Below are 57,671 nucleotides of genomic sequence, written 5' to 3' on the forward strand. Positions count from 1 at the left end.
GCGAAGTTCACAAAAACGGAAAAAAGCTGGGCGTTATATGATTGGGGCAGCTCCGCTTATTCCATTATCATCACGACCGCGGTATTTCCGCTTTTCTATAAAGCCGCCGCAACAGACGCCGGAGTAGAACTTGCGGATTCCACTGCTTATTTAAGCTACACAATCGCTATCTTCACGTTTATTTTGGCAATGCTCGGCCCATTACTCGGCACCATTGCCGATTATGAAGGAATGAAAAAGAAGTTTTTCACAGTGTTTTTCGTGCTTGGAACAGTTTCGACGGCAATGCTCGCTTTCGTCCCAGAAGGCCAGTGGCTCTGGCTCTTGATCTGTTATGTGTTCGCTGCGCTTGGTGCGACTGGCGCGAATTTGTTCTATGATGCTTTCATCGTCGACGTCACGACTGAAAAACGCATGAACCGCGTGTCTGCATTCGGCTACGGGCTTGGTTATATCGGTTCGACCATTCCGTTTGCGCTGGCCATCCTCATCATCCTGCTCGCCCAAAATGAAGTCCTGCCGCTATCTGTCACAAATGCCAGCCGGCTTGCCTTTTTGATTACCGCCGCTTGGTGGATTTTGTTCTCGATTCCGTTATTCCGCTACGTAAAACAACAGCATTTCATCAAACGCGAAGCAAATCCCATTGTCCAAAGCTTCCGCCGGCTCAATAAAACGATCCGGGAAATCCGGCAATACCGCGCCTTGTTCCTGTTCCTGATCGCGTACTTCTTCTATATCGACGGTGTTGGCACGATTATCTCGCTGTCCACCGCATACGGAACTGATCTCGGATTGAGTGCCACCAGCCTATTGATTGTCTTGTTTGCCACCCAAGTCGTGGCCGCGCCTTTTGCGATTCTCTACGGCAAGCTCGCCGATCGCTTTACCGGAAAGAAAATGCTTTATGTCGGCATCTTTGTCTATATTATCGTCTGTGTCTATGCGGTCTTCATCGAAACGATTATGGATTTCTGGATTCTCGCGATGCTGGTTGCCACCAGCCAAGGCGGTATCCAGGCTTTGAGCCGGTCTTACTTCGGCAAGCTGGTGCCGAAGCAAAATGCCAATGAGTTTTTCGGCTTCTACAATATTTTCGGCAAATTTGCCGCAATTACGGGGCCTTTGCTTGTCGGGGTCACTTCCCAGATTACCGGAAACTCCAGTTTAGGGGTTTTGAGTTTGGTCGTCCTCTTTATCATCGGCCTGGTCGTCCTCATCTTCGTTCCAGAGCCAGTGTCGCATGAGCCGGTCGATGAAGTCGCCGCTGAATAAATCAACACAGAAAAGGCCTCCCGCAGCTGCGGGAGGCCTTTATTCATGATTAATTATTCTTTTTCGCGTCAGTTGGCTCGACTTTAATCTCGCCGTCTGAGTTCTTGCCGAGTGATGATTCGCCAAATTCCACGACATCTACGCCGCCGGCATCTTTCTCAGCTTTCTTGATTTCTTTTTCTACTTTCTTTTCAGCCTTATCGTGCTCTTTTTGGGCTTTTTCTTCTTTTTTCTCTTCTTTTTCTTCAGCTTTTTCTTGCTGCTTCGATTCTTTTTCAATCGCTTTTTCTTGTTTCTTCAACTCTTTTTCTTCTTTCTTTTCATCGCGTTTCGTTTTCAGTTCGTCAGCTTTCACTTTTGCCTGTTCGATGGAAGTGTTCACTTTTTCACTGGAATCCGAAGTTTTCGCTTTTACTTGCTCCTGTAATTCCTTGCCGCTCTTAGGGGCAAGCAAGAGGCCTGCGGCAGCCCCGATCAAAGCGCCTGTCACAGCGCCGGCTACGAAGCTTCCGCCGCCTCCGCCTGACTCAGAACCGTATTCCGGTGCCATTGGTGCAGGCGACTGGATTTTGCCTTGGCGCACGAGGCGCTCTTCGACTTCCTCTACGATTTCAAACAATGTGCGTCCTCTTGCTTCAACTAATGAAACGCTCATGTGGAAATCCGTCAAATCTTCCTGGTCACGGACAACCACTACGTCGTAATCGGATGCATCTGTTTTCTTTTCAAGCATTTCTGCACGGTACCCTTTTTGTACCAATGCATCGCGTACGGATGTAAATGGATGTTCAACTGCAATTTTTACCATTCTGTGTCCACTCCTTTTTTTGAAAACTCTATGTTAAGTTGTTTTCCCCTAATCCACTGCTCTAAACTTATCCTTTGAGAACTCCTCCATTTTTTTCAAATTTTCACGCTTTGATTAGCTTTGTGAATACGCTTATTCATAATGAAGAATTTTAGCATCAAATAGGTAATCGCCGCCCTGCTTCGCGATATTTAGTGAAACAATATACATTATTTTGAGCATCATATAGGTAATCGCTTCCCTGCATTGGAATAGATGGTGAAACTTTGTGAATGCGGTCAATTGAAACAGGTACAAGCATTGGCTTGTTATTCATTCTCATGCTGATCGATTGCATGTAAAAACCCCGGCCCGGCATTTGAGCCGGTCGGGGCTAATGGATTTTATACGGTTACTTCTGCGCGTTCTACCGCTTTGATGCGTGTTCCGGTTTCTGCATCGAAGAAATGAACGTGCGCCATATCGAATGCGAGGGTTGCTTGATGCCCTGCTTCAATTGAAGTTGCCGCATCAACGCGGGCGATGAATTCCTGGTCTTCATAGACCGCATGGAGGATGGTCTCAGCGCCTGTCAGTTCGGATACGGTAATAGTCGCATCGAATTCACTAGCCGGAATTCCAGACAGGTCTTCGTTATTAACATGGATATGTTCCGGGCGGATGCCGAGCGTGATTGGCTTATTGTCATAGCCTTCTGCTTTCAACATATCCAATAGTTTTGAAGGAATCGTCATCTTTTTAGTGCCTACAGCGAAAGTGCCGTCGATTAGCTGCCCTTCAAAGAAGTTCATCGCCGGTGAACCGATAAAGCCGCCGACAAAGCGATTTTCCGGGAAATCATAGACTTCTTTTGGCGTGCCTACTTGCTGGATCAATCCGTCTTTCATGACAACAATACGGGAAGCCATCGTCATTGCTTCCGTTTGGTCATGGGTCACATAAATCGTCGTCGTTTTCAGGCGGTTATGCAATTTGGAGATCTCAGCGCGCATCTGCACACGCAATTTCGCATCCAAGTTCGATAAGGGCTCATCCATCAAGAAAACTTTTGCATCGCGGACAATGGCGCGTCCGAGAGCCACACGCTGGCGCTGGCCTCCTGAGAGCGCTTTCGGTTTTCTGTTCAAGTATTCTTCCAAGCCGAGAATCGCTGCGGCTTCATCTACGCGTTGCTTGATTTCCGCCTTTTTGAACTTTCTTAGCTTTAAGCCGAACGCCATGTTTTCATAAACGGTCATATGTGGATATAAGGCGTAGTTTTGAAATACCATGGCGATGTCGCGTTCTTTTGGCTCAACATCGTTCATGCGTTTTCCATCAATGAAGAATTCGCCTTCCGAGATTTCCTCCAAGCCCGCAATCATCCGCAATGTTGTCGATTTCCCACACCCCGAAGGACCGACAAACACGATGAACTCTTCATCTTTTATATGTAAATTGAAATCGCTGACGGCCAGCGCCCCTTTATCATACCTTTTGCCTAATTGCTCAATTTTAATTTCTGCCATTTCCCATTCTCCTCTAAAGCGTTTTCTTTCATTATAGAGAATTCGCAGTAAATTACAAATATATATTTGGCAACTTCTATACTCTACTGTATACTCATTTCTAATGAAGCTGGAATATTCTGTACTACTAGAGACATGAATAGCGAGCTCCTTCACAATCTTATCGACCATTTGCTTCGTGAAGCGAAATTTTTGGTTACTAAAGACAAAAAAAGGAGAGGAAAATCATGAAAAAACTCTACACAATACCTGCAGCCTTTTTGGCATCTTCCCTATTTCTTACGGGCTGCGCCGGTTTCCAGACCGGCAACAGCAACGATAGTTCCACGGAAAACAAAGACGGAAAAGTCGTGCTCGATTTCTGGACCTTCTGGGGCTCCGAAATTCGCCGTCCGGTCATTGAAAAAATCATCAGCGATTTTAACGAATCCCAAGATGAAATCGAAGTTCAGCACACATATTTGCCATGGGGAGACATTTGGACTAAAGAACTCGCAGCGATTGCAGCTGGCGACCCACCTGATGTGGTCATCAATGATATTAACACGACCGCTCTACGCGGAGAACAGAACCAGGCGATGAACCTGGCTGAATTCTTGTCAGAAGACGATATCTCCGGGCAGTTCTATCCGGAGCTATGGGATGCGACACTTTACGAAGGCGATTCTTACGGAATACCGTTCAATACAGATACCCGTGTATTGTTCTACAATAAAGACGCATTTGAAGAAGCCGGACTAGATCCTGAACAGCCACCGACTACCTGGGCGGAGCTTGAGGAATATGCTGCGAAGCTCGACGTGAAAAACGGCGATGACTACGAACGCATCGGTTTTTATCCATTATGGGGCATTAATTACGATGTCTGGATGCTGAATGCCAATGGCCACAACTTTATCAATGAAGAAAATGAAGTCTTGATCGACACCGAAACCAATCTTGAGACGCTCGAATGGCTGAAAGGCTGGAAAGATAAATATGGTGACGATGTCATCAATTCCTATAAAGCTCAAATTGACAGCCAGCAAGGCAATCCATTCTTCAACGGCAGCCTCGGCATGTACGTCAGCGCACCGACTTTTTACACGCAAATCCGCGATTATGCAGATGATTTGAACTTCGGCGTCGCGAAATTGCCAGAGATGGAACCAGGCAACGGCCATACGAGCTGGGGCGGGGGATTTGTCGCCGAGATTCCGGCCGGCGCTGCCAATCCTGAAGCTTCTTATGAATTTATCAAGTACTTAACAGGTGCCGAAGCACAAGAATATTGGGCAGTCCAGAACTTCGACAATGTTGCCAATATCGAAGCCGCTGAAAACGCAGCGCAATCGGATGAATTCACAGAAGATGGCACCATGGTCTATAGCATGGCAACTGAATACATGAGCGATACGCTCCTTACACCGGTACCCGTATCTGCCCCTGACTTCATGGGCAGCGTCAATCCGAAAATCGACGAAGTGTTCCTAGGTTCGAAAACGCCGAAACAAGCGCTTGAAGAAGCACAGGCCGATGTCGAATCGCTAGTCGAAAAAAATACAGGCGAGTAAGGAGGGCTTCGTTTGGCTAAACCAAAGTCGACTATGCGGCGGAAAGAAACGATGTACGGCTATATTTTCGTTATGCCGTGGATTATCGGGTTTCTTGCATTTACGGCAGGGCCCCTGCTCTTTTCACTGTTCGCAAGTTTCACCAATTACAATATTACATCCCAGATGGACTTTGTCGGAGCCGAAAACTATCAAGGGCTCTTCACCGAAGACGGATTGTTTTGGACATCCCTTTGGAACACTTTGTACTACGTACTATTTTCCGTCCCACTGACAACGATGGGCGCGATTTTCCTGTCGGCACTCCTGAACCAGGACGTTCCGGGCATCCGCGTGTTTCGCACGCTCTACTATTTGCCTGCGGTGCTGTCGGGGGTCGGCGTTTATTTATTGTGGATGCAATTGCTCGATCCAGGCACGGGAATGATCAATTTGATACTCGGGTGGGTCGGCATCGACGGGCCCAACTGGCTATTCGATCCGGCCTGGACCAAGCCCTCCCTGATTTTCATGAAATTATGGAGTGTCGGCGGTGCGATGCTCTTATATCTCGCGAGCATGCAAGGCGTTTCCAAGACTTTGTATGAAGCGGCGGAAATCGATGGCGCCAATACGTTCCGCCAATTTTTTCACATCACCTTGCCGATGATCACACCGGTCATTTTCTTCGATGTGGTGACCAGCCTGATCGGTGGCTTCCAGATTTTCCAGGAAGCTTACGTCATGTCGAGCAACGGCGAAGGCGGCCCAGCAAACTCTTTATTGTTCTATAACCTATATATGTGGCGGCAGGCTTTCGAGAACTTTAATATGGGCTATGCCATGGCCATGTCCTGGATCTTGTTCATCATCGTTTTCATCCTGACCATGATTAACCTGAAGCTGGCTCCACGCTGGGTGCATTATGAGGGAGGCGATAATCGATGACCTCCCGTCAAGAAGATACCCGTTATGTAGAGGAAGCAGGCACAACCAAAGACCTCCAAAACCCGAGCTATTTTCAACATCACGGCAATCGAAAAAAAATGCTGAAACTCATCAATTTCGTTCTTCTTGCAGCGGGAAGCTTGATGATTTTATCACCCTTGTGGTGGATGTTATCGACTTCCCTGAAGACGATGGCGGAAGTCATGTCCTTCCCGCCCACTTTCTTTCCGGAATCCTGGAATTGGTCCAATTACATCCGGACGTGGGAAGCGGCTCCGTTTACGCAGTACACGATCAATACGCTCGTCATCACCACCCTGGTCGTAATCGGCAATGTCTTGTCAAACTCGTTCATCGCTTATGGCTTTGCGAAGATTCCATTCAAAGGGCGCAATGTGCTGTTTGCGATTGTGCTGGCGACGATGATGATCCCGGGATTCGTTACCTTGATCCCGCAGTACGTCTTGTTCGCCAAGCTCGGCTGGGTGAACACCTATTATCCTTTGATCGTGCCGGCCTTTTTCGGCAGCGCGTTCAACATCTTCCTGTTGCGGCAATTTTATATGACGATTCCGAATGAATTGATTGAAGCAGCGAAGATGGAAGGCGCCAGCCATTTTTATATCTGGCGCAAGATCGGCTTGCCGCTCACCAAGCCGGCAATCGCCACTGTGGCTATCTTTTCATTTAACGGTGCCTGGAACGACTTTCTTGGCCCGCTGCTCTATTTGAACGACGAGAACCTGTATACCTTGCAAATCGGCTTGCAGGTCTTTAAAGGGCAGCTCAATACCCAATGGAACTACCTGATGGCCGGCTCATTGCTCGTCTTGCTGCCAGTCATTATCATTTTCTTCTTTTTCCAGAAGTATTTTATCCAAGGCATCAATTTACAGTCTGGCGGGAAATAATAAAAAGCTTGCAGCCACTGGTTGCAAGCTTTTTATCGTTGCGCCTAAAAACAAAAAGCCCCCGAAAAATTCGGGAGCTTCCTGCCTATCGTGCTATTAGACCGTTGCCGGTTTTTTCTCTTTTTTGATTTGCTTGCTGCGAAGCTGTCCGCAGGCAGCATCGATGTCTGCGCCTTGTTCGTGGCGGACACCGCAATTGATGCCTTTTTTCTTCAATGCATCATAGAATGCACTGATGGCTTCAGGCGTGCTTTGCTGGTATTGGTCGTGCTCATCAACCGAGTTGTAAGGAATCAAGTTGACGTAAGATAAGTGACGCTTGTTTTCAAGCAATTTCGCCAGCTTGTTCGCTTCTTCGACATGGTCGTTGACGTCGCGCAGCATGATGTATTCGAACGTGATGCGGCGATTCGATTTTTCCAAATAATAATCGATGGAATCCATCAATTTTTCAACTGGATAAGCTTTGTTGATCTTCATGATGCGTGAACGTAATTCGTTCGTCGGAGCATGAATGGAGATCGCCAAGTTAACTTGCAAGCCTTCATCCGCATAATCGTAGATCTTCGGCACGATACCACTTGTGGAAACCGTGATGTGGCGCGCTCCGATTGCCAACCCTTTTTGAGAGTTCACAACGTGGAGGAAATCCATCAAGTTTGTGTAGTTATCGAACGGTTCGCCGATACCCATAACGACAATGTGGCTGACGCGCTCTTCTTTTTGCTCCGCATCGAAATGTGCCTGTACTTGCATGATCTGCTCGACGATTTCGCCAGCGTTCAAGTCACGGCTCTTCTTCAATAGGCCACTTGCGCAGAAACTGCAGCCGATGTTGCAGCCGACTTGTGTCGTTACACATACCGAGTTGCCGTATTTAAAGCGCATGAGAACTGTTTCGATCAAGTTGCCATCCTGCAAACGGAAAAGGAATTTGATTGTGCCATCAGACGATTCCTGCTTGACTGCCTGGTCCAATGTACGGATCGCAAAATTGTTTTCCAAAAGCTCGATGCAATCCTTCGATAAGTTCTTCATCTCCGAGAATTCAGTGACACGTTTAATATAAAGCCAATCCCACACTTGTTCCGCGCGGTATTTCTTTTGGCCATTTTCAACAAACCAATCTTTTAATTGTTCTATCGTCAATCCATAGATGGAATTTTTCATATTAGGACCCTCATTTCAGAATTTCACAATTGCTTATTATAATACTAAAAATCCAGTCTGGCAACAACTATTTTCGACTAATTCCTTTGGTACCTGCTCTATTTCTGCATATTCCCGCTCCTAGAAGGGTACAGAATCAGTACAGCAAAAAGGAGGAGAATCATCATGGCAGCAATTACGCATGTGGGGCTGGCGGTCCCCGATTTAGATAAGGCGATTACATGGTACCGAAAAGTATTCGATTTTCATATTTTAGCGGGGCCATTTGATTTTGATGCCGATACAGAAGGGCCAGGCTCCATGACGAACGATCTGCAAGGGCCGGAAATCCGCAAGATGCGCAATGTCCACCTCATGTCTTCCGACGGCTTCGGCATCGAATTATTCGAATTTCAGGATCCTTCTTTTTCTGAAGAGCCGCCGCGGCGTGCAGGATTTTTCCATATTGCCTTGGTAGTCGATGACATCGTCGAAACGATTGAACGAATCGTCCAGCATGGCGGGCGTCAGCGCAGCAAAATGTGGAACATTAATAAGGGCAAACCGCATTACCTCGTCTACACCGAAGACCCGTTCGGCAATATTATCGAATTGTATTCACGCAACACTTCAGAAATGTACGGCAATCGTTGAACAGAAGAAACCGGACAGCCTATGCGGCTGTCCGGTTTTATTTGTTTAGACCAATTGCTCTTTTTTCGCGAGCATGGTGCCGTTTTTGGCTAGTGATTCGTGCCAAGACAAAGCTTTCTCAAGGACGTGCGGCGTCTGGCCACCGCGTGTCAGCGCTTCTTCGTAATACTCGCGCATTTGCGGGCGGTAGTCCGGGTGCACACAGTTTTCGATGATGACTTCCACGCGCTGGCGCGGCGCCAGTCCGCGAAGGTCTGCATAGCCTTGTTCGGTGACAACTACATCAACGTCGTGCTCAGTATGGTCGATATGTGATGCAAATGGCACGACGCTTGAAATCTTGCCGTCTTTTGCAGTTGATTTCGTGACGAAGATAGCGAGGCGCGCATTGCGGGCGAAGTCCCCTGAACCGCCGATGCCGTTCATCATTTTCGTGCCGGAGACATGCGTCGAATTGACGTTTCCGTACATATCGAACTCAAGTGCCGTATTGATCGAGATCAAGCCGAGTCGGCGCACGACTTCGGGATGGTTCGAGATTTCCTGCGGGCGCATGATGATCTTGTCGCGGTATTGGTCGAACTCGCTGAACACTTGCTTCATTTTCGGCTCAGACAACGTGATCGAACAGCAAGAAGCGAAATCTACTTTGCCGGCATCGATCAAATCGAAGACCGCGTCTTGGAGCACTTCCGAATAGACTTCCAGGTTTTTGAATTCCGAATCGATCATGCCGTGAAGCACGGCGTTGGCGACGGATCCGATTCCGGATTGAAGCGGAGCCAGCTTCTCCGTCAGGCGACCGGCTGCAATTTCGCTGCGGAAAAAGTTCAGCAGATGGTCAGCCATGATTTTCGTGTCTTCATCCGGCGCCACGATGTTCGACGGAGAATCTTCCTGATGCGTAAAGACGATGCCGCGCACACGCTCCATGTCGACCGGGATGCCTTTTGTTCCGATGCGCTGATCCACGGAAGTTAACGGGATCGGGTCGCGCTCGCCTTGTTTGCCGGTGTCGTAAATATCGTGGATGCCTTCAAACAGTTCAGGCTGGGCCGCATTGATTTCCACGATGATGTTTTTCGCGTGTTTGACGAAAACGGATGAGTTGCCGACAGAAGTCGTCGGGATGATCATGCCGTCTTCGGTGATCGACAAAGCTTCGACAATCGCGAAATCGATCGGCTCGATGACCCCTGAACGGATCCATTCCGCTGTATGGGACAAATGATGATCCACGAAATACATGTCGCCTGCGTTGATTGCGTTGCGCATGGCCGGTTCTGCTTGGAACGGCAAACGCTTGTTGACGATGCCCGCTTCTGCGAACAACCGGTCGATATCGGACCCGAGGGATGCCCCAGTGAAGACATTGACTTTGAAGCTTTCCGTTTCTGCGCGTTCAACCAGTGCATAAGGAACCGCTTTCACATCTCCCGCTCTTGTAAATCCGCTAAGCCCAAGTGTCATGCCGTCTTGAATCCACGCTGCCGCTTCCTGTGCTGTGACCACACGATCCTGCAATTCTGCCGCTTTGATTCGCTCAAGTTTCTTTTCCATTCCATCCACACTCTCTTTCTATATGTTTTTGTCTAATATATGTCGTTTGTTGAAGCGTTTTCATATCACCGAGTAGCATAATTGTTCTTCCATTAAAAAAGACAGGATGCAAGACACCCAATCTATTTGTCTGATTATTAGCTAATATTAACTTGTGGCGAAGCGAAAAAGGGAATATCCGAATGGAAGAGTGCATCTCTTGGGTCAAACAGAAAATCGGCTGTCCGAGGCAGCATTTTCATGCGTTCTCAGAAGCCGAGTAATTTACGGAAATAGCTGGAATACGATTGGCTGACGGGCAAACGGTCCCCATTATCCATTGCCAGCACGAATGTGGAATGGGTATCGGGATGAATTTCTTCAATGTGGTGGACATTGACGATAAACGACCGGTGGCAGCGGATGAACGAATCTCTCGGCAACAAATATTCGAATTCCTGCAAGGAGTTTTTATTCGTTCCTGAAAAATCCGCAGCGTGGACATGGGTTTTTCGGTCCTTTACTTCGAGGTAGCGCACATCGGTGAACGGAATCGGTTTCCATCCATCCGGGCTTTTCACCGTCACGACCGACTTCCCTTCTGTATAAGCGGGATAGATCGCCATGACACAGCCCGCGAGTGCGCCATCTTCTTCAAACGGTACCGCCATGCCATGATAAGGCACCCCGAACACTTCACGGTTGATGAATTCCGAAGCTTTTTGGCCGGTCGTCAACGCTTTATGGGCGATGGTGCCTTCACGCACTTTATCCCCTGCCTTGATCTTCAAATCAATGCGTTTGCTCGGACGATAATAGGTGTATTCTTCCATATTAGAGACCGCTATCGAAACTTCATCGGAGAACAGTTCCCCCATTACATCCAATAGCGGACCAGGTGTAATTTTTTCCATCGCGCATGGGCCTCCAGTAAAATTCAAGTGGTATTAGTATACATGACTTTGCATGAACAGAAAAGAAGGCTCAGGCTTGCCACATCAGATTTCTGCCAATTATGGCGATTTCTTTAACATCGTTCCGTCGCGCATGTATTCCGCATGCCACGATAAAGCTTCATCGAGAACATGCGGTGTATGCCCGTCTTGAGCAATCGCCCTATCGAAATAATCCCGCAATTGCGGACGATACTCCGGATGAACGCAATTTGCGAGGATCCGCTCCGCCCGTTCACGGGGCGCCAGATTGCGGATGTCGGCAAAGCCGTGTTCCGTGACCAACACATCTACATCATGTTCGGTATGGTCGATATGGGAAGCGAACGGCACGACACAGGAAATCCGCCCATTCTTGGCGATCGATTTGGTGACGAAAATGGCGAGCTGCGCATTGCGCCCGAAATCGCCGGATCCGCCGATGCCATTCATCATTTTGGTTCCGGCGATATGGGTCGAATTGACATTGCCGTATAGATCGAATTCCAAGGCGGTGTTAATCGAAATGAGGCCAAGGCGCCGGATGATTTCTGGATGATTGGAGATTTCCTGCGGCCTCAGCACCAAACGCTCCCGGTAACGTCCGAAGTCTTGATAGATTCTTTCCATATAAGGCTGTGATAAAGTGATCGCCGAAGCAGAAGCGAATAGCGCCTTGCCCGAATCGAGCAAATCGAACACAGCATCTTGCAGCACTTCGGAATACAGTTCCAGCCCCTCAAATTCCGAATCGAGGAGGCCATGCAACACCGCATTTGCAACGGATCCGACCCCTGATTGAAGCGGCGGCAGGTTTTTGTCCAAGCGTCCAGCCTGTACTTCGCGGCGCAGGAACGCAAGCAAGTGGCCTGCCATAACATCCGTTTCCGCATCAGGCGGCTCGATCGGAGAGGGCGAATCCGCTTGATTGGTCCAGACGATGCCTTTGACTTTCGAAGGATCGACCGGGATACCTTTCGTGCCGATACGGTCCCGCGGCGAGACGAGCGGAATCGGCTGTCTCGATCCGATCGCTTGCGGTGCGTAGCAATCATGAAGCCCTTCTAGTTCTAAGGGCTGCGCAGTATTGATCTCGATAATGATCTGTTTCGCATGGTGGGCGAATACCATTGAATTACCGACAGAAGTAGTCGGGATCAACAAGCCGTCCTGCGTGATTCCGAGTGCTTCGATGATAGCAAAATCAAGCGGGCCCGCAACTCCCCCTCGGATCCATTCAGCTGTTTGGGATAAATGATGATCGACAAACTGCACATCCCCTGAATTGATCGCAGATCGCATCAAAGAATCGGACTGATAGGGCGCGCGTTTACGGACGATGCCCGCCTGTGCGAAGCGTCCGTCGATGCCGGAACCGAGTGAAGCGCCGGTATAGACATCGATTTGAAACGGCTCTTCCTGCATGCGCTTCGTCAAGGCATTTGGCACGGCCTTGGCATCGCCTGCGCGCGTGAATCCGCTGAGCCCGACCGCCATGCCATCCTTTATCCAGGAAGCTGCCTGTTCAGCGCTAACTATCCGTTCATGCAAAGCCGTTAGTTTGATTCGTTCGAGTCGTTGGTCCATCGCCATCCCCTTCCCCTTGTCGGTCTTGGATATTACCTTATACCCTTGAATAAGGGCTGCTCAACCCGTTTTGGTTTTTAGCTGCGGAAAAGCTTTCGGCCTCCCAGAAAAGAAAATCCGGGTGGCGATTGCAAAGTAATTGACAAGCTTTGGAAGTATCCATAATATAGGGAAGTCAATATAACCGTCATGTGTACATATATATAAGAAAGAAGGCACTCCAATGTCCAAAGACCAGCGCAAAAAAATCCTGATTTTAATGATCAATATGTTCATCGCCATCGCCAGTTTCGGCATCATCATCCCGATTCTGCCTTCATATCTCGTTTCCATCAATCAAGGCGGCATGGCAGCCGGCTTGATGATTGCCATCTTCGCTGCTGCCCAGTTCCTCTTCTCGCCAATCGCGGGCAAATGGGCCGATCAATACGGGCGCCGCATCATGATCATCTGGGGCCTTGCAGGGCTGACCTTATCGATGTTCATCTTCTATGCTTCCGACTTTATTTGGGTGCTGTATTTCTCACGCGTCATCGGGGGAATCGGCGCGGCCATGCTGGTACCGGCCATTTTTGCATACATCGCTGACATCACCACTTTCGACCAGCGCGCAAAAGGCACAAGCCTGGTATCTGCTGCGATGTCACTCGGCATCGTCATCGGGCCGGGAATCGGCGGCTTTCTTGCCGATTACAGCCTGAAGCTGCCGTTTCTCGTATCAGCGCTCGTATCGCTCGCAGCGGTGCTGTTTTCCGTTTTTGTCCTGAAAGACAGCGACGCCGAAAAAGCGGATCCGGCTCTCGCTTTGACGATGACCCAATCCGAATCGATGTTTAAAAAAATTGCGCGCTCGACTTCGGTCCCTTACTTTTTACCGCTGGTCATCACGCTGGTCATGAGTTTCGGCTTGCTCGCTTACGAATCCGTCCTCGGGCTTTATCTCGACAATCAATTCAATTCCACCGCGAAAGATATTGCGTTCATGATCACCGCTACCGGTACGGTCAGTGTCATCGTTCAATTGTTCGTCGTTGACCGCATCGTCTCGCGCTTCGGTGAGATCGGCGTATTGATTACGTTCCTCGGCGTCGCAGCGGGAGGCTTTCTCGCATCGCTATTTGCGAGCAGTTACGTCATGTTTTTCGGGGTGTCACTGATCATCTTCCTGGCGACTTCTATTTTGCGCCCGGTATTGAATACATTGATCTCAAAACTCGCACAAGGCGAAGTCGGCTTTGCGATGGGCATGAACAATGCCTATATGAGCATAGGCAACGTCATGGGCCCGCTCCTCGCCGGCATCCTGTTCGACATCAATATCATTTTCCCGTTCATTCTCGGCCTGTTGCTGCTGTTGGCGACACTCGTCATCACAGTAGGCTGGCAGCGTTCAAGATCCGCCAAACAAGCACGTACCGTCGAACAGCAATAGGCCCAAGATTCTATCAAACCCGACTCATTCAATGGTTTGTATCAGTTTTATATTCAACGAAAGACAGTGCGGTCTATAACCCGCACTGTCTTTTTTCCATTTTAAGGATTTATTGTAAGACCTTGCACTAGATATCCTTTAGCAGCCTCTATCAATTTGTTTTTTCTTGCCTTTTTCTGCTAACCGGGAAAGCCAATAGCTTTACGCTGGGGATAGTTGGTTGTATAATCTTTGTATAACAAAAAACTACGGAATGAAGGTCATGCTATGTACAATATCAAAGCTGCTGCCAAAATACTCGATATGCCTAAAGTGACCATCCGTTCCTGGGAGACGCGCTATAATGCCATCACGCCTGCGCGCACAGAATCGGGTCACCGCCTGTATTCCGACCAAAATTTGGAAGACTTGAAATGGCTGAAAATCCAAGTCCAGGAAAACGGCATGAAAATCAGTGAAGCCGTCAAGCAATTGCACGCTTCAAGGAAACAGTTCTACCATGCGGAAATCGCCGATTCCAATGAACCTATTGAGTATGCCAAGCAAATTGAAGAATTGTATCAGGCCGCTGTAGAAATAGACATTGACCGTTTTAATTATCTGCTCGATTTGAAGTTCTCGCTGTTCCACCACCAGACTGTGTTCTTTCATATCATCGCGCCGCTCATGGTACGGATCGGTGCAGAATGGGAAAACGGCCAAATCAGCGTTGCGCATGAGCACATGATCACTAACATCATCCAGCAGCGCTTCAACCAGTTTTTCCGCGTTTTCCCGGTTGCGCCCCATTTGCCGAAGGTACTGGCACTCAGCCCAAGTGGAGAACATCACCAGCTTGGCCTGCTGTTGTTCTCGTTATTCCTTCGCGAGAATGGCTTCCATGTCGTTTACACAGGTCCCGACACGCCGCTTGATGGCCTAGCGGAAATGGTGGCTAAGCAAGATTTCAAACTGGTTTGCATGTCCGTCATGACGCCTAAAAGCCGTCCCGTTGCAGAACAATACATCAAAGAACTTTCTGATGCTATTCCCGGACTCCACTTTTTGCTCGGCGGCCAAGGCATCGATTGTGATGATGAAAAAATCAACCGCTATTGCATCGGCACCACGCTCGAATCCTGGCAGCAATGGCTCGACGGATTCAAAGCAGCCCGTACATCTTAATTACAAAAAAACCATGCGTGAAGGAATCCTTCGCGCATGGCTTTTTTTACTGATTGTCGATTTCCTGGTATTGTTTCATGAATGGGCCGCTGTCCGCCACTTCCGAATGGTAAAGCGCCTTCAACGCAAAGCTTTTCTCAAGCTCCATTTCCTTCATCAATACCTTCAGCCGTTTTTTCAGTTCCGGCTCCTGGTTGACCAGTTTCTCCATATTCGATTTAAAATAGCGCATCGTGATCCGCTCCTTTTATTTTATTATAACACGGCAAAGCAAAGAAAAAGCGCACCCATCAACCGGATGCGCTTTTTCACATGTCTGGATTCTTGAATCGTATTTTCCGAAGCTTAAACCGCCCGCTTTCCGTGGGCTCGCGCCCAAGCCTCCTCGGTTTGCGCTACTTTCGCTGCGCTCAAGCATCGCAAATGAATGAACTCGGCGTTGCCTCGCTCATTCATTCCCTGCGGGGTCTCGGTCGTCTCGCTGATCCACCGGAGTCGGGCGAACGCTTCTCCAAACACTTAGAAAGTTTATAGACTATTTGTTGCGTAAAATCAGTTGCTTTCTAATTTTAGCGACTTATTCTAAGTGTTTAAAAAAACATCAGCTTTTTTCAGCCGACCACGTGAAACACGTAATTGACGAAAAACAGACAAGCAATCACATAAAGAGCCGGGGAAACTTCACGCCATTTGCCGATCGCCACTTTCAGCACCGGATACAGGATAAACCCGATCGCAATACCGTCCGCAATACTGTACGTAAACGGAATCAACGCGATGATCAACAAAGCCGGGAACGTTTCGCTCATGTCCTTCATGTCGAGATTCTTGATATTCTGAAGCATCAACCCGCCGATGATGATTAAAATCGGCGCAATCGCGCTGTCGGGAATGATTTTGATCAGTGGAATGAAGAACGCTGCACCCATAAACAAAAAGCCTGCCGTCAGTGAAGTCAAACCGGTGCGCCCGCCAGCAGCCATCGCTGCCGCACTTTCCACACTGGCCACAGTCGGGCTCGTGCCGAGAAATCCTGAAGCCATCGTCGAGACTGACGTCGCCTGGAACGCACGCGAATATTTTTCCGGACGGTCGATGAAATTCACCTGTCCGTGGACGAGGCCGATGTTTTCAAACACCAAGACCATCGTTAGGGAAAATACCGCCACCCAGAACGTTGTCGACAAAAAATTGCCGAACGACATCGAACCGAACACCGCAAAGGCTTCTGCCGTATTGACGCCTGGCTCACTCAATTGGCCAAGATCGATCATGCCGAAGAAATAGGCAATGACCGTTCCCAGTACAATGGTGATCAGAAAATTCCCCGGCACGTTACGGATAAATAAAATGATCGCGAGCAAAAACGTCACGACTGTCGACAGCACGAGCGGATCTGACAGCGAACCGAGCGACAGAATCGCCCCGTCGCCTGGTCCGACAATACCGCCTTTCTCAAGGCCTAACAACATCAGAAATAGCCCAAGCCCGACCGTGATCGCTTCTTTCAGCGAATTCGGCACGGCCTCGCTGAGCATTTTCGAAAAGCGCGTAAACGCAACAAAGACGAAAATGACACCCGAGACAAAGACGACCGCAAGCGCTTCCTGCCAACTCAATCCCATCGACTGGACGAGCGTATAGGAGAACAATGCATTGATCCCCATGCCCGGAATGAGCAAGATGGGCGCATTGCCCCAAAAGCCCATCAATAATGCGCCGATGACGGAAGCGGCGATGGTGCCGATGATCGCGTACTCGATTGGCATGCCGGACTCCGATAAAATCAGCGAGTTGACGGCGATGATGTACACAACGGTGAAAAAGCCGATCAAGCCGGCAGTCATTTCCCGCTTGATGGTCGTCCCGTTTTCGTTAAGACCGAAAAACCGGTCCATCCAATTTGCCATAAGACATACCTTCTATGAAATTAGCCCTCTCCCTACCCGCTCTGCCTGAAAAAATCAGGTAAGCCAAGATAGAAGTGTAATCCTAAAAAAAGCCACTGTCAAGGCATTTCTCTTGAAAGGAAATGGCTGCTTATGCAGGCATTTATCTCCATTTTCAACAAGCCGCCTAAACCTTTCATTAATGAAAAAACCGCCTGTTCCCCGCTCATCACATTAGATGAAAAAGGGAACAGACGGTTTTTGATTCGAACATGGAGCTATTGCTTAAACGAACATCCCAGCGATTGCCGCACTCAAAAGCGACGCAAGCATACCGGCTGCAATGGCACGCATGCCAAGGCGCGCGATTTCCGGGCGGCGGCTTGGCGCCATCGCACCGAGACCGCCGAGAAGGATGGCGAGTGAGCTGAAGTTGGCGAATCCACAAAGCGCGAAACTGACGATGATGACCGTTTTTGGAGACAAGTTCGCAATTTCCGGTGCAAAGGCCGTATAAGCGACAAATTCGTTCAAGACAAGTTTCTGCCCGATATAGCTTCCGGCTTGAACCGCTTCTTCCCACGGCACACCGATCGCAAACGCAAGCGGCGCAAAGATAAAGCCTAGAATGCCTTGGATGGTGATGTTTTCAGCACCGAACCAGCCGCCAATGCCGCCAAGGACACCGTTTGCCAATGCGATAAGCGCGATAAACGCCAGAAGCATCGCCCCGACGTTCAATGCCAGCTGAAGGCCGTCAGAAGCCCCGCGTGCAGCTGCATCGACGACGTTGACGGAACGGTCATCTTTTTCCATGACAAACTCTTTTTCTTCGATTTCTTCCTGTTCAGGAATCATGATTTTCGCCATGATCAAACCGGCAGGCGCCGCCATGAAGCTCGCAGCGAGCAAATACTCAAGTGGAACTCCGAGGAGCGCATAACCGGCAAGCGTAGAACCTGCAACCGATGCAAGGCCCCCGGTCATGACCGCAAATAATTCGGACTTGCTCATATTCGGCAAGAACGGGCGGACGACAAGCGGCGCTTCCGTCTGGCCGACGAAGATATTGGCTGCTGCCGAAATCGATTCCGCTTTACTCGTGCCGAGCAATTTTGACAAGGCCCCGCCGAGCAAGCGGATAATCCATTGCATGATGTTTAAATAATAAAGCACAGAAATTAAAGACGAGAAGAAAATGATGATCGTCAGCACTTGGAAAGCGAAGACGAAACCGAATCCTTCTGTATCCGCTGCAGGACCGAAGACAAACGCGATCCCTTCACCGGCATAGTTGATGATGTTTTGAACGCCTTGCGACAATCCAAGCAAAGCTTGTCTGCCAAGTTCCCATTCCAGCACCATGAACGCAAACGTAATCTGTATGGCCAATCCGCCGAGAATCGTCCGCGGCTTGATGGATTTTTTTCCATCAGAGAACAAGAAAGCGATTCCAAGAACGACGATGATACCGAAGATGCCCCACAATAAATTCACAACTTCACCTCATTAAAAGTAGTTTTATCAGAAAATTGAACAAGTTTTTATCATTCATTGTCTGTCGTCAGACATCTTACCAAATCTAAAAGGATAAGTAAATGCACATATTGTGACATCTTCCACTCATCCCTTGCCTTGCTCCTGGGCCTTTGGATTTTTCATAAAGAACGCCAATACGATACCAATGGCACTCAATGCACCTGTCACCATGAACGAAATATTGACGCCTCGGATCAGCCCTTCTACGCCGTAGCGGTCCGGGTCGAGCGCCGCACTGGTCATGATCGTCACCAGCAGCGCCGTGCCGATCGAGCCCGACACTTGCCGCATCGTGTTGCTCATCGCCGTACCATGTGGAATGAGATGGTCTGGCAATTGATTGAGCCCCGCTGTCGTGACGGGCATCATCACGAGTGCGACACCGAACATGCGGATGGCGTGCATGACAGTCAAATAAACAAATGCCGTCTCGGCCGTCAGCATCGTAAACTGGAAGGTCGAACCGGTGACGATCGACAGCCCGGCAATCGCCAGCCACTTGCCGCCGACTTTATCGAAAATACGCCCGGCAATCGGGTTCATGAGCCCCATGATGATCGCACCCGGCAGCAGCATGAGCCCTGATTCAAGCGCGGTAAATCCGTGCATGTCCTGCATGTAGATCGGCAAGATCGTGGCACTGCCGATCATCGTAACGAAAACGATGATGCTCAGGATCGTCGACAAGGTAAACAAGCCATATTTAAAAACGCGGAATTCCAGGATCGGCTGCTTGAGCCTGCCTTGCCGGCGGATGAAGAACCATAAAGCGACAGCCCCGACACCGATCGACGCGATGACTGAAACGCTGCCCCAGCCGTCTGCCCCCGCACTCGAGAAGCCGTACAGCAAGCCGCCGAACCCTAAGGTCGACAACATGATCGACACAATATCGATTTTCGGGAAAGTCCGTTCCGTCACATTGCGCAGGAAGAAATACGCCAGCGCCAAATCGAGGAGCGCGATCGGAATAACGATGTAGAATAATGATCGCCATGGGTATTGACCGACCAAATAACCGGATAAAGTCGGGCCGATTGCCGGCGCGAAGGAAATGATTAAGCCGAACATGCCCATCGCCTGCCCGCGCTTTTCAATCGGGAAGATGACGAACAACACCGTCTGTGCGAGGGGCATCATGATCCCGGCACCCGATGCCTGGACGATGCGCCCGACCATCAAAGTCGCAAAGCCGGGTGCGAGCGCACAGATGATCGTGCCGGTGGCGAATAAGCCCATTGCGACAAAAAACAAATGGCGTGTCGTGTATTTATTGATTAAAAAAGCCGTGATCGGGATCATGACGCCGTTGACGAGCATGAATACCGTCGTCAGCCATTGCGCCGTGTTGGCGGTGATGTCCAGATCTTCCATAATATGCGGCAAAGCGGTGGCGAGCAGCGTCTGGTTGAGTATCGCCACAAACACGCCGGCCATCAATACCGCGAGCAACGGCTTCCTATGCCGCGCTTCTAATTCCAATGTCCCCAAGCGCATCGCCCCCTTTTCTCAAAAAATGCCCTTTCTCTCCTGCTTACCCCATCAGGCAAGCTTTACTCAGCCCTGCCAAAAAACAAAAAGCCGCAAAGTCCGAAGACCCTGCAGCTTTCCATCAGGCGGCTTGTTTCTTCTCTTTGCGCGCGATGACGATGCGATGGAATAGAAGATACAGCGCCGGAATCATGACCAATGTGAACAACCCGGAGAACGTAAGCCCCGCAATGATTGTCACGGCCAGTGGTTCGAACAAAGGATCGCCGGAAAATGCGACCGGCAACAAGGCCACAATCGAAGTCAGGGACGTCAGCACGATCGGCTTGATGCGCGCATATCCTGATTCGATGATCGCTTCTTCGATATTGAAATCTCCTGTCAGGCGGCGCGCTTCGACAAAGTCGATGAGCACGACCGCGTTCCGGACGACAATCCCCGTCAAGGAGACGATCCCCATGACGCCAAGGAAGCTAAGCGGCGTCTGTGTCAGGAACAAGCCGAGAATTGCGCCCGAGATGCCGAGATACACGGCTATCAACACGAGGAACGGCAAGCCGAACGACTTGAACTGGAACGCGATAACCAGGTAAACCAGCAACAGCACAACCAGGAACAAGATGCCAATTTCAGCGAAGAATGCTTCCTGATCGGAGTTTTCGCCGCCAGTCGACAGTTCGTAGCCGGCCGGCAAGTCGGCGCGTGCATTATCGACGACATCGAGCATCTGCGCTTCAAAATCATCCGCTTCACCGAACGCACGGAGCGTGATGGCGCGGTCTCCTGATTTATGCGGCACTTGTGCAAGCGCCGTCGTTTCCTGTGCCGTCAATAGCTCGTCCAGCCCGATCAATTCAGGCGGCCCTGGCTGTGCGGCAGCAGGTGGTCCCGCTTCGCCGCCGGCTTCATCGCCGCTCGCAGCAGAACTAGATGCTGGCAAACTGAAGTCAGCGAGGTCGATCGGTTCGCCTTCTGTGATGCCTGCTTGCTTCAAGACGACTTCGTAAGGCGTTTGCCCTTCATACAATGTATAGAGCGGGACGCCTTGCGTCAGAAGCTGCAATTGATTGGTGACCGTCGACAAGGCAATGCCATTGTCTTCAAGCGCACCCTGCTCCGGCACATATTCAATCGCCGGTACGGCAGCCCCCAGGTTATCGGTCACGACCGTCGCACCGTTTGCGAGCATCTCCTCTTCGAGGGTGTCACGCAGCGCTGCGAGTTCATTGATGTCTTCACCGGTCGCCGTCACGGTCACCGGTGCACCCACTGGCGGCCCTTGGACAATCGTATCGAGAAAGATTTCGGCATCCGGGTAACGTTCGCGAAGTTCCGGTTCCCATTTATCGATAAACGCGGATGCGGAAGTCGCTTCACGGTCGACACGGAACGCTACTTGGCCCGTATTGGCGCCTGTATTGTCCATGGATGAAGCAAAGAGGTTCGGCAGGCCTTCACCGGTGAAAACGGCGGTTTCGTTGACATTGCCGTCCTGCTGCGCCACTTCCTGTGTTACTTCACGGATGAACGCATCGGTTTCTTCAATGGTTGTGCCTTCCGCGAGGCGCACGTTCATCGTTACCTCTTCACGGTCCGCTTCAGGGAAGAATTCGAACGGCGTGAACAAGGCAAGCGAAAGCAGAGCCGTTGCAATCACCAATCCGCCGATTCCCGTCAGCCAAGGGCGTTTCATGACGCCTTTCAGCACTTTTCCAGAATACACTTGCGCAAGCTTTTCAAGCGGCTTGCCGAGGAAGCCCGGCGTATCGGAAATTTTGCGTTTTTTGCGTTTCGTGCGCAAATATTGCATCATCGGCACAAGCGTAATCGACAGTACCGTCGAAGCCAAGATAGTTGTAATCAAAATACTCGGCAATGCTTTAATGAACGCACCGTTTCCGCCGGATAATAATAGCAGCGGAGAGAACGTAACGACAATCGCCAAACTGGACGACACAATCGAGGGGTAGACTTCCCGAACGCCGTTAATGGCCCCTGCCATTGCATTGTCGCCGAGCTTATAGCGGCGCTGGATATTGTCGTTGACGACGATGCTGTCATCGACCAATATACCGATCGCGATAATCAACCCGATAACGGAAATCTGGTTCAAATCGACGCCGAGCGATGGAATCGGGATGAGCCCGATCAAGACGGAAGCAAGCACCGTCAGCGCTACGGCAAACGCACCGTACAGCGTCAGCCCCGCAGTCGTGACGACCAATACCGCAAGCACCGCGATCAACAGCGAAATATAAAGCGAGCTGAAAATCTCGTTGACGTTTTCAGCCTGTGACACATAGCGTTCAGCTGAGATGCCCGCAGGCAAGTCTTCATTGAAGCCTTCAATCACTTCGCTGACGCGGTCATCGACAGACGGTACATCCTGCCCTGTCTGCAAAAAGACCGTATAGGAAACCGCCGGCTCGCCTTCGAACGTGACGATATCTTCCGCCGGAACTTCAGCCAATTCGACCGATGCGACGTCAGCAAGCGGGACAGCTGCTTGGCCGACCTGCAGCTCACGCAATTTTTCGATGCCTTGGCTTTGCTGCACGGTCAAGACGAATTGCTGCTCACCGTCGCTATGGGTGCCAAGTGACAGCGGCTGATTCGCCTGCTGCAGGCTTTCAAGCACTTCGAATGGCTGCAATTGATTTTCTGCGAGCGCATCCCCATCGAGTTCGATGACAACCTGCTCGCCGTTCAATCCTTTGATTTGCGTACCGGCAACGCCGGATACTGCTTCCACTTCATCCGACAAGTCCGCAAGCGGCCCTTCGAGTTCAGCAAGTTCCGCTTCGTCTCCGTAGAACATATAGGAAACTAGCGGGAAAGTCAGATCCAGCTTTTCAACGCTGGTGTCCTGGGCTTGGTCCGGGAAACTGCCGGCTGCGCGCTGTGTCTGCTGCTGGATCGTATTGATCAAGCCCTCAGGTTCAACGCCGTCTTCGATTTCCAGTGTAATGATGGAAGCCGAATTCGCTGAAATGGAATTCATTGACGCGATGCCATCAATGCTCTGCAGTTGTCTTTCAATCGGGTTCGTGATGCTCGTTTCCACTTCTTCCGGCTCTGCGCCAGGCAAGATCGTGGAAACCAGTACGAGCCCTGGAGGCGTTTCGGGAATCTCACGCTGCGGCAAAGTCAGGAAAGTGTAAACCCCGACCAGCATGAGGATCAAAATCAAAAAGATGAATAATTTACTGCGCTCGAGTATGTACTGCATAAGGATTATCTCCCTCCGATTATTGTATAACTATTGTATAACCAAAAATCGGAAAGCACCACTTTAAACACTCAAAAACCGGCCGAAAATTTCCGGCCGGTTCTCGTTTAAATTTTTTCAGGACGCCGCTGTTTCAGGAAGTATGCGCCGATAAACATTAACAATGGTGGCAGGATGCTCAATTTGAACACCCAGCTGTCATCTCCCATAAAGATCAGCCCCATCGGCAAAAGTGATGCAAGCCCTCCCCAAAACAACGCTTTCCACGATCTTTTCCAAACTCCGTACAATCCGAGCAGCAGTGCAGCAATCACCAGCGACCACAATAAGATCCCCATCAACAGGAAATCCATCTCCATGCGCCTCCGTTCGGTTTTATACTTTAGTTATACTCCTTTTTCTGATAAAAATCATTCATTTTAGATGTTTTTCACACATTTTTATTATGTAGAATTATTAATAAAAAGCTTCCGCGGAGTTCCCCGCAGAAGCTTCACAACACGATTTATAAGTTTTCGAAAAACAGCCGCAGAACGTCCGCGCCGCCGATGAATGTGCCGAGCGAACTGCCGAGATTGGTCAATACGATGACCAGCAAGACACGCGTCACTTTATTGTCCCAGAAGCCTTTGACCGTGAAGACGTCTTTTGACAAAGTGTCAAAATCCCCGACATTCGGCCGGCGGATAAACGCTTGTGTCAGGCCTGAAAACCAGCCGGCCGCAACGAGCGGATTGAGCGAAGAAATCGGTGCAGCGACAAAAGCAGTGAGAATCGCCAGCGGATGGCCAAATGCGACCGTAGCCCCGATAGCGGCTAGCGTACCGTTCCAAAGAATCCAGCTGATCGCCTGGTCAAAGCCAGCTGCCGGATTTGCATAAAACGTATACGCAATGATCGACAAGATCAGCAGCGGAATGGCCCAACCGATAATCTTCGGCCATTTCGATTTCTTCGGCACTTCGTTGAGTGCCTTCAAATCCTGCTCTTCGTGGATTTCGCGCGTGATGCCCGGAATATGAGCGGCACCGAGAACTGCGACGACCTTTTTCCCAGGAGCTTCTTTGATTTTCTGCGCCAAATACTGGTCGCGTTCATCGATGAGCGGCTTTTTGATGCGCGGGAACGCTTTCGTGAAATCGTCCATCACCGCGTTCAATGTATCTTGTTGCTTCATCTTCTCCAGTTCTTCTTCGGAAATCGATTCCTTGCTGAAAATGCTGAAGAACACGGACGAAATGAGCTGGACCTTGCCCATCAAGCCGATATTGCCCCAAATGCGCGAAAACGTCACTTGGATATTGCGGTCGGCAAGGACCAACTCTGCCCCGGTCTCTTCTGCCGAACGGATGCCCTGAATCATTTCAGAGCCGGGCTTGATGCCGAACTGGTCAGCCAAACGGTTCTGGAACGAGGAAATGGCCAAGTTCATCAATAACAGGCTCGCCTTCTTGTCCTTGATAATTTTAAAAATATCGGTTTCTTTCCATTTCTTATCCTGCATGACCGAATCATAGCGCTGTACATCAAGTTCGATACACACCGAATCCGGCCGTTCGCGTTCAACGACTTCCTTTACTTGCTCTGCGCTCAGTTTGGACACATGCGCGGTGCCGATCAAAATCAATTGTTTGCCGTCCACTTCGAGACGGGTAATATTGTCTTCCGTCATTATTTCTTGTGTCATGAATGTACTTCCTTCATAGAATAGGATTTCTTCTTCATTTACGGTTGCCGATGAAAAAGACTGTCTATTCTTTATAATGAATCACCAAGCGCAAAATATCAATCTTTTCGAAAGCTTATAATTCCGGCGCGTTAAACGTATTGCCATCATTCAAATCACCGGCGCGGAAGCCTTTGTAGAACCATTCCTTGCGCTGTTCGGATGTGCCGTGAGTGAAGCTTTCCGGAACGGCGTAGCCGCGCGTCCGTTTCTGGATCGTGTCGTCACCGACCGCACTGGCAGCGTTCAAAGCTTCTTCCAAATCCCCTTCTTCCAGATAGCCCATGCCTTGAGCATGATGCGCCCAGACGCCCGATAAATAATCCGCCTGCAATTCCAGGCGTACTTGCAATTGATTGTATTCCGTCTCGCTCAGCTGATTGCGCGCCTGCTGGACATCCCCGAGGACGCCAAGCAGGTTCTGAACATGATGCCCCACTTCATGCGCGACGACATACGCCATCGCAAAATCCCCAGGTGCGTTGAACTGGCGCTCGAGTTCATCGTAAAAGCTCAAATCGATATACAGCTTGGAATCCGCCGGGCAGTAAAATGGCCCCGTCGCAGCACCGGCCATGCCGCATGCTGACTGGACGCTTCCGGAAAACAGCACCAAAGTCGGCTCGACATATTCCATGCCTTCTTCAGCGAACACTTCCGCCCACACTTCTTCCGTATCTGCGAGGACGACCGATACGAAATCGGCCAGTTCTTCTTCCCGCTCACTTGCCACATACGGTTCCGAACTAGAAGTTCCTCCGCCATCGCCGAGTATCGCTCCAGGGTCTCCCCCGAGAAACGTGATCAACAGGACAATCAGCAAGCCGCCGATCCCGCCGCCGGCAAGAACCGGCCCACCAACACTGCGCCCTCTCCTGTCTTCTACATTCCTGCTGCCCGCTCGCCCTTTCCATTTCATAACCGAAACCCTCTTTCCGCATCCATTTTTATAAAGCTATACCCGTTTCACCGGAAACTTTAATCCCATCTCGGCAAGCGGTAGACCAAAAATCGTTCGCGCGGATCTTCCGCTTCAACTGGAAGCTCAATATCACCGGTCAATTCAAAAGCGGTGCGGCGTTCGAGGAAATCGGTATACTCGATTGCCGGATAAAATAAAATCACTTCGACTTCGCGCGGATGATCGGCTACTGATGCCAAAATCCTGTCTATGACCGTCATGAACACCGGATCGGAAAACGGATTGAAAAAATAAAACCAGCGATCTTCCGGATGGATTTCATAATCCTGCGCGTAGCCGTTGATGAATTCGATGTCCGCCTTCCCCTTAAAGCGCTGTAAATTCCGCAGCGAAGCTTCATGAAGCGATGGATCGACTTCCACTCCTGCCGACGGCGTCCCGAATACATGATGCGCAAAAAAGTTCAAGCGCCCTTTGCCGCTGCCAAAATCGACCAGCCTGCCGCTGCCCTTAAGCGGGTGTGCCTTGAACAATCTATCCAGCCACGCATAGGGCGTCACTTCGAAACGGTGCTCATGCATCGACGCATTAAAGCCCATCTGCTCGCCACCGGTTTGGATATTCAATTGCCGGTCCATTTGATGATCGTCCATCTGATTGCCTCCTTTTATCCAGTGAGATCAATTAAAGCCGCAGCTTACTATTCCCACATTTTGCAAAATAAAAAATTCTTTTTCTCTTGCCATTCCCATTCCTTTCTGTTATATTACAGCTAATTCAATAATTTCTTGCTTCCTTAGCGGAGCGAGGATAGAGGCGCAAAAACCATCAGTACGCAATCCGAGGAGTATGAGCTCTTAGGACGATTGCCGAAAGGGGGATTTGCCGAAGCGGCAGGATGCTCATATTCCTGTGCGCTGGTTCTGCACTGAAGAAGTGCCGGACTGTCATATAGGAAACTATATGGAGGGCTATCTGACGAACAGGAACGATTGGTAAACATTGTTTCTAACGGCAGCAACGGGCCCCCGTTGCTGCCTTTTTGTTTACTCCGGACCGGCCCCCACCTCTAACTTTTGAAAAAAACTTAGAAAAGGGTGTGTTCTCTATGAAATTCGGTCAAGTGATCACTGCAATGGCGACGCCATTTGACTCAGACGGTGAAATCGATTTTCAGGCAACAACAAATCTCGTGGAATATCTAATCAATAACGGTTCGGACGGCATCGTTGTCGCCGGGACGACCGGCGAATCGCCGACTTTGTCGACAGACGAAAAAGTGGCGCTGTTCGTCCATGTCGTCACCGTAGCAGACGGGCGCGCGAAAATCATCGCGGGCACCGGCTCAAACAACACGCGCGCATCGGTCGCCTTGACCCAGCAGGCAGAGCAAGCGGGCGTCGATGGCGTCATGCTCGTCACTCCTTACTATAACAAACCGTCCCAGGAAGGCATGTACCGCCATTTTGAAGCGATTGCAAACGCGACGACGCTTCCGGTCATGCTCTATAATATTCCGGGCCGCAGTGTCGTCAATCTATCGGTCGATACCATCGTCCGCCTGTCGCTTATAGACAATATCACCTGCGTGAAAGAAGCAAGCGGCGATTTGGATGCCGCTTCTGAAATCATCGAACGTACAAGCAGCGACTTTGCCGTCTACAGCGGCGATGACAGCCTGACCTTGCCGATGCTTTCTATCGGCGGAACAGGCATCGTCTCGGTCGCTTCCCACATCATCGGCAACGAAATGCAGGAGATGGTTAAATTATTCCGCACAGGCGATACAGCTGGAGCCGCCGCGCTTCACCGCAAATTACTGCCGACGATGAAAGCTTTGTTCGCAGCACCGAGCCCGAGCCCGGTCAAAGCGGCACTCAACCTATTAGGTGTTCCGGTCGGCGGCGTACGCTTGCCGATGCTCGCTTTAACAGAAGAAGAAACAGCCACTTTGCAGCAATTCCTGCCGTCCGCTAAACAGGACGCGGTCACCAATTAAAAAAGGCTTCGCAGACCCATTTCAGGGTCCGCGAAGCCTTTTTTCAATTATAGACATTCTCCAAGGCACGCTTCAAGCTGCCGCCGATGTTCAATGTCCGCACATCCACACCGAATGTCGTCAAGGATTGCGCCGCCTCTGGACGGATCCCCGTCAAAATCGCTCCGACGCCGATCAGCCCGAGCGCCTGGATGATTTTAATGACTTGTTCCGCCACCATCGTATCGACCCGGATGACCCCTGATAAATCGACAATCAATGTGTTGATCTTTAATTCACTTGCTGACAATAGCGTGCGCTCCAAAATATAATGCGCACGGTCGATTTCAATGCTGCCGACAAGCGGCAAAATCGCGACCGAATCGCTGATCGGGACTACGGGTGCCGACAACTCCAGAAACTCCTGCCTTGCTGTCGCCAAGTTGTTCTGGTAGGAAACCGTATAGGCATGCGTGTAAGCATACGTTGCATGGTCCAACAACGCATGCAATAATTCCGCCGCGTCGTAGGTTATTTCCGGGGAAATATTCAAGCGGCGGCCTTCACTTTTGATCACGGCTGCCAGATGCTTCCGGTATAAGCCGGTTTCTGCGAGCGCTGCATCCAGTGTCATGCCCTGGTCAAGAAAGAAATTTCCTGTCGCATTGCCCCACTCCGTAATCACCGCCATATTCTTTGCCTCATTGCAGCTGTCTTGCATAGCTTTCCCTAGCAATTCAATGAAACGGGCACGTTCTTCCAGCACCAGCTCCGAGAATTTACGGTTTTCTTCCACAACATCCTTCGGCAATGCCGTCAGCCGCTCTTCTTGGATCAGTTGGGCAATCATATATTTATCTTCTTCCACTCGTTTACCGAATAAAGCCATCTCTTTTTCCATTGGAACCTCCATCAATTATTGCTTGATTGATTGACTTGGTACAACAGATTCATTATACCCACAATCTGATACAAGAAATAGCATTTTGATTTTCCAGGACAAAAAATGCCCGCCGGATGGCAGGCATTTTCCGATATTATTTTGCGAACAATTTTTTCAACGTGTCAGATGAAACGGCTTTTTCTCCACCAAGGATATAGTGGAAAGTATCCGGTGTCGAATAATCTTGAATTTGTTGTTTAGACGCCGCTGTAGGGGTTGGGGCAGTCAATACAAGCGGATCTGGATAAAGTGAAGCGAGTGCGCTTCCTGATAATGCATCCGGGAAATTGGTACCCGTCGCGATATAGATTTCAGCTGTTTCATCGAACAACTCATTTTCATACATGAAATCATTGATTGCTTTGTTTGTGTCATAACGGCTGACACCTGCAAGGCGCATCGGTTCTTCCGCGAACAATGCTTCCACTGAAGGAGCAACTGCTTTTTCGCCGCCGATGATGAACGGTAATGCCGGTTGATTCGCTTTAATGTAGTCCGCAACTACCGCTGGAACAGTACCTGAAGCAGGAACTAACAGAATCGGTTCTTCAATATAACCTGCTACTGGGGAGATTGACAAAGAATCGGCAAAGGTTGCGCCAGTCGTAACGAATAAAGATTCGTCCATTCCTAGTTCTTCAGCAATTTTCACTGCAGTTTCGTAACGGCTTTTACCGCTGATGCGATCTACTTCAATGCCGAGCTTCGCGATTTCATTTTTGACTTCTTCAGAGACCGCTCCAGTACCGCCGATTAAAATAACGTTTTTCGCGCCCAAGCGCTTCAGCTCATCCGCAAATCCTGCAGGCAAAGAATCTTTTTTCGTCAAAAGAAGTGGAGCTAAATGAAAAGATGCAAGCGGTGTTGCAGCCAAAGCATCCGGGAAGTCAGCGCCCGTTGCAACGACAACCGTTTCCGCCTCTCCATCTCCCCACCCTGTCCATGAAACTTCTAGGCTTGTCTGGTAGCGGTCGCTGCCAAAAATGCGGTAGGAGTTGTCTTCAGTAAGTGTAGCCGCAGAAGCTGCCCCAGTCGGTAAAACTGCTCCAAAAGCCAAAGCTGCAGTCAATGCCGCAGTCGTCAATACTTTGCCGTAAATCATCGTTAATCGTTTCCCCATTCTGTAATGTATTCATTTCTTTTCCAATTATATGATATTTTACAAACATTACAATAGGGTTACGAAAATATTTTTTGGTGGGCATAAATGCCTTTTCCTATACGGATGAAGAAGTAGTAATTTCTTAACTTCCTATATTCTTCTTTCATTTTCGAGCTTCTTCTCCTTTACTTTCATTCGAAGCCGCCAAGCTCTGCCGAAGGTTTACGACGGTTCGCTTTCCGGGTACATAAGCCATAACGCAGACACGGCTAAACATTGACCTTACAGGAGGATGCTATTATGCAAAAACACGGCCATAAATTGATCGGCACATTCGATGTGCAGGCGGAAGTGATCCATGAGATCGGTGAATTGAAAGCACAGGGATATAAAGAAGAGGATATGTATGTTGTCGCTTTGAACGGACAACAGCTGCAAATGGTACAAGGGCAGACAGATGTCCATTTAAATACGGATGAGGGCGATTTCATGGACAAGTTCAAATCGTTCATTTCCGGCGAAGATCCGACAAAAGATGCGCTCAAGCAAATGGGCCTCTCCGATTCCGAAGCGGACGAGTATTACAAGCAAATCCAAAGCGGCAAGATCGTTCTTTATGTCGACAGCGAATACGGCATGAATTACCAGAACTTCGATGCCGCCGCAGCCAGCCTATCTGGAAACGGGCCTGCACAGGATGAGCACCCCAAATCCGAAACGCCTGATTTGAATGACGAACAACAAATGAAACTTCACGAAGAACGCTTAGCGGTCGATAAGAAATGGGTCGAATCCGGAAGTGTCGATATCCATAAGAATACGGTCGAAGAACAACAGACACTGGATGTTCCGTATGAACGGGAAGAAGTCGAAATCGAACGCCGGCCAGTCAATCAGGAACTGTCGGAGTATGAAGCGAGCGGCCATTCCGCTGAGAAGTACGAAAAAGACGGCCTCTGGCATATTCCAGTTATCGAAGAACGTCTGGAAGTACGCAAAGTGAAATACGTCAGCGAAGAAATCATCGTCCATAAACGCAAAGTCCAGGAGACGAAACACATCAGCGAAACGGTGCAGCGCGAGACGGTCGATATCGACGAGAACAATGTCCAGCGCTACGAAAAACCATAAACACAAAAAAGACGATTCCGGATTTTCGGAATCGTCTTTTTTCAATGGATTAATGCTTAGCCGGGTTCGGCTTTTCGCCTTTTCCTTTTTGCAGCACTTTCAAGCCTTGTGACATATCTGATGCCAACACGTAATTACGGTCGACGAACACGCCCCATACGTCGGCCTGTTCCGGCACATATTGGCCGATCTGCTCAGGATTGCTCGGATCCGTGATGTCCACCATGTAGACGCCGCCTGCATAATGGCTCAAGTACAGTGTATTGCCGTGAACTTTCGGGTCATGCACAGTATTGGCAAATGTCGGGCCGTCTTCCACTTTTTCCGTCAAATCCGTTTTGAATTCGCTCAGCAGTTTCGGATTCGATTTGTCTTTGATATCGAAGATACGCGTATAGCCATAGGATTCTTCATAGCCTGCTCTTACCGGCGTCGACACTTCGCGCGTTTCGATCAGGACATTCCCGCCTTTCGCAAGAGCTGCGGAATGGGCCGCTCCTTGCTGTTCCGAAGAATAATCAGTACGGCCGACATACACAGGGTTCTCCGGATCCTGGATATCGAAAATCACAGTGCCGAGGTCCCACATCGAGACGTAAGCGTATTGTGCGTTATGGTCGGTGATGACACTATGGTTGAAGACAGCGCGTGTTTTGCCGTCCGGCGCGTTCCAGTTGTAGCCGTTGAACGAGTCAGGCACTTCCGGAAGGCTGCGCGGGTCGAACTGCCACAGCGTTTCGGGATTCGCCGGATCGGAAACATCGACGATCTGGAAATCGTGTTCTTCGCCGTCGCTGTAGATATCAGCATACGGATTCGAGGCAAAGACCAGCGCGCGGTCGCCTTGCATCGTCAAATACAATTCATGCGTTCCACGTGTATCCGCATAGGTCTCCCAATAGCCTAACTTTTTCGGTGCGTGTGGATCGGTTACGTCATATAGCAGGAAACCTCCCGCCGTATCCGCATGGCGGTCTCTTTGCTGCACGCTGACCACTGCCAGATCGCCTTTGAAATCAGCCGTGTTCACGCTTTTGACGATGACTTTCTCCTGCCAAGTTCCAGCTACATCATCATGGCCGAAAACCGACACTTCTTTCGGATTGGACGGATCTTTCAAGTCAAAGACGCGGACCCCGCCGTTGCCGCCATTTGCCGTGTGTGTTCCGAGATATGCAAAGCCTTTATGCGCGTAGACGTCGGCCGTGTTATTCTGGACGCCTGCCAATTCCTTAATCTGCACAGCTGCTGACTCAGTCAAATTCGAGACATTTTTCGACCCCGACATGCTGGCGTCGCTTAAATTCAGCATTTCTTCATTGGAAAAAACGGCACGCTCCCCTTTCGACAAATCACTGCCATCCAGTGCATCATGCGCCATACTGGACGGCGCAAATGAGAAGACGAGAGCAGAAGCCAGAGCTACATTTAAAAACGGTTTATGAATTTTCAATAGAATCCCTCCCAGGTTTAGTTCGCTTGTCGAATAAAGTATAGAGGGCATTTGAGAGCGATACAATAGTACAAGGCAAAATTTTCTAAATATTACAAAAGATAAATATATGGTCATACTCTCTCCTGTGTTTCCATGCCTAGTTTCTTCCAGCCTTTTTTTGCTTTTGACAGCTTCGTGAGCCAATTGTTTTAGTTTTCCTGAAAGCCTAAAAGGAATCTTCTATCAATCCCGACATGCAAAAAAGAGTAGACGCATAAAAGCGGCGACTCTCTTACCTGTTCAGTATTGAGGATTAACTGCCGGCTATAAAAAAAGCTTAAGCAGCTGCTGCCTAAGCTTTCGGATTGCCGTCTTCTGGTTCTTTCGTTGCCTGTTCAGTTTCGTGCAATGCTCCGCTATGAGATGCTTCAGGCGGTGTTTTTTCTAAATTCATCTTGATGAATCTTGCCGAACGCTTCTCCAGCATCTTCGGCGCAATCCGCGTCAATAAACGCACGCTCTTCATTTTCCGCCCGACTTCGACGACTTCTTTCGGTTCATCGATCAAGTCGATGATGATTTTGACCGCCTGCATCGGATCGTCCATCGGTTTCATGTCGACCACATGGCCCGAGTAATTTCCGGCGTGTTCGAACCACGGAGTATCGGTCGCCCATGGGAGCACGGAACAGACGTGGATGTCGTGATATCCTTCGATTTTCATCTCTTCGTTGAGTGCCGAACTGAACCCGAGGACGGCGTGCTTGCTGGCGCTGTAGCCGGTGAAATAAGGAAATGCCACATCGCTTGCTACCGATCCGATATTGATCAAAGTGCCGCTGCCGATTTCCTTGAAATGCCGAAGCGCAAAATGACTGCCGTTGACGGTTCCTTTGACATTCACTTCCACCATGCGCGCAAGGTCTTCAAGCGGGATATCGGTGAACGGGCCGATTACGCCAACGCCCGCATTATTGATCCACACATCAATTTTTCCGAAGCTGGTCAAGGCTTCCTCGAATAGCCACGCGACGTCCGCTTCACGGCTGACATCCATCGTAACGGCAATGGCGTTCGGCCCGAGTTCACTCGCCAGTGCTTCAATTAAACCGGTGCTTCTCGCCGCCAGCACCAGATTCGCGCCGTCTTTCGCCAATTGCCGTGCCACTTCTTTGCCGAGCCCGCTGGAGGCGCCGGTGATGACGATCGTTTTGCCGCGCCGTGATTTTTCCTGTGCCATGCCGCCTCCCCCTTTCTTCACTGTTCTTCTTGTTGTTCAAAGCGTTCCCGCAAATCTCCTGACACCGCACTTCCTTCTTCGACCGGCTCGTGCAAGCTGCCGGAAGTCAATTCCGCTGCTGGTGCTGATTCGATCATCTCCTTGAGTTCCTGGCCGCTGAGCCCTTTTGCAAATGCTGGGATAAACTGTCCGAAAATGGCTGCCGCTTTTCCCTTGCCGCCGACTTCCAAAGTCTTTTTCGGTTCATCGATCAAACCAAGGATGGCATCGATCACTTTAGCCGGATCATCCGGCGGCCCAACGAGGATTTCATGTCCTGAATAATTGGCTGCATGCTCTGTCCACGGGGTATCGGTGACCCATGGGTCGACCGAACAGATGTGGACATCCGGGTAGTCTTCCAGCCGGAGCTCTTCATACAAGCCATTCGACAATCCGCTGACTCCGAATTTACTGCCGGTATAGGCCGCTCCGTAAGGCATCGGAATCTTGCTCGCAAATGAGGAAACATTGATCAAGATACCAGCCCGCTGCTCTTTGAAGCGGCGCAGTGCAAAATGGCTGCCATAAATGGTGCCAAGCAAATTCACTTCCACTGTCCGGTTCAAATCGCGCAGCGGCGTATCGATAAACGGCCCGTAGACCCCGATTCCTGCGTTATTGATCCACACATCAATACGCCCGAAATTATTCACCGCCGCCCTGTGCAAACTTTCCACATCCCTGGCCTTGCTGACATCAGCTGTCACCGGAATGACCAATGGCCCGAGCGAGTCCGCGAGCTCCTCGATCAGCCGCGTCCTGCGGGCAGCAATGACCAATTTTGCTTGTTGACTGGCCAAACGTTCCGCCAAACCACGGCCGATTCCGCTCGACGCTCCTGTAATGACCACGACTTTGCCTTGATTCGATTGCTTTACTCCCACAGCACTCGCCTCCTCTTTAAAAAAGTACAGAATTTTGTATTTATTTACCCCTTTTAAACATGCAGAAAACGCTTTGCGACAGCAGTTGAGAAGAACAGTTCTAAAGGTTTACTTATTCCCCACCCTCCCCACCCATACACCTACGTTAGGGGAGGGTTCTTAGGATTTTCCCCATAGAAAAAGAGCGGCACCCGTATAAGTGCCGCTCTTGATAAATATCCTATATGGTCCTCGAAATGATTTTAAGCTTCTGGATCGATCGCTGCGCTCAGGACGACTTCGCCCTGTGGCGTCTCGTTTCCGCGATTCGGTTCCAAAGTAACTGCGATGGTATCCCATCCTTCAGTATTTTCATCGAGACTGAAGAATACCGCACCTTCGTTTTCCTGGCTCGGCGTGAATGCACCGGTCGGAATCGGCTGGCCGTCTTTCAATAGCCATACTTGATAGACTTGGTCTCCGCTCGTCGGTTCCAATTGATTTGCCTGAACTAAGAGATTCAATGCCCCTTCTTCATGGACCAAGGCAGCTGTTCCTGTTCCCTCAAATGCTTCGCTTGCCTGCAAATCCACTGTTTCGAAAGCGACTTCAGGTGCTGCTGGAGCGTCGGGCTGATCGCTTAGTTCGTAAAACGCGTAGGCGTTTCCGAGCAGCGAGACGAGCAGCGCCGCCGCGACGAGAGGTGTCCACTTTGATGTTCTGAAACCGCGCTTTGCCATAGGAGCAGGCGGGGCCGGTCTATCACGCTTTTTCGGCTCTTCTGCCAAAGGCGTTTGCTGCGCTTCCTCGTCGAAGACCGCATCCAAAATACGCGCCTTCATGCCGGCATTCGGTACTACCGGATCCGCAAGATAAGGGAGTTCTCCTGTCGCATCAACGATGTCACGACATTCCGGACACTCCGCTAAATGTGCTTCAAACTGTTTTTGCTCTTCTTCATTCAAAGTGCCATTCAAATAATCGATCAATTGATCACAATTCACGTTTGTCATCCAGAACTCCCCCTTCCTGCACCATTTGCAAGGATGTCTTCAATTTCTTTAATGCTAATCGGATCCTGCTCTTGACGGTTCCGAGCGGAATGCCGCATTTTTCTGCGATGGTTTCATGCGTGTAGCCCTTGAAATAAAATAGATGTACCATTTTTTGCTGTTCCTCCGATAAATGCCGGACGGCTTGATGAATCTGTTCGCTCTTCTCTTGCCATTCGGCCGTTTCTTCAACCGAAGAGTCGGTGCTTTCCACTTCCGCGATTTCATCCAATGGAACGGAAGGTTTTTTCTGTTTGCGGATCAAATCCACTGCCGCATTGCGCGACATCGTCACCAGCCAGGCAACAAACTTTCCTTTGCTCTCATCGTAACTGCCGACTCCCCGCCACACTTTGACGAATACTTCCTGCAGCGCTTCCTCTGCCAAATCACGGTCTCCCGTCATTTTGCATAGATAGGAAAATAGCATTTTTTCGTAGCGGTCGTACAATTCCTCAAGCGCATCCTTATCTTTTCCCCTGACGCGCTCGTATAACAATGCGTCTGAAATTTTTTCCATGCCGTTTCCCCTTTGTTACAGATTTCGTATACCTAGCTTACTATATTCCGCGGCATTTAGCTTAATTGACTCTGTTTTGCTTGTTATCTATTCAACGCAGAACAAGCGTGATTAGTTCACTTTTCCTTTATTTTTATTCCAATTAACAAATCGGCCGATTGCGCAAACGGCTGGTTTTGCACCTGTCGCATTTTTTAAAAAATATGTATATAGAAGTGATCTAAACAGCCCGATTCCTCGTTATACCTATACAAGCGTTATACTAATAAAAGCGATGCAGTTAAATGATTCAGACTTTCTGACACGCAACTGACTGAAATTACTTATGAATGAAGCTATCAATTATCGGACTACGAAAGGTGGATATGCAGATGAGACAATATTTAATCATGGGATTGGCCACAGCGCTTTGTATCACTTTATTTTTCATTTTAGATCCACTTAATGGAAATAATCCCGTAAAACCCGAAACCCAACAACAAGAGACGGTCCAGACCGCCACCAAACCGGCACAACAGAAAACGCCAAGTGAGCGGCTCGATACGCAATATAAAGATAAGATTGCCGAATTTCCGGTGCGCCCAGCACAACAGGAAAAGCTGTCTGAACTGCGCCAAGAACGGCTGGACAATCTGCAAGGCATGAAGCCTGCACGCATTTCGATTCCTTCCATAGGTGTCGATGCATCGATTGAAGAAACCGGCGTCTTGGATAACGGCGAAATGGGCGTACCCGAAGATGTTGATCAAGTCGGCTGGTTCGAACCAGGCTTCAAAGCCGGCGCAGAAGGAAACGCTGTACTGGCAGGACATGTCGACAGCCTCACCGGTCCCGCAGTCTTCTATGAATTGGATCAACTGAAAAAAGGTGATCAATTCACGCTGACGGATGCAGACGGACGCGAAATGGTGTTCGAAGTCCGCGGCACTTCGAGTTACATCACAGACGAAGCGCCAGTCGAAGAAATCTTCGGCCGCTCCGACCAGCGCATGGTCAACCTGATCACCTGTACCGGCGACTTTAACCGCGACATCGGCTCACACGAAGAGCGTCTCGTTGTGTCAGCTGAACTTATTTCCGATTCCGCGATGAAAGAACAGGCACCCGATGCGCCAGACAATTTGAAACTGACCGCTACTGGCTTGTCCTGGCATGCCGTACGCGACGATGCAGTTATTGGCTACCGTGTTTACGAAGAAGACCTTGAGAGCGGCGAATCCGAACAGCTGGCGACAGTCTCGCTATTCGAACGCAAAAGCATTCCGCTTGAAGCCGACGAATCGAAGCGCTATTACGTCGTAGCCGTCAACGTCGATTTGAAAGAATCCAAGAAAGCCTATATCCCTGAAGAATAACGAATCCCCTTGTCCAGTCACGCCGGGCAGGGGATTTTTTTATGTAAGACAGGAAGTGTGAAAGTGAATAAAAGAATTATAGGAAAAGCTCTCGCTTTTCGACTGCGTTGCAGGGGCACGCTTTCCGGAGGGCTCGCATTGAGCCGCTTCGTCGCTACGCTCCTGCAGGGTCTCAATTGTCTCGCTAATCCTCCCGGAGTCGGCCCCTTCCACTCCGTCTCTAGTTTTAGAAGTAAAAGAATTTTTTATGTACACTCAATTAAAAATGTGGAAATGCGTCATGCTTTGCACCTCATATCTTTTGTAGCAAAGAGAATGTAATTTTTTGGCCTAATCTTCAAACAAGATATTCGGTTCAAGCACCAATTCGTCAGATGCCACATCTCAAGAAGCGATTCCCCACTAGCCGGCAACTGCATATTGAAGCAGATCTGTTTGAACAAACTGCACACAACTAAATCTCCAAGCCACCTAGCGCCTAGGATGAGCCGATGCCGTAAGACAGGCGCTCTTTCTGGCTTGCGGCAAGAGGCCAACCCAAAGCATGGCGGCGACTATTGAGATGATACAGAATTTAAACGCTGGAACATCTCCACAAGCAGACCCTCGCTATCATCTTCAAATGCTTTCCCCGGAAGTGGTTCCCCAATAAATACTTGAGACAATAGAAAGTCACTTCCCACATAAGCTTTAATTAACCCAAAAACAAAAGTTTCAACTTCCTTTCTTAAAGCTCAGCGTCGTAACCGTCAAAAGAATAATCACCATGCCGATTATTTGGACAATAGCCAGCTCGTCGCCGAGCAAAATCAGACCAAATAACGAAGCGGTCACGGGCTCCACCATCGCGATGATTGAAGCAGTAGAAGGCGCGGTCCGTTCGATGCCGATCGTATAAAGCGCAAAAGATAGGCCAACGCCTACAATCCCGATCGCCATAAACCAGCCAACATCGCTGGAACTAAACACAGAAGCTGCTTCTTGGAAATCCACAAAAAAAGCTAAAACGGTACAGAAAGCGACAAAAGCAAGAGTCAATACCATTTGCGGCTTGCCGTTTTCAGAAGCATTTTTAAATCCGAAAATGAATAACGCATAGGAGAGGCCTGCTCCGAGGCCGGTGGCGACACCAATGAGATTGACCGCAAGACCCCGTATCATAGGCTTCAGTCAATAGCACGATGCCTGCCAAAACACTGACGATGCATCCCCATTTGAACCAAGTCGATTTTTCCAATCGAAACAAAAAAGAAATAAGCAGGACAAACAATGGCGCGGTATACATCAAGGTCGCTGCAATTGGAACACTGGTCGACTCGATGCTCAAAAAATAAAATGTAAAGTTTCCAGCTACCCCGATACCCGCTACAATTGACCACAAGATTAAACGAAGCGAAAAATCCCTTTGTTTTATTTTGCTTAAAAGAAACCAAATAACAAAACACACTAAGCCAACGGCGCCGCGGTAAAAAGAAATGACCAATGGATCCCATCCCTTACTCAAAAGGATGTCTGCCAAGCCTCCCGTAGCCCCCCAACAAATTGCTGCCAAAATGATCATCGCGCTTCCAGAAAACTTCATAAAGCAAGCTCCTATCTATTCGCATTTTTGCCAGCCACCGCCTACAGCGGTGCGCTTTCCATTTCCCCTACTATAGCCAGCAAAATAATCTCCCAAACTTTTTCCAGTTGCTTGATTGAAAGAAAGTAAAAAAAGTTTTCCTCGCTATTTTTCACGACAAAAAAAGCCGGAGAGGTTCAACCCTCTCCGGCTTTCAAGATCATCTCGCTATTATTGTTTTCTTGTGCGGACAGCGACTGTCGTGATCAACGCTGCAAGCAATAGTCCAGCCAAAGCCCAGAGGTAAGGCGTTGTTGAATTCGCGCTCATGCCGCCCATGCCTGTTGAAGGCATTTCAGATGGCATTTCCGCTTCACCGAACTGTTCTGGGAATTGGTCAGTGATCGCTGCAGACAATCCAGCTGCTGGCATTGTCATGTGTGCGTAAGCTTCACGGATCGAAGCGTAAGCTGTTTCGTAATCTCCAGCTACATAGCTGTCGAATGCTGTCAGCAATTGATCAACGTGAGCCGTCAAGCCTTCTTCAAGTGCATCAGCCGGTACGCGGCCTTCTGTTGCAGCATCAAGAAGTGCTGCTTGCTCTACGATGTATTCATCAAGATCCGCTTTCGCTTGTTCTTGGCCTTCTGTATTTTCTTCTGCAGTGGCTGTTACGTAGTCAACGAAGTAGCCGATGTGAGAGCCCCAGATTTCAGAGAACTGCTGTCCGGCTTCCTCGCCGTAGACAGAACCGACTGCTGCTGAAAGGTCATCTGCGTTCGCTAGGAGTGCTGCCGCTGCTTGGTCGAAGCTTTCCGCTCCATCAACGCCGTCTTGCATGGCCATTGCCGCTAGTCCCGCATGTTCAGTGAAGATCATGTTAAGGCCTGCACGGAGGTCAACTGCCGGCGTATCCGGGTTCGTGTTGTCGAACTCTTCAGGGAACTGGTCCGTGATGGCGATCGACAAGGTTTCAGCGAACATGCTCATATGGTGGATTGATTCGCGTTCTGAAGCATAAGCTGTTTCAAAGTCGCCTTCTGCATAAGCGTCGAATGCTGTGATCAATTGATCAACGTGCGCATCCAAGCCTTCTGTTACAGCGGCTTCCGTCAAACGCCCTTCTGTAGCAGTATCAAAGAATTTCGCTTGTTCGGTTTTGTATTCGTCCAAGTCAGCCAATGCTTTTTCACGGCCTTCTTCATTGCCTTCTGCAGTAGCTGTTACGTAATCAACGAAATAGCCGATATGCGACTGCCAGATGGCATCGAATTGCTCGCCGCCTTCTTCGCCATAAACGGAAGCGACTGCCGCTTTCAAGTCTTCAGCGTTAGCCAATAATGCGCCGGATGCCTGATCAAAATCTTCCGCTCCGTCGATTCCTTTTTGCATTGCTTCGACTGCAAGGAAGGCGTGCTCGGTCAATACCGTATCAAGTGCGATGCGAAGTTCTGCCGCTTTCGTTGCTGTCGGCGCTTCCATCTGCTGCGTCGATTCACCGTGTCCGCCTCCGTGGCTGTCTGCAAGTGCTGCTGTCGGTACTAGTAGGGATAAGCTTAGTGGTAGTGCCACCATCAATTTATTCATTTTCATCATCCATCACTCCTCAGTTGTTTTTATTGTTCTACTAGCTCAACGGAGGGGAGATCAGTTTAGATCACTATTTTTCAAAAAACTTTTTAAATTGCCAGAATCCATTGATTTTCCCGAAGCCATCAATGCTATGCTAGGTGAAAATGAATGGACAGGAGCGACGCGTATGCAGGCTTATTGCGAACAGGTATTTCACCAATTGGAACTGATCGTCACATCCACCAGCGAATTGATCTCTTCTATAGAAGAAAGCGATTGGGAAGTACGGCCGACTGACGGGAAATTCTCGGTCGGCGAACTTATCGGCCATATCGCCCTCATTTGCGAGGCAGACTTGCGCATCGCAAACGGGGCATCCGAAACCGAAATGAGCGCATTTTACAGTTCCAGGACGCCCAAATCGAAAAAACAAGCCATCATCGAATTGATGAACAGCTTCGAACAACTCAAAACCGTTTACCTTCCATTGGATGAAAGCGAACTGCAGCAAATCCACCCCGCGTATTGGGGCGTCAGTTACAGCCGCTTCGAATGGCTGCTTGAAACACTCGTCCATCTCACCCATCACCGCGGCCAATTGCATTCGCTGATTGTCCATAGTCTCGGCAACGATCCCAAAGTAGCATTATTTGAATAAAAACCGGAAACCCGCAGCGCTTCGCTTATAAATTTTCCGTTTCGGGTATGGACAAAAACCCATTCGAAATTCCAAAGAAAGCCAGGTGTTATTAAATGTCCACATTAAACCAGCCGGACCTGTCCCGCATCAAAGAACTGAACCCCGATACGCTCGGCGCAAACTATCCTATACGTCGCGTAGTTGTCGAGACGACACTGTATTCAGCTTATTTTGTCCCTACGCAAGGAACCGACGGCCCGCCTTACGACATCCTCGTTATCGAGCATCCTCCTGCCACGCCAATCTCCGCCTTCATCTGGTGCCGCCGTATCCAAGGAACAGGCACAAAGATGGAAGTCGTCAAAGAAATCACTAATGCAATCGATTATATGCGAGAACGGCGCGCTGACTGACCGCTTTACCCCGCAGCTTATAATAGCTTTTTATTCCCCAACAATAATTGCCATAAATTTCTTTTAAATATAAGCTTTATGGGTATTTTTTCTGTACTTTCGTACTGCTTAACTGGGGTATAATAGTCCCCATAATCTGATCGCGAAAGGACTGTTCCCTATGCCTCTCGAATTTGCGCGCTTGGTGTTCATGGCATTTTCTGTCTTGACTGCCATTGCCGCTTCCTATATCGCCCTCCTGTTGATCGGCCGCATCGCCGACCGGAGCCGTACCCATCCATTGTGGTGGGTCGGCGGCAGCTCGCTCGTTTTCGGGACGGGCATCTTTTCCATGCATTTTATCGGCATACTGACCCATCATTCCGCAGCCCCTGTGCAATACGATCCAATTTTGCTGAGCATCTCGCTGCTCGGGGCCATCGGGGCAGCATTTCCCGCTTTCTATGTATTGCGCAGCTCCCACCCGCCGAAAAGCCATTTGTATTTCAGTGGATTCGCTATCGGATTCGGCGTTTTGTTCATGCATTATATCGGCAACGCCGCGGCCCAAGTGTCCGGCACCCCACAGTTCCACCTCCTGCCATTCTTATTATCGATAGTGGTTGGATTTGGCTTTTCAATCGCCGCCCTGCGCATTTTCTCCCGCAATCGCAAGCGTCCGGATTCACCCGGCAGGAAACTCTTAAGCGCGATGATTCTCGGCGTAGCGATTTCTGCCGTGCATTATATCGGAATGCTGGCGGTCAGCTACTCCACTTCAGCCACAGGTCCCGCTTCTTTCACCAATATGGGCCTCGCTTTCGTCGTCTCGGCGCTGATTCTTCTGATGCTCGCCATCGCCGGCTATCTGGCGTATCTCGACCAGAAACAGCTGCTGAATGAACAACGCTATTTGAAGAAAATCCGTGAAAGCGAGCGGCGCTTCCGGAGACTTGCGGAATTATCGCCGGAAGCGATCGCCATCCACAGCAATGGCAGGCTGTTATTCGTCAATCAAGCCTGTTTGAACTTGTTCGGGGAAACCGACGCCGAAAAACTGATCGGGACAGATGTGCTGGCTTATGTTCATCCCGATTACCGTGAACTGGCGAAGTCGCGCATCCAGTCGATGAACCGCGGCCACAGCACCCAGCCCGCTGAACAGATCTGGATCACTCCGCAAGGCGAAGCCCGCGATGTGGAAGTGACCGGAATGGGCATTGAGTTCGAAGGCAATTCAGCATCGCAGCTGTTGATCCGCGACATCACCGAACAGAAGCAAATCAACCGTGAACTAGAACTGAACCGCCAACGCTATGAATCGCTGTTCCACAACAACCCGGACGGCATCTTTTCGATGGACGCTTCCGGGTGCTTGATCGATGTCAACGATTCGCTCGTCCGCCTGCTCGGCTATACGAGGGAAGAATTGACCGAAACGACTTTCCATAAAGTCGTCGAAAGCTGCCATCTTTCTGCGACCGAAGCGAAGTTCCGCCTGGCACTTGAGGGCGTGACGCAGAATTACGAAACAGTCGGCATCCATAAATCCGGGCGGCGCGTGTCGCTGCGCATCACCAATATGCCGATTTTGATCGACGGCACCGTGACCGGCGTGTACGGGATCGCCAAAGACATTTCCGCTGAAAAACGGGCGCTCGTCCTGCTTGCCGAAAGTGAAGAAAAATACCGTTCACTGTTCGACTACAACCTCGATGCCGTTTTCGAGATGGACAGGGAAGGCCGTTTCGTCAACGTCAACGCGATGACCGAGCAGCTCAGCGACTACAGGCGCGACGAATTGATCGGCCTCGACTTCACCCCGCTCATCGCCGAACAGGTCGAGCGGGTGCAAGGCTTTTTCGCCTCCGCACTCAACGGCGAAGCCGTCAATTTCGAACAGCGCATTAGACGAAAAGACGGCGACATCCTCGAAGTCGACATCAACGCCGTGCCAAAGCGCAGGAACGGTGAAATCGACGGCGTCTTCGCCATCGTCCGTGACATCACGGAGAAAAAATCGAACGAGCAGGAAATCAACCGGCTCGCCTTCACCGACCAGCTGACAGGGCTGCCGAACCGCCACTGGTTTTACCAGAATATCCGCAATGTCCTTGCCAGAACCGAGGAGCACCAGCAAAAAATCGCGGTCTTGCTGGTCGATTTCGACGATTTCAAAAGCGTCAACGACCTGCTCGGTCATTTCGGCGGCGACCAATTCCTGAAAATCGTCGCCAACCGCATCCATTCCTGCCTCGGCCCGGATGATACGATTTCGCGCTTCGGCGGCGATGAGTTCATCATCGTGTCGGAAAATACGGGCGAACCACAAGCCCACGCACTCGCCCAGGCGATCCTCCAAGTGATGCGCGAACCGGTGCAATTGCTCGGACAGGAATTTTCCGTGACCTTGAGCATCGGCATCGCTGTCCAGACCGGCTGTGAAAGCGACGGCGAGGAACTGATCAAAGAAGCCGATTTCGCGATGTATGCCGCAAAGCAGAACGGCAAAAACAATTTCCAGGTATTCACCCGCGAGCTCGACAGCTTGATGACACGCCGGAGCCAGATGGAACAGGCGCTGAAAAAAGCGCTCGATGAACAGCAATTCGCCCTCCATTACCAGCCGCAAGTGAATTTGGCGAGCGGCGAAGTAATCGGCTATGAGGCGCTTTTGCGCTGGCAATCGCCTTATGGCAATGTGCCGCCATCGGAATTCATCCCGATCGCAGAAGAGACCGGCTTGATCGTGCCGATCGGCGAATGGGCGCTGCGCCAGGCATGCCGTGACGCCAAAGAGTTCCGTGCGCTCGGCCATGCGACGGAAAACATTTCCGTCAATGTCTCGGCGCGCCAATTCAAGGATCCCGACTTCAGTGAAAAGGTACGCGCCATCTTCGAACAGGAGAACGCCGACCCAAGGCGCTTCGAGATCGAGATCACGGAAAGCGTCATGCTCGATATCGAACGGTCCGCACGCATCATCTGCGAACTGAAAGCGCTCGGGCTGCGCATTGCCATCGACGATTTCGGCGCCGGCTATTCTTCGCTGAACGTCGTGAAAAATGTCGAAATCGATACCTTGAAAATCGACAAATCCCTGATCGATGAAGTGCTCATCAACCGGCGCAATCTGTTCATCCTCGCGGCCATCATCGAAGTCGGGAAGAACCTCGATGCCCGTATCGTCATCGAAGGCATCGAACTCGAAGAGCAGGCGGAATTACTGCAACCCTTCGGCATCGTCGGGCAAGGCTATCTGTTCAGCCGCCCATTGCCGCCGGGAAGCCTCGACGCCTTTCTCAGCGAGCCTGATTATAATGCGGCAAGCACCTCAGCGAAGCCATTGGAATAATAAAAAGGCGCGCAGCTTATCCGGCTGCGCGCCTTTTTCCTGTGCCCTCACTCCTTGCGCGTATACTTGCGCACTGCCGGCAGAATTTCCGTCGCCAATAAGTCCAGATTGCGCTCGAGGCGCTCCATCGGCACACCGCCGAAATCCATTTGCGCGATATAGCGCTGATGGCCGTAAAGTTCGTGCTGATACAGGATCTTCTCGATGATTTGCTGGGGGCTGCCGATATTCATGACGCTTTCTTTCGTCGCCCCGTGCTGGAACGCTTCCTGTGGATAACCGCGCCCATTGGTTTTGACCATTCCTTTATCCACATGTGGATAATATTCCGCAAGCGCCTGCTGGGTCGTCTCGGCGGCGTTGAAGAAGCCGGCTGTCGCAACCGGCAATTGCGCTGCGTCGTATCCTGCTTCTGTGGCGGCATTGCGGTAGGCATCGATGGTCATCTTGAATGTTTCCGCTGGGCCGCCGAGCGTCGCGAGCATCATCGGCACGCCAGCCTGCCCCGCTTTGACGGCGCTTGACGGATGTCCCCCGACCGCACGCCAAATCGGCAGCCGGCCGTGTTCCGGGCGCGGCAAAATCTGCGCGTCTTTCAATGATGCACGGAAGCGGCCGTTCCAGTTGACGGTTTCCTGTTCGTTGATCTCAAGCAATAGCTTGAATTTCTCTTCATATAATTCCTCATAATAGCGGATGTCATAGCCGAGCAAATCGAACAGCCCGACACGCGACGCCCGCCCGGCGATGATTTCAGCGCGCCCTTCCGAGATCAAATCGATTGTCGCGAAATCCTCGAAAACGCGCACCGGGTCGGATGTGGAGATGATCGTCGAAGAGCTCGACACTTTTATTTTTTCGGTTGCCTGCGCGATCGCCGAGAGGACGACTGAATGCGCTTGCGTCGCGAAATATTCCTGATGGCTTTCGCCGACGCTGAAAAAGTCGACGCCTGCCTGTTCGGCAAGCTGCGCGAAGCGGATGATCTCGCGGACCCGCTCCCCTTCCGATTGCCGTTTTCCTGTATGCGGGTCCGGCAGATGATCGCCGAGTGTATAGATGCCGAACTCGAGGCCGTTGTCCGGATTGATGCGGTATTGTTCCATGTTCTCCATCCTTTCGCCTTGCTTTTCCCAATCCTTTTCAGTATAACGGCTCGCGCGGCGGTGTGGAAATCATCCATTCGGCTGAAAAGAGGGAGGAAAACGGGGCTCTTCTAGTGAAGTGTATATTAGTGAAAAACTTAAACTCGTTCTGGACGGACGCTTTTCGCGGGCATGGCTGGAGCCTCCTCGGTCGCTACGAAAACCGTGTGCTTTCACATCTGCACAGCAAATGCGACGCAAATAAATGTGCTCAGCTTTGCTTCGTCCATTTATTTCCTGCGGGTCTCCAGACTCATGTCGCTCCTTCGCTGTGCTCCGTCACTGCTCCCTTAGGAGTCGCCGCCCTCCACTCTTTAATCTCTAATATTCTATTCGTTGTAAAACAAACTCAAAGTTATAGCATAAGCTTAGGAGGCCAATAGATGAAAAAATGGACAGCCGCCGCACTGGCGCTTGCAGGAATCCTGCTCGCTGCCGGATGTTCAGGCGGAAACAACGAAGACACAGCAGAAAGCGCAACGCCTTCGAAAATCGATGGATTTTGGCAAGGCGCGATTGAAGTTCCGGGACAGCCCATCCCGTTTTCGATCGAATTCACTGGAGAAGAAGGGTCGCTTAGCATCCCGCTGCAGGGAATCGAAAACTATCCGTTGTCGACGATCAAGTTCGATGACCCGGAAGTGGCTTTTGACGCCACTTTGCAAGGCGAGCGGCTGGTATTCGAAGGCGCACTCGAATCGGAAAAGATCACCGGCAACATGACGCAGCGAAACCAGAAGTTCCCGTTTGAACTTGAGCGCGGCGAGAAAGAACAAGCCGCCGATCCCGAGAAAATCATCGAAACGGAAGTCGAGGGCGGCATAATGCAGGCGCTCGAGGAAATTCCAGATACGGAAGGGCCTCACCCTGCCGCGATCCTTATTGCCGGTTCCGGGCCGACCGATAAAGACGGCAACTCGCTGACACTCACCGGCAAGAACAATAGCCTAAAGATGCTCGCTGAAGAACTGAAAGCCGAGGGCATCGCGGTCATCCGCTACGACAAGCGCGGCGTCGGCGATAATGCGGCACTCGCGAAAAATGAGTCCGAGCTGCGCTTTGACGATTATGCGGAAGATGCCGCTGCCTGGATCCGCTTTGCCAAAGAAGATGAGCGCTTTTCAGATGTTGCGGTTATTGGCCATAGCGAAGGTGCGCTCGTCGGTCTCGTCGCAGCCAATCAAGAAGGTGTCGATTCTTATGTATCGCTGACCGGCGTCGGGCGAACAGCGGATGACCTGTTAAGAGAACAGCTCAGTACTTTGCCGGCTGCACAACGGGAGGAAGCGGATGCGATTCTTGGACAACTCGCACAAGGCGAAACGGTGGACGATGTGAGCCCGGAACTGCAGCAAATCTTCCGGCCATCCGTTCAGCCGTACCTGCAGTCATGGATGGCGTATGACCCGATCGCACAAGTCGAAAAACTCGACGCCCAGACATTGTTTGTCGGCGGCACACGCGATTTGCAAGTGCCGGCACGGGATGCAGAACTGCTGCACGAAGCGAAATCCGGTTCCGAACTATTGATTGTCGACGACATGAACCACGTACTGAAACCCGTACCGGATGACCAGCAAGCCAATATGGCAGCTTATGCCGACCCCGATCTGCCGCTTGTAGACGGTCTGGTGGAGAGAATTGCGGAGTTCTTGAAAAACTAATCACATGCACCGGGCTTCCCTTTAAAAATAACCATAAAAAATCCGGCTGAACTTTTCGGTTCAGCCGGATTTTTTTATTGGTCCATCAAGCGCTTTTTATAAAGGATAAACGAAATAATGGTCAACACCACTGCCCATACCGAGATGATGACAAGCGGTCTGGCGAGTTCCCCAGCAGCCGCTCCAACTTCCATCGCCACGAGCAACTCACTCAATTGGCTGCTCGGTAAATAGCGCAGCACTTCCAAAAACGGATACTGTTCTTCAAAGGCCAACGCAAACGGCCCGGCTGTAAAGATGATCAGCACCGGAAAAACCGATAGCGAGGCTTCCAGCAAAGTCTTTGAGTACAAGCCGCAAATCGTCCCAATCGCTGTATAAAGCAAGATGGAAATCCCGAGCGCCGCCGCCAGCAGCATCACATTCGAGGTCTCGTAACCGAATAAGTAGGTGGTGAACGCCAGGACAGCCGCTGAAATAAGGAAGACGAGCGCACTTTTTCCGATCAGCACATCGAGCATCGAGGCCGGGGTCATCATGAGCGAACGCAGCGTATTGCGCTCTTTCTCCTCGGCAATTAAACAGGCCTGTACGAAACTGGTGAGCATCGCCAGCGAAAAGTTCATGATGAACGCATAGATCGCTGCCTGATCGCCAGCTTCCGACCGGTAAAGGAGCGCAAACGCAATCGGAAACAAAATCATGATGGACACCGCATAGTTCCTGGAGAACTCTTTATAATCTTTGATGAAAATCGCTTGGATACGCTTTAAAGACACGTTCATACCAATTCACTCCCCGTCAGTTTGATAAAAATATCACCAAGGCTCAGCTCATTCGTGTACATGCGGTCGATTTGCCCACGGCTCATCCACCCGGCAATGGCCGTCGCCGAATCTTCGTTCATCGACAAGCGCTCTTTTTCTCCCGACGTCAATTCCACCGTCAGCGTGCCATCGCGATGCACCTTTTTCAATTCGTCAGGCGCCCCAATCGCACGAATTTCTCCTTTATGCAAAATCGCTACGCGTTCGCACAGAGATTCCGCTTCCGTCATATCATGGGTCGTCAAAAAGATCGTCGTCCCCCGTTCATTCAAATAGCGCAAGCCTTTATGGATATGCGCCGTGTTGACCGGGTCGAGCGCGGACGTCGGCTCATCCAAAAACAGCAATTCCGGCTCGTGGATAATTGCGCACGCCAACGTGACGCGCTGGCGCATCCCTTTCGACAGCACACTGACCCGCTTTTTGCGGTCGGCATTCAAATTGACGAAATGGAGCACTTGGTCAATGGACGATTTTGGCAAATCATATAAACGCCGAAACACATCCAGGTTTTCTTCAATAGATAACCGTTCATACAAGCCGCTATTGTCAGTTAAGATGCCGAAGCGCCGTTTCTGGGCTGTTTTTTGCATCATTCTAGACGGCATCTCCATGACAGCAGCATGCCCGTCCGTCGCTTCCAATTGGGCAGTCAAAATCTTGAGCAAGGTCGTTTTTCCGGAACCGCTCGGCCCAAGAAAGCCGAAAATCTCTCCCTTCGGAATTTCGAAAGATACATCTTTTAAAGCTATATTGCCGCCAAATGCTTTTTGGATATTCTGTACGGAAATTGCATTCATGTGCGCCACTCCTTTTCGTTGATAACACCAGCATAGTAAGAAAAAGGAGCAGACGCTTTGTGATTCCGCTAATATGTACCATTTCCCGGCCGAACTGTACCGTAAAATCCGTGATTCGGTGATTATTTCCCGGGAAATTAAATGTTCAGCAGCTCTTTTAATTCGGCTAATTTCGTCCTCGACAGCGGCACGACGGAATCTTTTCCGGTCGTCAAACGCAGGCTATAGCTGTTTTTCGTCCACGTGATCAATTCCCGCACTTTTTGCAGATTAACGATATACGAGCGGTGGCAGCGGAAAAACCCGTAATGCTGGAGTTTGTCTTCCAATTCCGCCAAGGTGAGTGCGCACGTATAGGTCTCCCCTGCCACATGAACCATAGCCGAGCTATTGATGCTTTCGATATAATCGATTTCCGGCGGGTTGAACAGAATGGTTTTATCGTTCTTTTTCGTCGGGATTTTTTGGATCTTGAACTCCGCTTCGCCAGTTTCGTGAGCATTTTCCGCTTCATCTTCAGCATCCGTTATATCCAATAGATGCAACCCCGCTTCATCCAAACGGTAAATAGCATCGCAGCTGATCAACGCATCTTCCAGATTAGCAGTGAGGATCAGGATTTGTTTTTCTTCCGACAATTCTTCCAACAGCCGCTTAAATGCCAATTGATCGGGTTCTTCCAGTTGAAAATACGGCTCCTCCAGGACAATAATTGGCTGCTGTGCGTAATAAACGCGCAGCAAGGACAAATAGATTTTCTTCGACGACGGCAAATCGGCAATTTTCACTTTGTGGTAGTCGCCCAATTGAAACAACTGAAGCATTGAGTGGACCGGCTTGTCGTGGCCGCTGACCGACTTCATAAAGCGCAGCAATTCCTCGACGGTCAAACGCGTGTATTCGCCTTGTTCCGCAAACGACAAATAGGCATCTCCCCGCTCTGCAAATTGGGCCAGGAGGATTTTCTTGCGCTGGACATTGGTCTGAATACCCAGCACTTTGCCTTTCTCCATGCTCAATTCCAGCGACGGGATGATTTTCTGTCCGTTGACGTTCATTTCTCGAATGTTCATAGGTTCCTCCTGTCTAACGAAAAAAATTCTTACATATATTGTAACCTTTCTTTTGCCGCTAGAGACAGTTTCGTTTTTGGAAATTGCGTTTTTTCTATTCCACGAAAAAGGCGGCGCCCCATTGGATGCCGCCTTGCTGTTTACTTATCGAGTTCACGTACTAAGGTGTGCGCATATCGGTCATGCGGCATTTGTGCGCCCATGTCCTGCCCGCGTTGTTTGAACCATTGGAGCGGCATGATCGAATCGCGGTGTGCGAGGCGTTTCAGGATTTGCTGATCCGTCAGTTCCCCACCGTCCGCATTTTCGATCTTAATGCCTGCCACCTTTTGCCCGAGCGTCTGCCCGCTTGTCTTCAACTGGACGTATTCGAGTCCCCAGAACACCGCAGTCGGCGTCACAAGCGCATGCACCCACTCTTGTTTAATTTTCTTGCGTAACAGCGGTTCCACGACTGCAGTCAATGCACCGGATACCACAAAATCAATCGCTATCGCCTTGCCGCGTTTTTTCGTCAATGCATCCATGTTCCATTCCCCCTCATTGCTGAATATATCCATTATACCGTTTCGGCTCGGCAAAGACAGCCGGAGCTGTATGCGTTATGATAAGGAAAAACCAAGGAAAATCGAGGTGACACGCATGGCATTTCTAGTGATTTGGCTGATGATGATTGCATACGCTGTCTTTTTCGCGCCTTCGGGTTCCGGCGGCATCGAGTTCGGCCCGCTTCTCATGGGCGATTGGGAAGGGGTCGACCCGCTCATACTCGCTGTCTTCAACTCGCTCGGCATCTTCCCGCTCGTCTTTTTGACGCTTCTTGTGCCGAATGACCGCTTCCGCTGGCCGGCGTGGCCGTTCGCGCTCGTGTCGTTCGGAGTCGGGGCATTCTCGCTCTTGCCGTATTTCGCATTCGGCGACAAGCCGCCAGAGAAAAAGCGCCGCGGCCCGAATTGGCTGCACAGAATCCTGCGCTCGAAAGCGTGGCTGATCTTTGTCGCTGCCATCAGCATCATCAATTTCCTCACCGTCTTCCGCGGCTTTTCGCCAGAAGCCTACGCGGAAGCGTTCCAGACTTCCAGTTTGGTGTCGGTCATGACCATCGACTGGTTCGTGCTGTGGGGCTTGTCGATCTATGCCATGTACCGCTTCTTGCCGGACGCGAACTTCAAGCAATTGGCTTTGCTGCCGGTGGTCGGGCCGATTCTTGTATTATTGTTCAACCGCACGGCAACTAAAGATCATTAAAAAGCGTTCCCGGCACGATGCCAGGAACGTTTTTTTGTCCAGTAATTCAGTTGGTCATTGCAGAATCCCGTTAGCATTTTTCTGCTTGTCCACTGCCCACTCGTAAGAACCTTCATGCAACGTGAGGGTTTGGTTTTCAATCCAAGCGATTTTCGTGAACAGCTTCTGCAGGAAATAGCGGTCGTGGCTGATCGCGATGATCGTGCCGTTGAACTCTTTCAAGGTTTCCTCAAGCACTTCACGCGATTCGATGTCGAGATGATTGGTCGGTTCATCCAATATGAGCACATTGCAATCTTCCTGCATGAGCTGCGCGAGACGCAAACGCATCTTCTCGCCCCCGCTGAGATCCTTGACGCGCTTGAAGACGTCGTGGCCGTAGAACAGGAATTGCGCAAGCAAATGGCGAGCGTCGCCTTCTGTCACCGACAATTTATCGCGGAATGCTTCGATAACGCGCGCCTCTCCGTCGAACGCCTCAAACTGCTGGGCGAGATAGCCGATTTTGACATTGCTGCCGCGGCGCACTTCCCCGCCGACCGGTTCGATCTCACCCAGTAGAATCTTCAGTAAAGTCGATTTGCCGGTGCCGTTGTCGCCGACGATTGCCAAGCGGTCCTGCCAGTAAACGGACAGCTCGACATCGGCAAACAGCACTTCATCGCCGAAGCCGTGGAACACATCTTGCAACTCAAATACCCGCTTGCCGCTGCGGTCATTGGCTTGAAGCTTCAACTTCATCGCCTTTTCCGCTGCCGGGCGCTTCACTTTTTCCATACGCTCGAGCATCTTCTCCATCATTTTCGCTTTGCGGAACAAATCCGGATTCGGCGGCGAGGCTTCATTCGCCCATTGGCGCAGGCGGCGTATGGATTCTTTGATCTTCTGGATCTTCTTCTGCTGTTCTTTATACGCCGCAAATTGCTGCTCCATCTTCGCCTGCTTATTGCGCAAATAAGCGTCGTAATCGCCTTTGCTTTCCCAGATCTCGCCGTCTTCGATTTCATAGACTTTGTGCACGACGTTATTGAGGAACTGCCGGTCATGCGAGATAACGACGACCGTACCGCTGTAGTATTCCAAGTAATGTTCGAGCCATTCGATCGCCGACAGATCCAAGTGGTTCGTCGGCTCATCGAGAAGCAGTACAGAAGGCTTGCGCAAAATGAGCTGCGCGAGCATCACTTTCGTCTTCTCGCCGCCGCTCAGCGAATCAAAACGCTGCCCGGTAAGCGCTGCGACGCCAAGGCCGTTCGCCACGGCTGCGATCTTGGATTCCGTTTCATAACCGCCGGCTTCCATAAACTGCTCCTGCAGCTCGCCGTATTGCCGCAGCACACGCTCGTCTGCCCCGTTCGACAGCTGGATTTCCAGTTCACTGAGCCGCTTTTGCATCCCGTGCAATTCACTGAAGCTTTCATTTAAGACTTCGTAGACGCTGTATCCCGGGTAATCCGGAATTTGGTGCAGATAGCCGATTTGGGTGTTCTTCGTCCGGATGATCGTGCCGGCATCCGGCTCTTCCAGTCCCGCCAGCAGCTGGAATAAAGTCGTTTTGCCCGAACCGTTGCGGCCGACAACGGCGATCCGTTCTTTGTCATTGATTTCGATTGATAAATTGGTGAAGATTTCATTGCCGCCAATGGATTTCGTTAGTTGTTGTGCTGTGATTTGCATAGTTTACGCCTCCAGGGCGCAGCTGAAAATTGGTACAAAAAAAGACTGCCACGTATCGGGCAGTCTTCTCTAATGGTGAAAAGAATGTCAGATATCAGCTGCGCGTGATTTTGAAATTGACTAAAAAAGGGCAGACTTCTCCCGTCGGCGTCAAATCAAACGTAATGACACGTGTGAAATACAAAGCTTCCTCCATTTTCACACCCATCACCGCAGCACATTTCTCCATTCTTTTCACCTCCGTTTCGTTTAATTGTCTTAATATTATCACATCTCTTGGTGGAAGGGAATAACGATATCCGCTTATCGAAAAAATTAAGAAATTGTATTTTTCGAAGCTTATCGCTCGCTTTCCGCGGGCTCGCGCCCAAGCCTCCTCAGCCGCTTCGCGTCTTCCGGGGTCTCGGTCGTCTCGTCGCTTACGCTGATCCGCCGGAGTCGAGCGAACGCTTCTCCAAATACTTAGATAGTTCATTGTTCTTTAAATCTAAAAATGATGATCATTTTTTAATTCATAGTGGCTCACAGTCTTCTTCAATACCATGCAATTGCGCCCTTTCCGCCAATTCCTTGATTACCCTTTGACCTGCGACCGCTTCAACACTTCTCTCAAATCCGCCAAGTTATCAATCACAGCGTCTGCTTCTTTCAGTTCCTGTTCCTGCGCAAAATCAAAGCGGCAGCCGACCGCAAACAAATCGTTCGCTTTCGCCGCGCAGATGTCGGACAAGCGGTCTCCAACAACCGCCCCTTCCGTCACGCCGTATTTCTCTTTGATTATGCGTACAAGTTCCCCTTTATCGGACGTGGAAGCTTGTTCAATGCTGAACGTCTCCGTCACCCACTCATTCAAGCCGTAATACTCAACAATCGCTGCTAAATAGCGCACAAGCCCGTTGCTCGCAATAAAGACCCGGTAGCCTTCTGCAACTAGTTCAGCCAACACTCCCTTAACGTCAGGGTAAAGTTCACCTTTGCCTTCACTGATATTTACGATTAATCGTTCGAGGAAATACGCATCCATCTCGCGCTTAGTCTCCTCAGACTTCCCTGGCAATAGCGCTTCCCATACTGCTGGGAGCGGTACGCCCATGATGTTTCGGTACTCATCTATTGGCGCTGCACCTTGCCATTCGCCCCGCTCGCGAAGAACTGCGAATGCTTCTTCCAAGGATTGCTCCAAAATCTTGCCGGTCTGGAACAAGGTGCCGTCCATATCAAAAATAATTGCTTTCATCTGCCGGCCTCCTGTTCTTTCTATAAAGATCGCAAATCTTATAAAAAGTTCCCAGATGCTAAGATGAAATCTTTTCAATTCAAAAAACCGGTACGCAATTGCGCACTGGCTGAATGTGGTAAATTATTTAATTCCCATGGAATCCTTATAGCCTTTCAAATAGCCGATCTCGGATGGGCTCGCCATTTCTGGGGCGCTCATCGCGCGGTGCCAGTTCGGGTAGATTGGGACCGGGCGCGCCGCTTTTTCGATCAAGCTGTGTTCGTCTTGCTTCAGTTTGATTTTATAGGACGCGATGTTTTCCTGCAGTTGCGCTTCGTTGCGTGCGGCGATGACGATCGGGCCGACGTTCGGGCGGTCGCGCACCCACGCATAGGCGATTTGCGGAACGCTTGCGTTATGGTTTGCTGCCACTTCCTCGAGCGCATCGATTACCTGATACAGACGCTCTTCGTCCTGTATCCAAGGCTCCGGCCAGCCACCGCCTTGGCGCGTATCTTTCGGCGCTTCCTTGCCGCGTCCGATTTTGCCGTTCAATAAGCCTTCGCCGAGCGGGCTCCAGATCATCGAGCTGACGCCAAGCTCCGCGCCGGCCGGAAGCAATTCGTACTCTGCTTCGCGCGCTTCCGGCGTGTAGTAGATCTGCTGCGTCGCAGGCGGGATTTTGCCGTTCTGTTCAGCGAAGGTGTGCGTCTTCGCAAGCGCCCACCCGCTGTAGTTCGACACGCCCCAATGGCGGATCTTGCCAGCTTTGATCAAGTCGTTCATCGTCTCGACCGTTTCTTCGACCGGTGTCTGGCCGTCCCATAAATGGACGAAATACAGATCCAGGTAATCGGTGCCGAGGCGAGACAGTGATTCATCGATCGATTTCAATAAATTCGTGCGCGAGGCGCCGCGTGAATTTTGATGGTCATCAAACGGAAATCCGGTCTTCGAGGTCAACAACACTTTGTCGCGCTTGCCGCGGATCGCCGCGCCCAAAACCTTTTCGGCGTTCCCTTGGGAATATAAATTCGCAGTATCGAACATATTGATGCCCGCATCGAGCGACATGTCGACCATGCGATTCGCTTCGTTTTCCTGGATATTGCCTGCCGCTTCAAAGCCGTTCGTGCCGCTGAACGGGACGGTGCCGAGAATGTATTTCGGGACGCGCAGCCCCGATTTGCCTAGATTAATATAATCCATTGAAGAAATCCTCCTTAGTTAATTGCCTGTTTTTAATTCATGAAGATTCAATACCCTTTCCAAATCCCATTAAACAAAGCCACAGCACTTATACAATGCGAAAAGGACACTTCATCCCCACACAATAGATACATAACGACTTCTCGCTTAAATAGAAAAAACCGGAAACAAAGCCTCTGCTTCGTTCCCGGTTTCGGTTTAGATATTATTCATTATGTCCATAAAATCTGATACGATCCGCTCGGTTCCTGTTCCAAGCGGCAATTATCGGACAGGATCGGCCGGAACGCTTCCACTTGCGCTTCGTCCATGGAAATGCCCGAAAGCCCGTATTCCGTTTCTGTGTAGTCAAGATCCGCTTCCTGGTCGAATTTGATGCGCAGCAAATTCTTTGCGCCGTTGATCGTCAGGAATTTCACTTGGTAGCCGTCGCGGAATACCGCCTCAAGCTCGCTTCCAAGCGATGCGAAATTATCATTTTTCAGAAGCTCGCCGATTTCTACGCCTTCCCGGCGAACCTTTTCGATGCGGATTGCGTCCGGCATGGAAATTTTGGTCAAAGTCATGTCATCCCTCTTTCCGGATTTCTTGGTATTTCCCCTATTCTAGAAGACTGGCGTGTGAATCTCAAATCTTTCAAACCCATCAACTCGACAAGTTCAGCTATCGCTGTTCCCACCAGCGCGTCGATGTGTACGAATCGAGCTCAGCCAAAGAAAGCGTCTCGCCGATTTTTGGCGTCAGCAACTCCATACCCAAATACTGCGCTTCTTGTGATGCGCGCTCCACTGGGTCTGTCCAGCTATGAAACGCCAAAGTGAACGCCGCCCAGTGAACGAGCATCATCTTGTCTCCCTGAACGTCGAGCGCCGCCTGCACCGACTGCTCCGGCGCCATATGCGACGTTTCCCAGCGCGGATCGTACTGGCCGCCTTCCATCAACACCAGGTCGAACGGGCCGTAGTGCTCGCCGATGGTTTTGAAATGGCTGCCATAGCCGCCGTCGCCGCTCGTGTAGAAGCGGGTCTCGCTGCCAAGCACGACCCAGCCGCCCCACAGCGTCGAATTGCGGTTGAACAAGCCGCGACCGGAGAAATGCTGCGACGGCGTTAACACGAGCGTCAAGCCTTCAAACGCCGCTTCGTCCCACCAATCCAATTCCGTGATGCGCGCCGACTCCACTCCCCAACGCTCAAGATGCGTCCCGACGCCGAGCGGCACGAAGAAATGCCCGACTTTACTCTCAAGCGCACGGATCGATCCGTAATCGAGATGGTCGTAATGGTCATGCGTCAACAGCACCGCGTCGATTTCCGGCAGCCGCTCGACGATTTCTAGCCAGTCCATGCTATAGCGCGCACTTCCAACAAACGCCAAAGGAGACGCCCGTTTT

At 50.4% G+C, this 57,671-nt stretch carries 51 protein-coding genes and 1 riboswitch (2 of these 52 running past the window's edge); of the genes, 15 read left to right on the forward strand and 36 right to left on the reverse strand.

Translation table 11 applies throughout. From position 1 onward, the window contains the following. Positions 1-1,275: the 3' portion of an MFS transporter gene (locus M1Q06_RS14815; RefSeq protein WP_434400336.1), read on the forward strand. It extends 3 nt beyond the left edge of the window; the window shows 1,275 of its 1,278 coding nt (coding positions 4-1,278); the start codon falls outside the window, past its left edge; the stop codon is at positions 1,273-1,275. A 49-nt stretch (positions 1,276-1,324) separates the two neighbouring features. Here the strand turns inward: M1Q06_RS14815 and M1Q06_RS14820 are convergent, their stop codons facing one another. After that, positions 1,325-2,083, reverse strand: coding sequence for a YkuS family protein (locus M1Q06_RS14820; protein ID WP_434400338.1), 759 nt, complete (start codon positions 2,081-2,083; stop codon positions 1,325-1,327). A gap of 383 nt (positions 2,084-2,466) precedes the next feature. Next, a complete protein-coding gene (locus M1Q06_RS14825; RefSeq protein ID WP_434400340.1) occupies positions 2,467-3,591 on the reverse strand; it encodes an ABC transporter ATP-binding protein in 1,125 nt (374 codons plus the stop codon). Positions 3,592-3,818: 227 nt separating this feature from the next. Here M1Q06_RS14825 and M1Q06_RS14830 point away from each other — a divergent pair, with 227 nt between their 5' ends. From M1Q06_RS14830 to M1Q06_RS14840, 3 genes are all read left to right on the forward strand, one after another. Next, positions 3,819-5,144, forward strand: a complete 1,326-nt coding sequence (locus M1Q06_RS14830) for an ABC transporter substrate-binding protein (protein WP_434400342.1) — start codon at positions 3,819-3,821, stop codon at positions 5,142-5,144. A gap of 12 nt (positions 5,145-5,156) precedes the next feature. Continuing rightward, positions 5,157-6,071 carry a carbohydrate ABC transporter permease gene (locus M1Q06_RS14835; protein WP_434400344.1) on the forward strand — a complete coding sequence of 305 codons (915 nt, stop codon included), beginning with the start codon at positions 5,157-5,159 and terminating at the stop codon, positions 6,069-6,071. Positions 6,072-6,169: 98 nt separating this feature from the next. Continuing rightward, complete coding sequence (locus M1Q06_RS14840; protein ID WP_121299546.1) at positions 6,170-6,982, forward strand: carbohydrate ABC transporter permease; 813 nt, start codon at positions 6,170-6,172, stop codon at positions 6,980-6,982. 96 nt (positions 6,983-7,078) lie between these two features. Here the strand turns inward: M1Q06_RS14840 and rlmN are convergent, their stop codons facing one another. Further along, complete coding sequence (gene rlmN, locus M1Q06_RS14845; RefSeq protein WP_121298826.1) at positions 7,079-8,152, reverse strand: 23S rRNA (adenine(2503)-C(2))-methyltransferase RlmN; 1,074 nt, start codon at positions 8,150-8,152, stop codon at positions 7,079-7,081. Positions 8,153-8,317: 165 nt separating this feature from the next. Between rlmN and M1Q06_RS14850 the strand changes: the two genes are divergently transcribed. Beyond that, complete coding sequence (locus tag M1Q06_RS14850) at positions 8,318-8,785, forward strand: VOC family protein (RefSeq protein ID WP_121298828.1); 468 nt, start codon at positions 8,318-8,320, stop codon at positions 8,783-8,785. Positions 8,786-8,830: 45 nt separating this feature from the next. Here M1Q06_RS14850 and M1Q06_RS14855 read toward each other — a convergent pair whose 3' ends face one another. The 3 genes from M1Q06_RS14855 to M1Q06_RS14865 all read right to left on the reverse strand — a co-directional run bounded on the left by M1Q06_RS14855 (position 8,831) and on the right by M1Q06_RS14865 (position 12,843). Then, positions 8,831-10,345, reverse strand: coding sequence for an acetyl-CoA hydrolase/transferase family protein (locus M1Q06_RS14855; protein ID WP_434400347.1), 1,515 nt, complete (start codon positions 10,343-10,345; stop codon positions 8,831-8,833). Between the two features lie 248 nt (positions 10,346-10,593). After that, a complete protein-coding gene (locus M1Q06_RS14860) occupies positions 10,594-11,238 on the reverse strand; it encodes a LytTR family DNA-binding domain-containing protein (RefSeq protein WP_058382680.1) in 645 nt (214 codons plus the stop codon). A gap of 99 nt (positions 11,239-11,337) precedes the next feature. After that, positions 11,338-12,843: an acetyl-CoA hydrolase/transferase family protein gene (locus M1Q06_RS14865; protein ID WP_434400349.1), complete on the reverse strand. Its 1,506-nt coding sequence runs from the start codon at positions 12,841-12,843 to the stop codon at positions 11,338-11,340. Between the two features lie 223 nt (positions 12,844-13,066). Between M1Q06_RS14865 and M1Q06_RS14870 the strand changes: the two genes are divergently transcribed. After that, positions 13,067-14,275 carry an MFS transporter gene (locus tag M1Q06_RS14870; RefSeq protein ID WP_434400351.1) on the forward strand — a complete coding sequence of 403 codons (1,209 nt, stop codon included), beginning with the start codon at positions 13,067-13,069 and terminating at the stop codon, positions 14,273-14,275. A 267-nt stretch (positions 14,276-14,542) separates the two neighbouring features. Continuing rightward, positions 14,543-15,439: a MerR family transcriptional regulator gene (locus M1Q06_RS14875; protein WP_121298834.1), complete on the forward strand. Its 897-nt coding sequence runs from the start codon at positions 14,543-14,545 to the stop codon at positions 15,437-15,439. Positions 15,440-15,485: 46 nt separating this feature from the next. On the opposite strand, the gene M1Q06_RS14880 is transcribed toward M1Q06_RS14875, so the two are convergent. From M1Q06_RS14880 to M1Q06_RS14920, 9 genes are all read right to left on the reverse strand, one after another. Further along, on the reverse strand, positions 15,486-15,671 hold the full coding sequence (locus M1Q06_RS14880; protein ID WP_068870565.1) for a hypothetical protein: 186 nt from the start codon (positions 15,669-15,671) through the stop codon (positions 15,486-15,488). Positions 15,672-16,050: 379 nt separating this feature from the next. Next, complete coding sequence (locus M1Q06_RS14885) at positions 16,051-17,349, reverse strand: NCS2 family permease (RefSeq protein WP_434400354.1); 1,299 nt, start codon at positions 17,347-17,349, stop codon at positions 16,051-16,053. A 264-nt stretch (positions 17,350-17,613) separates the two neighbouring features. Continuing rightward, positions 17,614-18,825 carry a NupC/NupG family nucleoside CNT transporter gene (locus tag M1Q06_RS14890; protein WP_434400356.1) on the reverse strand — a complete coding sequence of 404 codons (1,212 nt, stop codon included), beginning with the start codon at positions 18,823-18,825 and terminating at the stop codon, positions 17,614-17,616. A gap of 126 nt (positions 18,826-18,951) precedes the next feature. Beyond that, a complete protein-coding gene (locus M1Q06_RS14895; RefSeq protein ID WP_434402892.1) occupies positions 18,952-20,304 on the reverse strand; it encodes a DHA2 family efflux MFS transporter permease subunit in 1,353 nt (450 codons plus the stop codon). 175 nt (positions 20,305-20,479) lie between these two features. Then, a complete protein-coding gene (locus M1Q06_RS14900) occupies positions 20,480-23,587 on the reverse strand; it encodes an efflux RND transporter permease subunit (RefSeq protein WP_434400358.1) in 3,108 nt (1,035 codons plus the stop codon). A gap of 107 nt (positions 23,588-23,694) precedes the next feature. Beyond that, the gene (locus M1Q06_RS14905) at positions 23,695-23,940 is read right to left on the reverse strand and encodes a hypothetical protein (RefSeq protein WP_274624720.1); all 246 of its coding nucleotides are present in this window, start codon (positions 23,938-23,940) and stop codon (positions 23,695-23,697) included. Between the two features lie 152 nt (positions 23,941-24,092). Then, positions 24,093-25,259 (reverse strand): TraB/GumN family protein, encoded by a 1,167-nt coding sequence (locus M1Q06_RS14910; RefSeq protein WP_434402894.1) that lies wholly within the window; start codon positions 25,257-25,259, stop codon positions 24,093-24,095. Between the two features lie 130 nt (positions 25,260-25,389). After that, complete coding sequence (gene ypfJ, locus M1Q06_RS14915; RefSeq protein WP_121298843.1) at positions 25,390-26,232, reverse strand: KPN_02809 family neutral zinc metallopeptidase; 843 nt, start codon at positions 26,230-26,232, stop codon at positions 25,390-25,392. Positions 26,233-26,291: 59 nt separating this feature from the next. Further along, positions 26,292-26,888, reverse strand: a complete 597-nt coding sequence (locus M1Q06_RS14920) for an SAM-dependent methyltransferase (RefSeq protein WP_434400361.1) — start codon at positions 26,886-26,888, stop codon at positions 26,292-26,294. A gap of 150 nt (positions 26,889-27,038) precedes the next feature. Further along, a riboswitch (Lysine riboswitch) is annotated at positions 27,039-27,217 on the forward strand. 126 nt (positions 27,218-27,343) lie between these two features. Between M1Q06_RS14920 and dapA the strand changes: the two genes are divergently transcribed. Beyond that, positions 27,344-28,234, forward strand: coding sequence for a 4-hydroxy-tetrahydrodipicolinate synthase (gene dapA, locus M1Q06_RS14925; RefSeq protein WP_434400363.1), 891 nt, complete (start codon positions 27,344-27,346; stop codon positions 28,232-28,234). A 43-nt stretch (positions 28,235-28,277) separates the two neighbouring features. On the opposite strand, the gene M1Q06_RS14930 is transcribed toward dapA, so the two are convergent. Next, positions 28,278-29,114 (reverse strand): STAS domain-containing protein, encoded by an 837-nt coding sequence (locus M1Q06_RS14930; RefSeq protein ID WP_434400365.1) that lies wholly within the window; start codon positions 29,112-29,114, stop codon positions 28,278-28,280. 136 nt (positions 29,115-29,250) lie between these two features. Continuing rightward, positions 29,251-30,276: a cell wall-binding repeat-containing protein gene (locus M1Q06_RS14935; RefSeq protein ID WP_434400367.1), complete on the reverse strand. Its 1,026-nt coding sequence runs from the start codon at positions 30,274-30,276 to the stop codon at positions 29,251-29,253. 282 nt (positions 30,277-30,558) lie between these two features. Between M1Q06_RS14935 and M1Q06_RS14940 the strand changes: the two genes are divergently transcribed. Further along, the gene (locus M1Q06_RS14940) at positions 30,559-31,389 is read left to right on the forward strand and encodes a DUF2382 domain-containing protein (protein WP_434400369.1); all 831 of its coding nucleotides are present in this window, start codon (positions 30,559-30,561) and stop codon (positions 31,387-31,389) included. Between the two features lie 49 nt (positions 31,390-31,438). On the opposite strand, the gene M1Q06_RS14945 is transcribed toward M1Q06_RS14940, so the two are convergent. The 5 genes from M1Q06_RS14945 to M1Q06_RS14965 all read right to left on the reverse strand — a co-directional run bounded on the left by M1Q06_RS14945 (position 31,439) and on the right by M1Q06_RS14965 (position 36,541). Continuing rightward, a complete protein-coding gene (locus M1Q06_RS14945) occupies positions 31,439-32,842 on the reverse strand; it encodes an LVIVD repeat-containing protein (protein WP_158290842.1) in 1,404 nt (467 codons plus the stop codon). Between the two features lie 334 nt (positions 32,843-33,176). Continuing rightward, on the reverse strand, positions 33,177-34,064 hold the full coding sequence (locus M1Q06_RS14950; protein WP_434400372.1) for an SDR family NAD(P)-dependent oxidoreductase: 888 nt from the start codon (positions 34,062-34,064) through the stop codon (positions 33,177-33,179). A 17-nt stretch (positions 34,065-34,081) separates the two neighbouring features. Beyond that, on the reverse strand, positions 34,082-34,990 hold the full coding sequence (locus M1Q06_RS14955) for an SDR family NAD(P)-dependent oxidoreductase (protein ID WP_121298856.1): 909 nt from the start codon (positions 34,988-34,990) through the stop codon (positions 34,082-34,084). Between the two features lie 242 nt (positions 34,991-35,232). Beyond that, a complete protein-coding gene (locus M1Q06_RS14960; RefSeq protein WP_058382662.1) occupies positions 35,233-35,982 on the reverse strand; it encodes an anti-sigma factor in 750 nt (249 codons plus the stop codon). Beyond that, positions 35,963-36,541, reverse strand: coding sequence for an RNA polymerase sigma factor (locus M1Q06_RS14965; RefSeq protein WP_121298858.1), 579 nt, complete (start codon positions 36,539-36,541; stop codon positions 35,963-35,965). Before M1Q06_RS14965 ends, M1Q06_RS14960 begins: the two co-directional genes overlap by 20 nt. Before the next feature lie 371 nt (positions 36,542-36,912). Here M1Q06_RS14965 and M1Q06_RS14970 point away from each other — a divergent pair, with 371 nt between their 5' ends. Continuing rightward, a complete protein-coding gene (locus M1Q06_RS14970; RefSeq protein WP_434400375.1) occupies positions 36,913-37,896 on the forward strand; it encodes a sortase domain-containing protein in 984 nt (327 codons plus the stop codon). Between the two features lie 714 nt (positions 37,897-38,610). Here the strand turns inward: M1Q06_RS14970 and M1Q06_RS14975 are convergent. The 3 genes from M1Q06_RS14975 to M1Q06_RS14985 all read right to left on the reverse strand — a co-directional run bounded on the left by M1Q06_RS14975 (position 38,611) and on the right by M1Q06_RS14985 (position 41,050). Beyond that, a complete protein-coding gene (locus M1Q06_RS14975) occupies positions 38,611-39,057 on the reverse strand; it encodes an EamA family transporter (protein ID WP_434400377.1) in 447 nt (148 codons plus the stop codon). Next, positions 38,969-39,478: a DMT family transporter gene (locus tag M1Q06_RS14980; RefSeq protein ID WP_434400379.1), complete on the reverse strand. Its 510-nt coding sequence runs from the start codon at positions 39,476-39,478 to the stop codon at positions 38,969-38,971. The genes M1Q06_RS14975 and M1Q06_RS14980 overlap by 89 nt, the downstream gene beginning before the upstream one ends. A 210-nt stretch (positions 39,479-39,688) precedes the next feature. Continuing rightward, the gene (locus M1Q06_RS14985; protein WP_434402896.1) at positions 39,689-41,050 is read right to left on the reverse strand and encodes a copper amine oxidase; all 1,362 of its coding nucleotides are present in this window, start codon (positions 41,048-41,050) and stop codon (positions 39,689-39,691) included. A gap of 166 nt (positions 41,051-41,216) precedes the next feature. Here M1Q06_RS14985 and M1Q06_RS14990 point away from each other — a divergent pair, with 166 nt between their 5' ends. From M1Q06_RS14990 to M1Q06_RS15000, 3 genes are all read left to right on the forward strand, one after another. Next, the gene (locus M1Q06_RS14990) at positions 41,217-41,687 is read left to right on the forward strand and encodes a DinB family protein (RefSeq protein ID WP_434400381.1); all 471 of its coding nucleotides are present in this window, start codon (positions 41,217-41,219) and stop codon (positions 41,685-41,687) included. 95 nt (positions 41,688-41,782) lie between these two features. Then, a complete protein-coding gene (locus M1Q06_RS14995) occupies positions 41,783-42,082 on the forward strand; it encodes a hypothetical protein (protein WP_434400383.1) in 300 nt (99 codons plus the stop codon). A 160-nt stretch (positions 42,083-42,242) separates the two neighbouring features. Then, positions 42,243-45,416 (forward strand): EAL domain-containing protein, encoded by a 3,174-nt coding sequence (locus tag M1Q06_RS15000; RefSeq protein WP_434400384.1) that lies wholly within the window; start codon positions 42,243-42,245, stop codon positions 45,414-45,416. 47 nt (positions 45,417-45,463) lie between these two features. Here the strand turns inward: M1Q06_RS15000 and M1Q06_RS15005 are convergent, their stop codons facing one another. Then, entirely contained in the window at positions 45,464-46,522 is a 1,059-nt protein-coding gene (locus tag M1Q06_RS15005) for an LLM class flavin-dependent oxidoreductase (protein WP_434400386.1), read from the reverse strand. A gap of 422 nt (positions 46,523-46,944) precedes the next feature. Here M1Q06_RS15005 and M1Q06_RS15010 point away from each other — a divergent pair, with 422 nt between their 5' ends. Continuing rightward, complete coding sequence (locus tag M1Q06_RS15010; protein WP_434400387.1) at positions 46,945-48,225, forward strand: alpha/beta hydrolase; 1,281 nt, start codon at positions 46,945-46,947, stop codon at positions 48,223-48,225. Positions 48,226-48,299: 74 nt separating this feature from the next. On the opposite strand, the gene M1Q06_RS15015 is transcribed toward M1Q06_RS15010, so the two are convergent. From M1Q06_RS15015 to M1Q06_RS15030, 4 genes are all read right to left on the reverse strand, one after another. Further along, on the reverse strand, positions 48,300-49,010 hold the full coding sequence (locus M1Q06_RS15015) for an ABC transporter permease (RefSeq protein ID WP_112229920.1): 711 nt from the start codon (positions 49,008-49,010) through the stop codon (positions 48,300-48,302). Then, positions 49,007-49,852, reverse strand: a complete 846-nt coding sequence (locus M1Q06_RS15020) for an ABC transporter ATP-binding protein (protein ID WP_434400389.1) — start codon at positions 49,850-49,852, stop codon at positions 49,007-49,009. Before M1Q06_RS15020 ends, M1Q06_RS15015 begins: the two co-directional genes overlap by 4 nt. Positions 49,853-49,989: 137 nt before the next feature. Continuing rightward, positions 49,990-50,925 carry a LytTR family DNA-binding domain-containing protein gene (locus M1Q06_RS15025; protein ID WP_434400391.1) on the reverse strand — a complete coding sequence of 312 codons (936 nt, stop codon included), beginning with the start codon at positions 50,923-50,925 and terminating at the stop codon, positions 49,990-49,992. A 140-nt stretch (positions 50,926-51,065) separates the two neighbouring features. Further along, positions 51,066-51,452, reverse strand: coding sequence for an RDD family protein (locus tag M1Q06_RS15030; RefSeq protein WP_101191774.1), 387 nt, complete (start codon positions 51,450-51,452; stop codon positions 51,066-51,068). 70 nt (positions 51,453-51,522) lie between these two features. Here M1Q06_RS15030 and M1Q06_RS15035 point away from each other — a divergent pair, with 70 nt between their 5' ends. Further along, positions 51,523-52,173 (forward strand): hypothetical protein, encoded by a 651-nt coding sequence (locus M1Q06_RS15035; RefSeq protein ID WP_434400394.1) that lies wholly within the window; start codon positions 51,523-51,525, stop codon positions 52,171-52,173. A gap of 54 nt (positions 52,174-52,227) precedes the next feature. Here the strand turns inward: M1Q06_RS15035 and abc-f are convergent, their stop codons facing one another. The 6 genes from abc-f to M1Q06_RS15065 form a co-directional block, all read right to left on the reverse strand. Continuing rightward, a complete protein-coding gene (abc-f, locus tag M1Q06_RS15040; protein WP_404466831.1) occupies positions 52,228-53,850 on the reverse strand; it encodes a ribosomal protection-like ABC-F family protein in 1,623 nt (540 codons plus the stop codon). 94 nt (positions 53,851-53,944) lie between these two features. Continuing rightward, a complete protein-coding gene (locus M1Q06_RS15045) occupies positions 53,945-54,079 on the reverse strand; it encodes a hypothetical protein (protein WP_257721097.1) in 135 nt (44 codons plus the stop codon). Between the two features lie 345 nt (positions 54,080-54,424). Then, positions 54,425-55,087 carry an HAD family hydrolase gene (locus M1Q06_RS15050; RefSeq protein ID WP_434400397.1) on the reverse strand — a complete coding sequence of 221 codons (663 nt, stop codon included), beginning with the start codon at positions 55,085-55,087 and terminating at the stop codon, positions 54,425-54,427. Positions 55,088-55,210: 123 nt separating this feature from the next. Further along, positions 55,211-56,278, reverse strand: a complete 1,068-nt coding sequence (locus tag M1Q06_RS15055; protein WP_434400399.1) for an aldo/keto reductase — start codon at positions 56,276-56,278, stop codon at positions 55,211-55,213. Between the two features lie 212 nt (positions 56,279-56,490). Beyond that, a complete protein-coding gene (locus M1Q06_RS15060; RefSeq protein WP_404466833.1) occupies positions 56,491-56,844 on the reverse strand; it encodes a hypothetical protein in 354 nt (117 codons plus the stop codon). 97 nt (positions 56,845-56,941) lie between these two features. After that, positions 56,942-57,671, reverse strand: the 3' portion of a protein-coding gene (locus tag M1Q06_RS15065; RefSeq protein ID WP_434400401.1) for an MBL fold metallo-hydrolase. The gene runs 386 nt beyond the window's last position; only the last 730 of its 1,116 coding nucleotides appear in the window; its start codon lies off the right edge, out of view; its stop codon occupies positions 56,942-56,944.

The organism is Planococcus sp. 11815, from assembly GCF_051096385.1.
Taxonomy (GTDB): domain Bacteria; phylum Bacillota; class Bacilli; order Bacillales_A; family Planococcaceae; genus Planococcus; species Planococcus citreus.

Excerpts from the sequence above, each read along its gene's own strand:
- M1Q06_RS14820 (WP_434400338.1), bottom strand. The coding sequence starts at position 2,083 with ATGGTAAAAATTGCAGTTGAACATCCATTTACATCCGTACGCGATGCA.
- M1Q06_RS14825 (WP_434400340.1), bottom strand. The coding sequence starts at position 3,591 with ATGGCAGAAATTAAAATTGAGCAATTAGGCAAAAGGTATGATAAAGGG.
- M1Q06_RS14830 (WP_434400342.1), top strand. The coding sequence starts at position 3,819 with ATGAAAAAACTCTACACAATACCTGCAGCCTTTTTGGCATCTTCCCTA.
- M1Q06_RS14840 (WP_121299546.1), top strand. The coding sequence starts at position 6,170 with ATGCTGAAACTCATCAATTTCGTTCTTCTTGCAGCGGGAAGCTTGATG.
- rlmN (WP_121298826.1), bottom strand. The coding sequence starts at position 8,152 with ATGAAAAATTCCATCTATGGATTGACGATAGAACAATTAAAAGATTGG.
- M1Q06_RS14850 (WP_121298828.1), top strand. The coding sequence starts at position 8,318 with ATGGCAGCAATTACGCATGTGGGGCTGGCGGTCCCCGATTTAGATAAG.
- M1Q06_RS14855 (WP_434400347.1), bottom strand. The coding sequence starts at position 10,345 with ATGGAAAAGAAACTTGAGCGAATCAAAGCGGCAGAATTGCAGGATCGT.
- M1Q06_RS14860 (WP_058382680.1), bottom strand. The coding sequence starts at position 11,238 with ATGGAAAAAATTACACCTGGTCCGCTATTGGATGTAATGGGGGAACTG.
- M1Q06_RS14865 (WP_434400349.1), bottom strand. The coding sequence starts at position 12,843 with ATGGACCAACGACTCGAACGAATCAAACTAACGGCTTTGCATGAACGG.
- M1Q06_RS14870 (WP_434400351.1), top strand. The coding sequence starts at position 13,067 with ATGTCCAAAGACCAGCGCAAAAAAATCCTGATTTTAATGATCAATATG.
- M1Q06_RS14875 (WP_121298834.1), top strand. The coding sequence starts at position 14,543 with ATGTACAATATCAAAGCTGCTGCCAAAATACTCGATATGCCTAAAGTG.
- M1Q06_RS14880 (WP_068870565.1), bottom strand. The coding sequence starts at position 15,671 with ATGCGCTATTTTAAATCGAATATGGAGAAACTGGTCAACCAGGAGCCG.
- M1Q06_RS14885 (WP_434400354.1), bottom strand. The coding sequence starts at position 17,349 with ATGGCAAATTGGATGGACCGGTTTTTCGGTCTTAACGAAAACGGGACG.
- M1Q06_RS14895 (WP_434402892.1), bottom strand. The coding sequence starts at position 20,304 with ATGGCCGGCGTGTTTGTGGCGATACTCAACCAGACGCTGCTCGCCACC.
- M1Q06_RS14900 (WP_434400358.1), bottom strand. The coding sequence starts at position 23,587 with ATGCAGTACATACTCGAGCGCAGTAAATTATTCATCTTTTTGATTTTG.
- M1Q06_RS14905 (WP_274624720.1), bottom strand. The coding sequence starts at position 23,940 with ATGGATTTCCTGTTGATGGGGATCTTATTGTGGTCGCTGGTGATTGCT.
- M1Q06_RS14910 (WP_434402894.1), bottom strand. The coding sequence starts at position 25,259 with ATGACGGAAGACAATATTACCCGTCTCGAAGTGGACGGCAAACAATTG.
- ypfJ (WP_121298843.1), bottom strand. The coding sequence starts at position 26,232 with ATGAAATGGAAAGGGCGAGCGGGCAGCAGGAATGTAGAAGACAGGAGA.
- M1Q06_RS14920 (WP_434400361.1), bottom strand. The coding sequence starts at position 26,888 with ATGGACGATCATCAAATGGACCGGCAATTGAATATCCAAACCGGTGGC.
- dapA (WP_434400363.1), top strand. The coding sequence starts at position 27,344 with ATGAAATTCGGTCAAGTGATCACTGCAATGGCGACGCCATTTGACTCA.
- M1Q06_RS14930 (WP_434400365.1), bottom strand. The coding sequence starts at position 29,114 with ATGGAAAAAGAGATGGCTTTATTCGGTAAACGAGTGGAAGAAGATAAA.
- M1Q06_RS14935 (WP_434400367.1), bottom strand. The coding sequence starts at position 30,276 with ATGGGGAAACGATTAACGATGATTTACGGCAAAGTATTGACGACTGCG.
- M1Q06_RS14940 (WP_434400369.1), top strand. The coding sequence starts at position 30,559 with ATGCAAAAACACGGCCATAAATTGATCGGCACATTCGATGTGCAGGCG.
- M1Q06_RS14950 (WP_434400372.1), bottom strand. The coding sequence starts at position 34,064 with ATGGCACAGGAAAAATCACGGCGCGGCAAAACGATCGTCATCACCGGC.
- M1Q06_RS14960 (WP_058382662.1), bottom strand. The coding sequence starts at position 35,982 with ATGACAAACGTGAATTGTGATCAATTGATCGATTATTTGAATGGCACT.
- M1Q06_RS14965 (WP_121298858.1), bottom strand. The coding sequence starts at position 36,541 with ATGGAAAAAATTTCAGACGCATTGTTATACGAGCGCGTCAGGGGAAAA.
- M1Q06_RS14970 (WP_434400375.1), top strand. The coding sequence starts at position 36,913 with ATGAGACAATATTTAATCATGGGATTGGCCACAGCGCTTTGTATCACT.
- M1Q06_RS14975 (WP_434400377.1), bottom strand. The coding sequence starts at position 39,057 with ATGATACGGGGTCTTGCGGTCAATCTCATTGGTGTCGCCACCGGCCTC.
- M1Q06_RS14980 (WP_434400379.1), bottom strand. The coding sequence starts at position 39,478 with ATGAAGTTTTCTGGAAGCGCGATGATCATTTTGGCAGCAATTTGTTGG.
- M1Q06_RS14985 (WP_434402896.1), bottom strand. The coding sequence starts at position 41,050 with ATGAAAATGAATAAATTGATGGTGGCACTACCACTAAGCTTATCCCTA.
- M1Q06_RS14990 (WP_434400381.1), top strand. The coding sequence starts at position 41,217 with ATGCAGGCTTATTGCGAACAGGTATTTCACCAATTGGAACTGATCGTC.
- M1Q06_RS14995 (WP_434400383.1), top strand. The coding sequence starts at position 41,783 with ATGTCCACATTAAACCAGCCGGACCTGTCCCGCATCAAAGAACTGAAC.
- M1Q06_RS15000 (WP_434400384.1), top strand. The coding sequence starts at position 42,243 with ATGCCTCTCGAATTTGCGCGCTTGGTGTTCATGGCATTTTCTGTCTTG.
- M1Q06_RS15005 (WP_434400386.1), bottom strand. The coding sequence starts at position 46,522 with ATGGAACAATACCGCATCAATCCGGACAACGGCCTCGAGTTCGGCATC.
- M1Q06_RS15010 (WP_434400387.1), top strand. The coding sequence starts at position 46,945 with ATGAAAAAATGGACAGCCGCCGCACTGGCGCTTGCAGGAATCCTGCTC.
- M1Q06_RS15015 (WP_112229920.1), bottom strand. The coding sequence starts at position 49,010 with ATGAACGTGTCTTTAAAGCGTATCCAAGCGATTTTCATCAAAGATTAT.
- M1Q06_RS15020 (WP_434400389.1), bottom strand. The coding sequence starts at position 49,852 with ATGAATGCAATTTCCGTACAGAATATCCAAAAAGCATTTGGCGGCAAT.
- M1Q06_RS15025 (WP_434400391.1), bottom strand. The coding sequence starts at position 50,925 with ATGAACATTCGAGAAATGAACGTCAACGGACAGAAAATCATCCCGTCG.
- M1Q06_RS15030 (WP_101191774.1), bottom strand. The coding sequence starts at position 51,452 with ATGGATGCATTGACGAAAAAACGCGGCAAGGCGATAGCGATTGATTTT.
- M1Q06_RS15035 (WP_434400394.1), top strand. The coding sequence starts at position 51,523 with ATGCGTTATGATAAGGAAAAACCAAGGAAAATCGAGGTGACACGCATG.
- abc-f (WP_404466831.1), bottom strand. The coding sequence starts at position 53,850 with ATGCAAATCACAGCACAACAACTAACGAAATCCATTGGCGGCAATGAA.
- M1Q06_RS15045 (WP_257721097.1), bottom strand. The coding sequence starts at position 54,079 with ATGGAGAAATGTGCTGCGGTGATGGGTGTGAAAATGGAGGAAGCTTTG.
- M1Q06_RS15050 (WP_434400397.1), bottom strand. The coding sequence starts at position 55,087 with ATGAAAGCAATTATTTTTGATATGGACGGCACCTTGTTCCAGACCGGC.
- M1Q06_RS15055 (WP_434400399.1), bottom strand. The coding sequence starts at position 56,278 with ATGGATTATATTAATCTAGGCAAATCGGGGCTGCGCGTCCCGAAATAC.
- M1Q06_RS15060 (WP_404466833.1), bottom strand. The coding sequence starts at position 56,844 with ATGACTTTGACCAAAATTTCCATGCCGGACGCAATCCGCATCGAAAAG.